The organism is Streptomyces sp. NPDC006643 (assembly GCF_042870175.1).
Taxonomy (GTDB): Bacteria; Actinomycetota; Actinomycetes; order Streptomycetales; family Streptomycetaceae; genus Streptomyces.
This window is the reverse complement of record NZ_JBIAHA010000010.1, coordinates 1-56,408: the sequence shown is the minus strand read 5'-3', so window position 1 is coordinate 56,408 and position 56,408 is coordinate 1. Positions and strand designations below refer to the sequence as shown.

Annotated in this window: 50 protein-coding genes (1 of these 50 running past the window's edge); 18 read left to right on the top strand and 32 right to left on the bottom strand. The window is 72.4% G+C overall.

Translation table 11 applies throughout. From position 1 onward, the window contains the following. The 4 genes in view from ACFYNU_RS15425 to argC are tightly spaced (at most 55 nt apart) and all read right to left on the bottom strand, a layout consistent with a single transcriptional unit that may run on beyond the window. Positions 1–1,168 carry the 5' portion of an acetylornithine transaminase gene (locus ACFYNU_RS15425; protein ID WP_356592112.1) on the bottom strand. Its footprint begins 47 nt before the window's first position, so only the first 1,168 of its 1,215 coding nucleotides appear in the window; it begins with the start codon at positions 1,166–1,168; its stop codon lies beyond the left edge, outside the window. Further along, positions 1,165–2,082, bottom strand: a complete 918-nt coding sequence (gene argB / locus ACFYNU_RS15420) for an acetylglutamate kinase (RefSeq protein ID WP_356592110.1) — start codon at positions 2,080–2,082, stop codon at positions 1,165–1,167. Before argB ends, ACFYNU_RS15425 begins: the two co-directional genes overlap by 4 nt. Next, a complete protein-coding gene (argJ, locus tag ACFYNU_RS15415) occupies positions 2,079–3,248 on the bottom strand; it encodes a bifunctional glutamate N-acetyltransferase/amino-acid acetyltransferase ArgJ (RefSeq protein ID WP_356592108.1) in 1,170 nt (389 codons plus the stop codon). The genes argB and argJ overlap by 4 nt, the downstream gene beginning before the upstream one ends. 55 nt (positions 3,249–3,303) lie before the next feature. After that, a complete protein-coding gene (argC, locus tag ACFYNU_RS15410) occupies positions 3,304–4,332 on the bottom strand; it encodes an N-acetyl-gamma-glutamyl-phosphate reductase (protein ID WP_356592106.1) in 1,029 nt (342 codons plus the stop codon). A 254-nt stretch (positions 4,333–4,586) separates the two neighbouring features. Between argC and ACFYNU_RS15405 the strand changes: the two genes are divergently transcribed. Then, positions 4,587–5,363 (top strand): SDR family oxidoreductase, encoded by a 777-nt coding sequence (locus ACFYNU_RS15405; protein WP_356592104.1) that lies wholly within the window; start codon positions 4,587–4,589, stop codon positions 5,361–5,363. Positions 5,364–5,468: 105 nt separating this feature from the next. Here ACFYNU_RS15405 and ACFYNU_RS15400 read toward each other — a convergent pair whose 3' ends face one another. Both ACFYNU_RS15400 and ACFYNU_RS15395 read right to left on the bottom strand, forming a co-directional pair. Continuing rightward, on the bottom strand, positions 5,469–6,374 hold the full coding sequence (locus tag ACFYNU_RS15400) for a LysR family transcriptional regulator (protein WP_356592102.1): 906 nt from the start codon (positions 6,372–6,374) through the stop codon (positions 5,469–5,471). 108 nt (positions 6,375–6,482) lie between these two features. Then, positions 6,483–9,830 carry a BTAD domain-containing putative transcriptional regulator gene (locus ACFYNU_RS15395; RefSeq protein ID WP_356592100.1) on the bottom strand — a complete coding sequence of 1,116 codons (3,348 nt, stop codon included), beginning with the start codon at positions 9,828–9,830 and terminating at the stop codon, positions 6,483–6,485. A 175-nt stretch (positions 9,831–10,005) separates the two neighbouring features. Between ACFYNU_RS15395 and ACFYNU_RS15390 the strand changes: the two genes are divergently transcribed. Genes ACFYNU_RS15390 through ACFYNU_RS15380 form a run of 3 tightly spaced genes read left to right on the top strand, consistent with a single transcriptional unit; the run spans position 10,006 to position 14,172 of the window. Then, on the top strand, positions 10,006–11,565 hold the full coding sequence (locus ACFYNU_RS15390) for an MFS transporter (protein WP_356592098.1): 1,560 nt from the start codon (positions 10,006–10,008) through the stop codon (positions 11,563–11,565). Positions 11,566–11,611: 46 nt separating this feature from the next. Beyond that, positions 11,612–12,730, top strand: a complete 1,119-nt coding sequence (locus tag ACFYNU_RS15385) for a DUF6183 family protein (RefSeq protein ID WP_356592096.1) — start codon at positions 11,612–11,614, stop codon at positions 12,728–12,730. A 59-nt stretch (positions 12,731–12,789) separates the two neighbouring features. Continuing rightward, on the top strand, positions 12,790–14,172 hold the full coding sequence (locus ACFYNU_RS15380) for a hypothetical protein (RefSeq protein WP_356592094.1): 1,383 nt from the start codon (positions 12,790–12,792) through the stop codon (positions 14,170–14,172). Between the two features lie 60 nt (positions 14,173–14,232). Here the strand turns inward: ACFYNU_RS15380 and ACFYNU_RS15375 are convergent, their stop codons facing one another. After that, the gene (locus ACFYNU_RS15375) at positions 14,233–16,038 is read right to left on the bottom strand and encodes a HEAT repeat domain-containing protein (protein WP_356592092.1); all 1,806 of its coding nucleotides are present in this window, start codon (positions 16,036–16,038) and stop codon (positions 14,233–14,235) included. A gap of 130 nt (positions 16,039–16,168) precedes the next feature. Between ACFYNU_RS15375 and ACFYNU_RS15370 the strand changes: the two genes are divergently transcribed. Beyond that, the gene (locus ACFYNU_RS15370) at positions 16,169–16,879 is read left to right on the top strand and encodes an SDR family oxidoreductase (RefSeq protein WP_356592090.1); all 711 of its coding nucleotides are present in this window, start codon (positions 16,169–16,171) and stop codon (positions 16,877–16,879) included. A gap of 44 nt (positions 16,880–16,923) precedes the next feature. On the opposite strand, the gene ACFYNU_RS15365 is transcribed toward ACFYNU_RS15370, so the two are convergent. The 3 genes from ACFYNU_RS15365 to ACFYNU_RS15355 are packed head-to-tail and all read right to left on the bottom strand — an operon-like array spanning position 16,924 to position 19,114. Beyond that, complete coding sequence (locus ACFYNU_RS15365; RefSeq protein ID WP_356592088.1) at positions 16,924–17,445, bottom strand: SMI1/KNR4 family protein; 522 nt, start codon at positions 17,443–17,445, stop codon at positions 16,924–16,926. A gap of 35 nt (positions 17,446–17,480) precedes the next feature. Continuing rightward, positions 17,481–18,470: a GlxA family transcriptional regulator gene (locus ACFYNU_RS15360; protein ID WP_356592086.1), complete on the bottom strand. Its 990-nt coding sequence runs from the start codon at positions 18,468–18,470 to the stop codon at positions 17,481–17,483. Beyond that, positions 18,467–19,114, bottom strand: a complete 648-nt coding sequence (locus ACFYNU_RS15355) for an HD domain-containing protein (RefSeq protein ID WP_356592274.1) — start codon at positions 19,112–19,114, stop codon at positions 18,467–18,469. The genes ACFYNU_RS15360 and ACFYNU_RS15355 overlap by 4 nt, the downstream gene beginning before the upstream one ends. Before the next feature lie 239 nt (positions 19,115–19,353). Here ACFYNU_RS15355 and ACFYNU_RS15350 point away from each other — a divergent pair, with 239 nt between their 5' ends. Genes ACFYNU_RS15350 through ACFYNU_RS15340 form a run of 3 tightly spaced genes read left to right on the top strand, consistent with a single transcriptional unit; the run spans position 19,354 to position 21,990 of the window. After that, positions 19,354–19,707, top strand: a complete 354-nt coding sequence (locus tag ACFYNU_RS15350) for a YciI family protein (protein ID WP_356592272.1) — start codon at positions 19,354–19,356, stop codon at positions 19,705–19,707. Next, positions 19,707–20,978 carry an RNA polymerase sigma factor gene (locus ACFYNU_RS15345; RefSeq protein ID WP_356592084.1) on the top strand — a complete coding sequence of 424 codons (1,272 nt, stop codon included), beginning with the start codon at positions 19,707–19,709 and terminating at the stop codon, positions 20,976–20,978. The genes ACFYNU_RS15350 and ACFYNU_RS15345 overlap by 1 nt, the downstream gene beginning before the upstream one ends. 34 nt (positions 20,979–21,012) lie before the next feature. Then, the gene (locus ACFYNU_RS15340; RefSeq protein WP_356592082.1) at positions 21,013–21,990 is read left to right on the top strand and encodes an SDR family NAD(P)-dependent oxidoreductase; all 978 of its coding nucleotides are present in this window, start codon (positions 21,013–21,015) and stop codon (positions 21,988–21,990) included. 70 nt (positions 21,991–22,060) lie between these two features. Here ACFYNU_RS15340 and ACFYNU_RS15335 read toward each other — a convergent pair whose 3' ends face one another. From ACFYNU_RS15335 to ACFYNU_RS15320, 4 genes are all read right to left on the bottom strand, one after another. Then, entirely contained in the window at positions 22,061–22,717 is a 657-nt protein-coding gene (locus ACFYNU_RS15335) for an ATP-binding protein (protein ID WP_356592270.1), read from the bottom strand. Positions 22,718–22,756: 39 nt separating this feature from the next. Next, the gene (locus ACFYNU_RS15330) at positions 22,757–23,332 is read right to left on the bottom strand and encodes a histidine phosphatase family protein (RefSeq protein ID WP_356592080.1); all 576 of its coding nucleotides are present in this window, start codon (positions 23,330–23,332) and stop codon (positions 22,757–22,759) included. A 31-nt stretch (positions 23,333–23,363) separates the two neighbouring features. Next, positions 23,364–23,807: a GNAT family N-acetyltransferase gene (locus ACFYNU_RS15325; protein ID WP_356592078.1), complete on the bottom strand. Its 444-nt coding sequence runs from the start codon at positions 23,805–23,807 to the stop codon at positions 23,364–23,366. Between the two features lie 102 nt (positions 23,808–23,909). Next, positions 23,910–24,299: a VOC family protein gene (locus ACFYNU_RS15320; protein WP_356592076.1), complete on the bottom strand. Its 390-nt coding sequence runs from the start codon at positions 24,297–24,299 to the stop codon at positions 23,910–23,912. Between the two features lie 157 nt (positions 24,300–24,456). On the opposite strand from ACFYNU_RS15320, the gene ACFYNU_RS15315 reads away from it, so the two are divergent. Beyond that, on the top strand, positions 24,457–25,536 hold the full coding sequence (locus tag ACFYNU_RS15315; protein ID WP_356592074.1) for an ABC transporter substrate-binding protein: 1,080 nt from the start codon (positions 24,457–24,459) through the stop codon (positions 25,534–25,536). A 12-nt stretch (positions 25,537–25,548) separates the two neighbouring features. On the opposite strand, the gene ACFYNU_RS15310 is transcribed toward ACFYNU_RS15315, so the two are convergent. Further along, positions 25,549–27,003, bottom strand: a complete 1,455-nt coding sequence (locus tag ACFYNU_RS15310; RefSeq protein WP_356592072.1) for a PLP-dependent aminotransferase family protein — start codon at positions 27,001–27,003, stop codon at positions 25,549–25,551. Here ACFYNU_RS15310 and ACFYNU_RS15305 point away from each other — a divergent pair. Further along, a complete protein-coding gene (locus ACFYNU_RS15305) occupies positions 27,002–27,898 on the top strand; it encodes a DMT family transporter (RefSeq protein ID WP_356592070.1) in 897 nt (298 codons plus the stop codon). The genes ACFYNU_RS15310 and ACFYNU_RS15305 overlap by 2 nt on opposite strands. Before the next feature lie 6 nt (positions 27,899–27,904). On the opposite strand, the gene ACFYNU_RS15300 is transcribed toward ACFYNU_RS15305, so the two are convergent. After that, positions 27,905–29,194: a family 10 glycosylhydrolase gene (locus tag ACFYNU_RS15300; RefSeq protein WP_356592068.1), complete on the bottom strand. Its 1,290-nt coding sequence runs from the start codon at positions 29,192–29,194 to the stop codon at positions 27,905–27,907. Between the two features lie 158 nt (positions 29,195–29,352). Between ACFYNU_RS15300 and ACFYNU_RS15295 the strand changes: the two genes are divergently transcribed. Then, complete coding sequence (locus ACFYNU_RS15295) at positions 29,353–30,213, top strand: 3-hydroxybutyryl-CoA dehydrogenase (protein WP_356592066.1); 861 nt, start codon at positions 29,353–29,355, stop codon at positions 30,211–30,213. Positions 30,214–30,229: 16 nt separating this feature from the next. Here the strand turns inward: ACFYNU_RS15295 and ACFYNU_RS15290 are convergent, their stop codons facing one another. From ACFYNU_RS15290 to infC, 9 genes are all read right to left on the bottom strand, one after another. After that, positions 30,230–30,769, bottom strand: a complete 540-nt coding sequence (locus ACFYNU_RS15290; RefSeq protein ID WP_356592064.1) for an NUDIX hydrolase — start codon at positions 30,767–30,769, stop codon at positions 30,230–30,232. Positions 30,770–30,820: 51 nt separating this feature from the next. Then, positions 30,821–32,158 carry a transcriptional regulator gene (locus ACFYNU_RS15285; protein ID WP_356592062.1) on the bottom strand — a complete coding sequence of 446 codons (1,338 nt, stop codon included), beginning with the start codon at positions 32,156–32,158 and terminating at the stop codon, positions 30,821–30,823. Between the two features lie 475 nt (positions 32,159–32,633). After that, positions 32,634–35,183, bottom strand: a complete 2,550-nt coding sequence (pheT, locus tag ACFYNU_RS15280; RefSeq protein ID WP_356592060.1) for a phenylalanine--tRNA ligase subunit beta — start codon at positions 35,181–35,183, stop codon at positions 32,634–32,636. Beyond that, positions 35,183–36,313: a phenylalanine--tRNA ligase subunit alpha gene (gene pheS, locus ACFYNU_RS15275; protein ID WP_356592058.1), complete on the bottom strand. Its 1,131-nt coding sequence runs from the start codon at positions 36,311–36,313 to the stop codon at positions 35,183–35,185. The genes pheT and pheS overlap by 1 nt, the downstream gene beginning before the upstream one ends. Positions 36,314–36,479: 166 nt before the next feature. After that, positions 36,480–37,802: an ATP-binding protein gene (locus tag ACFYNU_RS15270; RefSeq protein WP_356592056.1), complete on the bottom strand. Its 1,323-nt coding sequence runs from the start codon at positions 37,800–37,802 to the stop codon at positions 36,480–36,482. 95 nt (positions 37,803–37,897) lie between these two features. After that, positions 37,898–38,737: an RNA methyltransferase gene (locus tag ACFYNU_RS15265; protein WP_356592054.1), complete on the bottom strand. Its 840-nt coding sequence runs from the start codon at positions 38,735–38,737 to the stop codon at positions 37,898–37,900. A gap of 154 nt (positions 38,738–38,891) precedes the next feature. Next, the gene (rplT, locus tag ACFYNU_RS15260) at positions 38,892–39,278 is read right to left on the bottom strand and encodes a 50S ribosomal protein L20 (protein WP_023542860.1); all 387 of its coding nucleotides are present in this window, start codon (positions 39,276–39,278) and stop codon (positions 38,892–38,894) included. Between the two features lie 118 nt (positions 39,279–39,396). Then, positions 39,397–39,591 carry a 50S ribosomal protein L35 gene (gene rpmI, locus ACFYNU_RS15255; protein ID WP_023542859.1) on the bottom strand — a complete coding sequence of 65 codons (195 nt, stop codon included), beginning with the start codon at positions 39,589–39,591 and terminating at the stop codon, positions 39,397–39,399. A 121-nt stretch (positions 39,592–39,712) separates the two neighbouring features. Further along, positions 39,713–40,408, bottom strand: a complete 696-nt coding sequence (infC, locus tag ACFYNU_RS15250; protein ID WP_329080652.1) for a translation initiation factor IF-3 — start codon at positions 40,406–40,408, stop codon at positions 39,713–39,715. A 355-nt stretch (positions 40,409–40,763) separates the two neighbouring features. Here infC and ACFYNU_RS15245 point away from each other — a divergent pair, with 355 nt between their 5' ends. Further along, complete coding sequence (locus ACFYNU_RS15245) at positions 40,764–41,129, top strand: DUF1844 domain-containing protein (RefSeq protein WP_356592051.1); 366 nt, start codon at positions 40,764–40,766, stop codon at positions 41,127–41,129. Here the strand turns inward: ACFYNU_RS15245 and ACFYNU_RS15240 are convergent. Next, entirely contained in the window at positions 41,120–41,902 is a 783-nt protein-coding gene (locus ACFYNU_RS15240; protein ID WP_356592049.1) for an SseB family protein, read from the bottom strand. The genes ACFYNU_RS15245 and ACFYNU_RS15240 overlap by 10 nt on opposite strands. A 74-nt stretch (positions 41,903–41,976) precedes the next feature. Here ACFYNU_RS15240 and ACFYNU_RS15235 point away from each other — a divergent pair, with 74 nt between their 5' ends. Next, positions 41,977–42,687 carry a serine hydrolase gene (locus ACFYNU_RS15235; RefSeq protein ID WP_356592047.1) on the top strand — a complete coding sequence of 237 codons (711 nt, stop codon included), beginning with the start codon at positions 41,977–41,979 and terminating at the stop codon, positions 42,685–42,687. Here ACFYNU_RS15235 and mycP read toward each other — a convergent pair. Further along, on the bottom strand, positions 42,662–43,903 hold the full coding sequence (gene mycP / locus ACFYNU_RS15230) for a type VII secretion-associated serine protease mycosin (RefSeq protein ID WP_356592045.1): 1,242 nt from the start codon (positions 43,901–43,903) through the stop codon (positions 42,662–42,664). The two genes, ACFYNU_RS15235 and mycP, sit on opposite strands and share 26 nt — an antisense overlap. Continuing rightward, positions 43,900–45,390: a hypothetical protein gene (locus tag ACFYNU_RS15225; protein WP_356592043.1), complete on the bottom strand. Its 1,491-nt coding sequence runs from the start codon at positions 45,388–45,390 to the stop codon at positions 43,900–43,902. Before ACFYNU_RS15225 ends, mycP begins: the two co-directional genes overlap by 4 nt. Positions 45,391–45,574: 184 nt before the next feature. Between ACFYNU_RS15225 and ACFYNU_RS15220 the strand changes: the two genes are divergently transcribed. Then, positions 45,575–46,777: an amino acid deaminase/aldolase gene (locus ACFYNU_RS15220; protein ID WP_356592041.1), complete on the top strand. Its 1,203-nt coding sequence runs from the start codon at positions 45,575–45,577 to the stop codon at positions 46,775–46,777. Between the two features lie 7 nt (positions 46,778–46,784). Here the strand turns inward: ACFYNU_RS15220 and ACFYNU_RS15215 are convergent, their stop codons facing one another. The 4 genes from ACFYNU_RS15215 to ACFYNU_RS15200 are packed head-to-tail and all read right to left on the bottom strand — an operon-like array spanning position 46,785 to position 51,321. Next, entirely contained in the window at positions 46,785–47,723 is a 939-nt protein-coding gene (locus tag ACFYNU_RS15215) for a DUF2510 domain-containing protein (protein ID WP_356592039.1), read from the bottom strand. 35 nt (positions 47,724–47,758) lie between these two features. Continuing rightward, the gene (locus tag ACFYNU_RS15210) at positions 47,759–48,562 is read right to left on the bottom strand and encodes a 3-oxoacyl-ACP reductase (RefSeq protein ID WP_356592037.1); all 804 of its coding nucleotides are present in this window, start codon (positions 48,560–48,562) and stop codon (positions 47,759–47,761) included. A gap of 3 nt (positions 48,563–48,565) precedes the next feature. Continuing rightward, on the bottom strand, positions 48,566–49,939 hold the full coding sequence (locus tag ACFYNU_RS15205; RefSeq protein WP_356592035.1) for an aldehyde dehydrogenase family protein: 1,374 nt from the start codon (positions 49,937–49,939) through the stop codon (positions 48,566–48,568). A gap of 11 nt (positions 49,940–49,950) precedes the next feature. Continuing rightward, positions 49,951–51,321 carry a glutamine synthetase family protein gene (locus tag ACFYNU_RS15200; protein WP_356592033.1) on the bottom strand — a complete coding sequence of 457 codons (1,371 nt, stop codon included), beginning with the start codon at positions 51,319–51,321 and terminating at the stop codon, positions 49,951–49,953. Between the two features lie 93 nt (positions 51,322–51,414). Between ACFYNU_RS15200 and ACFYNU_RS15195 the strand changes: the two genes are divergently transcribed. From ACFYNU_RS15195 to ACFYNU_RS15180, 4 genes are all read left to right on the top strand, one after another. Then, positions 51,415–52,152: an FCD domain-containing protein gene (locus ACFYNU_RS15195; RefSeq protein WP_356592031.1), complete on the top strand. Its 738-nt coding sequence runs from the start codon at positions 51,415–51,417 to the stop codon at positions 52,150–52,152. Between the two features lie 254 nt (positions 52,153–52,406). Then, positions 52,407–53,870 carry an ethanolamine permease gene (eat, locus tag ACFYNU_RS15190; protein WP_356592029.1) on the top strand — a complete coding sequence of 488 codons (1,464 nt, stop codon included), beginning with the start codon at positions 52,407–52,409 and terminating at the stop codon, positions 53,868–53,870. Positions 53,871–53,973: 103 nt separating this feature from the next. Beyond that, the gene (locus ACFYNU_RS15185; RefSeq protein ID WP_356592027.1) at positions 53,974–54,663 is read left to right on the top strand and encodes a gamma-glutamyl-gamma-aminobutyrate hydrolase family protein; all 690 of its coding nucleotides are present in this window, start codon (positions 53,974–53,976) and stop codon (positions 54,661–54,663) included. Positions 54,664–54,774: 111 nt separating this feature from the next. Beyond that, positions 54,775–56,250 carry an alkaline phosphatase PhoX gene (locus ACFYNU_RS15180; RefSeq protein ID WP_356592025.1) on the top strand — a complete coding sequence of 492 codons (1,476 nt, stop codon included), beginning with the start codon at positions 54,775–54,777 and terminating at the stop codon, positions 56,248–56,250. Positions 56,251–56,408 lie beyond the last annotated feature (158 nt).

Below are 56,408 nucleotides of genomic sequence, written 5' to 3'. Positions count from 1 at the left end.
GGATGCCGGGAAGGGCTTGGAGGAACGTTTCCACCTCGTCGTCGCCGATGATCAGCGGTGGCATGAGCCGTACGACATCGGGAGCTGGCGCGTTCACCAGAAGACCGGCATCCTGAGCCGCCTGCTGCACCTGTGGCGCGAGCGGCTCGGTGAGCACGATACCCAGCAGCAGCCCCGCGCCACGGACATGGGAGACCAGCGGGTGTCCGAGCGCCTCGATCCCGCCGCGCAGCTTCTCCCCCAGCCGCTTCACCGTGTCGAGCGCGCCGTCCGCGCCGAGGGTGTCCAGGACCGCGAGTCCGGCGGCGCAGGCGACGGGGTTGCCGCCGAAGGTCGTACCGTGCTGACCGGGCTTGAGCAGGTCGGCCGCCGGCCCGAAGGCGAGCGTCGCGCCGAGCGGCAGACCGCCGCCGAGACCCTTGGCGAGCGTGACGATGTCGGGCTCGACGCTCTGGTGGGCCTGGTACTCGAACCACTGCCCGGTCCGGCCGATCCCCGTCTGGACCTCGTCGAGCACCAGCAGGGTGCCCGTGGCACGGGTGATCTCCCGGGCCGCTTCGAGATAGCCCCGGGGCGGCACGACCACGCCGTTCTCCCCCTGGATCGGCTCGATGATCAGCAGCGCGGTCTCCTCGGTGACGGCGGCCCGCAGCGCGTCGACGTCTCCGTACGGCACATGCGTGACATCGCCGGGCAGCGGCAGGAAGGGCTCCCGCTTGGGCGGCTGGCCGGTGAGCGCGAGCGCGCCCATCGTGCGGCCGTGGAAGCCGCCGTCCGTGGCGACCATGTGGCGGCGGCCGGTGAGCCGGCCGATCTTGAAGGCGGCTTCGTTCGCCTCGGCGCCGGAGTTGCAGAAGAAGACGCGGCCGGGGCGGTCGGCGAGGTCGACGAGCCGTTCGGCGAGGGCGACGGGCGGGCCCGCGACGTACAGGTTCGACACATGCCCGAGGGCGGCGATCTGCCGGGAGACGGCGTCGACGACGGCGGGGTGCGCGTGGCCGAGCGCGTTCACGGCGATGCCGGCGACGAAGTCGGTGTACGCGGTGCCGTCGGCGTCCCAGACGGTGGCGCCCTCGCCGCGTACGAGGGAGAGCTTGGGGGTGCCGTAGTTGTCGGCCATCACGTGCTGCCAGCGCCGTGCGAGTTCCTGGTTGCCGTCGTCGGTCATGACGCTCCCCCTTCGGTCGTGTTCTCCCGGCCGTCGGGGACGACCATCGTGCCGATGCCCGAGTCGGTGAAGATCTCCAGCAGGATCGAGTGCTGTACGCGGCCGTCGAGCACGCGGGCGGTGTTGACCCCGTTGCGTACGGCGAACAGACAGCCCTCCATCTTCGGCACCATGCCGCTGGAGAGTTCGGGCAGCAGCTTCTCCAGCTCGGTCGCCGTCAGCCTGCTGATCACGTCGTCGTTGTTCGGCCAGTCCTCGTACAGGCCCTCGACGTCGGTGAGGACCATCAGCGTCTCGGCGCCGAGCGCCGCGGCGAGCGCGGCTGCCGCCGTGTCGGCGTTGACGTTGTAGACGTGTCCGTCGTCCGCGCTGCGCGCGATCGAGGAGATGACCGGGATACGGCCGTCGGCGAGCAGCGCCTCGATGGCGCCCGGGTCGATCGCGGTGATCTCGCCGACCCGGCCGATGTCGACCAACTCGCCGTCGATACGCGGCCGGTGACGGGTCGCCGAGATGGTGTGCGCGTCCTCGCCGGTCATACCGACGGCCAGCGGCCCGTGCTGGTTGAGCAGCCCGACCAGCTCGCGCTGGACCTGGCCGGCGAGCACCATCCGTACGACGTCCATCGCCTCGGGAGTGGTGACCCTGAGCCCGGCCTTGAACTCGCTGACCAGCCCGTGCCGGTCGAGCTGTGCGCTGATCTGGGGGCCGCCGCCGTGCACGACGACCGGCTTGAGACCGGCCTGGCGCAGAAAGACGACGTCCTGGGCAAAGGCCGCCTTGAGGTCCTCGTCCACCATGGCGTTGCCGCCGAACTTGATGACGACGATCTTGCCGTTGTGGCGGGTCAGCCAGGGCAGTGCCTCGATGAGGATCTGCGCCTTGGGCAGCGCGGTGTGCTTGCGGGCCGTCATGAGCTGTACGCGCTGTTCTCGTGGACGTAGTCGGCGGTGAGGTCGTTGGTCCAGATGACGGCCGACTCGGTGCCCGCGGCGAGGTCGGCGGTGATCCGTACCTCGCGGAAGCGCATGTCCACCAGGTCGCGGTCCTCGCCCACGGAGCCGTTCTTGCAGACCCAGATGTCGTTGATGGCGACGTTCAGCAGATCGGGGTCGAAGGCGGCGGAGGTCGTGCCGATGGCGGAGAGCACCCGGCCCCAGTTGGGGTCCTCGCCGTGCAGCGCGCACTTGAGGAGGTTGTTGCGGGCGATGGAGCGGCCCACCTCGACGGCGTCGTCCTCGGTCGCCGCGTTGACCACCTCGATACGGATGTCCTTGCTGGCGCCCTCGGCGTCGCCGATGAGCTGGCGGCCGAGGTCGTCGCAGACGGTGCGGACGGCCTCCGCGAACTCCTCGTATCCGGGCGTCACCCGGGAGGCGCCGGAGGCGAGCAGCAGCACGGTGTCGTTGGTGGACATGCAGCCGTCGGAGTCGACCCGGTCGAAGGTGGTCCGGGTGGCGGCGCGCAGGGCCGAGTCGAGGGCGGGGCTGTCGACGTCGGCGTCGGTGGTGAGCACGACGAGCATGGTGGCGAGGCCGGGGGCGAGCATGCCCGCGCCCTTGGCCATGCCGCCGACGGTCCAGCCGTCGCCGCCGGCGACGGCCGTCTTGTGCACGCTGTCCGTGGTCTTGATGGCGATGGCGGCCTTCTCGCCGCCGTGCGGGGAGAGTTCGGCCGCGGCCTTCTCGATGCCGGGCAGGAGCTTGTCCATCGGGAGGTTGATACCGATGAGCCCGGTGGAGGCGACGGCGATCTCGCCGGAGCTGTGGGTGCCGGGGGCCGTGGAGTTGAGGACCTCGGCGACCTTCTCGGCGGTGGCGTGGGTGTCCTGGAAGCCCTTGGGGCCCGTACAGGCGTTGGCGCCACCGGAGTTGAGGACGACGGCGGAGATCTGACCGCCCTTGAGGACCTGCTCCGACCAGAGGACGGGGGCGGCCCTGACGCGGTTGGAGGTGAAGACGCCGGCGGCGGCGCGGCGCGGACCGGTGTTGACCACGAGGGCCAGGTCCGGGGTGCCGCTGTCCTTGATCCCGGCGGTGATGCCCGCCGCCGTGAATCCGCCTGCTGCCGTGACGCTCACTGCATCTCCTTGGTCGTCTTGGTCGTCGTCGTCGCTCGTGGGTGGCGGGGCCGGGTCACGGTGCGACGCCGGTGGCCGGGAGCCCGGTCTCCTCGGGCAGTCCGAGGGCGATGTTCATGCTCTGGACCGCGCCGCCGGCCGTGCCCTTGGTGAGGTTGTCGATGGCGCTGATCGCGATGACACGGCGGGCGTTCTCGTCGAGGACGACCTGGACGTGTACGGCGTTGGAGCCGTACACGGACGCGGTCGCCGGCCACTGCCCCTCGGGCAGCAGCTGGAGATACGGCTCGTCGGCGAAGGCCTTCTCGTACGCGTCGCGTACGTCGGCGGCGGTGACGTCCGGCCGCGCCTTCGCGGAGCAGGTGGCGAGGATGCCGCGCGACATCGGCGCGAGGGTGGGGGTGAAGGAGACACCGACGCGTTCACCCGCCACCGCGCTGAGGTTCTGGATCATCTCGGGGGTGTGCCGGTGGCCGCCGCCGACGCCGTACGGGCTCATCGAGCCCATGACCTCGGAGCCGAGCAGATGCGGCTTGACGGACTTGCCCGCGCCGGACGTCCCGGTGGCGGCGGTGATGACGGCCTCGGGCTCGATGAGCCCGGCGCCGTAGGCGGGGAAGAGCGCGAGTGAGACGGCGGTCGGGTAGCAGCCGGGCACCGCGACGCGTCTGGACCCCTCCAACGCGGCGCGGTTGCCCGGCAGTTCGGGGAGGCCGTAGGGCCAGGTGCCGGCGTGCTCGGAGCCGTAGAAGGCCACCCAGTCCGCGGCGTCCCTCAGCCGGAAGTCCGCGCCCATGTCGATGACGAGCACGTCGTCGCCGAGCTGTTCGGCGACCGCGGCGGACTGCCCGTGCGGCAACGCGAGGAAGACCACGTCGTGCCCGGCGAGCACGTCGGGGGTGGTCGCCTCCAGGACGCGATCGGCCAGCGGCCCGAGATGCGGCTGGAGCGCGCCGAGGCGCTGACCCGCGTTCGAGTTCCCGGTGAGGGCGCCGATCCGGACGCCGGGGTGCCCGAGAAGCAGCCGGAGCACTTCCCCACCGGCGTATCCACTGGCTCCCGCCACCGCTGCACGTACTGCCATCGAAGCCCTCCTCGTCGATGGCATGACTATACGTAGCTCCGCAGCTTTATGCAACGAGGAAGCTCCGTCGACTGAGCCTATGCCACCCCCGGCGGGGCCCGGCGGCCCACCCGGGGCATAGGGATTCCCTATGGGAGCTGCTGACTTTTCGTCTTTGCCTCTCATTCTTTTCCGGCCGTACGGTGAATCGCGAAACCGCCCGCCGAATGCATTTACGCCGGGCGGACCATTACGCGATTGAGGGGACCGATGGCATGACCACGATCGAGAACGGAACCGGCGCACAGGAATTCGCGGGAAAGCGGGCACTGGTCACGGGTGGTTCCCGGGGGATCGGAGCGGCCGTGGTGCGGCGGCTCCTGGAGGCGGGCGCCGAGGTGGTCACGACCGCCAGGTCGGTGACGAGCACGGTGCCGGAAGGGGCCACCTTCGTGGCGGCCGACGTGCGGACCCGGGCGGGCGCCGAGACCATCGCCGGGGTCGCGCGGGACGTGCTCGGCGGGGTGGACATCCTCGTGCACAACGCGGGTGGGGCGCGGGCCCACCGGAGCGCTCTCGCCATCACCGACGAGGAGTGGCTGGACGGGCTGAACCTGAACTTCCTGGCGTCGGTGCGGCTGGACGCGCTGCTCGTACCGGGGATGCGGGAGCGGCGGTCCGGGGCGATCGTGCATGTGTCGTCGGCGGCGGTCCTCACCCCGGTAGGACCGTTCCTGCACTACGCGACGGCGAAGGCGGCGCTGGAGACGTACAGCAGGGGAATGTCCCTGGAACTGGCCCCGGCCGGGATCCGGGTCAACACCATCAGCCCCGGCAGGGTCGCCTCCCCCGGCGGGGTGGCGACCCGGGAGCAGTGGGCGAGCCTGAATCTGGCGCCGGGCGAGACCAACGCCGAGGACTCGACGCCGCTGGGACGGGACGGTGAGCCCGACGACATCGCCGACGCGGTGCTGTTCCTCCTGTCCGACCGGGCGGGCTGGCTGACCGGGAGCAATCTCGTCGTGGACGGCGGGGAATTCCCCCGGGGATGACACCGGCGGAATTCGCGTACCTTTCCCGCACATTCCTGGACACTGTTTCCGTTCAGTGAATTCCGGCGCGGGAGACGAGACGCATTGCGCTTCTTTCTCGTCCGTTCAGCGGACGGGCGAGAAAGAAGCGGAATCGGGCGAGATCTGCCAGGTCTCCTGACGCAGCAGTTCGAGCAGAGCCGTCTCCGCCGGGCCCGCGCCCTGCCGGAGCACGGCGATGACGGGGTGGGGGACGACCGGGAAGACCGGGCGGACGAGGTGCTCGTAGTCATGGGGCACCGCGGAGGCCGGGACGAGCGTGACCCCGAGTCCATGGGCGGCCCATCGCACGGCTGTCGCCGTCTGGGAGACACGGGCGGCCGTGGTCGGGGCCAGCTCGTTCTCCCGCAGCACGTTCTGAAGTACGGCGTCGAGCGCGCTGTCCCGGTCGAACCGCACCCACGGCTCCCTGGCCAGTTCGCGCAGTTCGATCCGGTCCGAGGCGAGCCGCGGGTGCCCGGCACCCAGCACCACCACGAACTCCTCGTCGCCGACGTGGTGGGCGTCGGCGGGGCTGCGCTCGCACGCGGCCATCAGCGCGAGGTTCAGCACACCCCGGCGGCAGAGCCGCTCCAGCTCGGCCGAGCTGGGCTCCTCGAAGACGGTGACCTCCAGCTGGGGGAAGCGGCGGCGCAGCGCGCCGAGCGCGCCCGGCAACTGCCGCGTACCGAAGCCCATCTGCACCGCGATCACCAGCTCGCCTACCAGCTCACCGGCACCGGCGCGCGCGGTCGCCCTCGCCCGCCGCGACGCGCTCACCGCGACCTCCGCCTCGCGCAGGAACGCGCGGCCGACGACGGTCGGCACCAGTCCGGTGGGGGTGCGGGAGAACAGCTGCACGCCGAGTTCCCGCTCCAGGCCGCGGATCTGCTGGGACACCGACGGCTGGGCGACACGCAGCAGCTCGGCGGCGGCGGTCACCGAACCCTCCTCGGCGACGGCCAGGGCGTACTCGTACTGACGAAGGCTCATCGGCTTCCGTCCCCTCTCCGCGACACAGCGCGGTCCGCCCCGTTGTCGCCTGTCCCCGTTCTCCCCGTTGCCATCGTAGGCGAGCGCTTTCCCGTTCCTCCGGCCCCGTTACGGCAGAGGATCTTGAGCGGACGCGTCCACCGCGTCCGGACCCAGCTCGGCGCCCCGGGCGAACTCCTCGTCGAACGCCGTCCGGCCCAGGTCCTTCGTCGCCCGTGCCGTGACGCGGGCGACGTCGTCCTGTTCGCCCTCCGGCAGCGGAGTGCCGACCGAGTCGCGGGCCGCCCACGCGGCGCCCAGCAGTCGCGCGGCGTGGCCGGCGTGGCCCGCCAGGGCCCGTGCGCCGGCCAGGCCCTCCAGGGCCAGCGCCAGTGAGCGGGCGTCGCCGGCGGTACGGGCGGCGGCGAGTCCGGCGTGCTGGAGCCGAACGGCGACCGTCGCCTCGCCCCGCAGCTCGGCGACGAATCCCAGCTCGGCGAGGACCAGCGCGGGCAGTCCCGGCTGGTAGCCCATCTGCCGGTGTATGTCGAGCACGGTGCGCAGATGGACCTCGGCGCCGGCCAGGTCGCCGTCCCTGCGCGCCCCCATCCCGAGCCCGATCTCGGCGTACTGCTCCCCGAACTTGTCCGACTGCTCGACCGCCTGCCGCCGAGCCCGCTCATGGAAGTCGCGGGCCCGTGGATAGTCGCGTGTCAGCATCGCGATCCGGCCCAGGCCCGACAGCTGGAAGGACACCTCGGGCCACAGCCCGAGGTCTTCGGCCATCCGCAGCCCCTCGCGGTGCAGGCGTGCGGCGAGTTCGTACTCGCCCCGCACCTCGGCCAGCTTCTGGAGCGGCACCATGGCCTTCAACTGCCCCCACTCGTCGCCCAGTTCGCGGAACAGCTCCAGGCTCCGCCCGCCATGGCGGCGCAGTGTGCCGAACTCCCCCTGGAGCTTGGAGTGGAACGCCAGGGCGGCAAGCGCCGCGGCGGTGCCCCACCGGTCGTCGTGTGCGCGGAACGTGGCGAGCGCCGACTCGATCAGCGTGCGGCTGGGCGCCGGATCGCCGACGCCGTAGAGGTTGGACGCCACGAACCAGCGCGCCCTGGCCCGGCCGAGCGGGTCGTCGATCGTCTCGTACGGTCTGAGCGCGGCCCGGTACTCCGTGACCGGGTCCGCGCTGCCGCCCAGCACCAGACGGACGCCGCCCAGCCAGCCGGTGGCCCGCGCGACCAGAGCGGCGGACGTGTCGGACGCGGCGAACCCATCGGACGTGTCGGACGTGTCCGCGCCGATGGACAGGGCCAGGGTGAGGGAGCGCCGGGCCTCGTTGTTACGCCCCCGCAGATGCCAGTACCAGGCGAGGGCGTTCACCAGGCGCAGAGCGCACTCGGCGTCCCCGGCCCGTACGGCGCTGTCCAGCGCGGCGCGCATGTTCGCGTTCTCGGCGTCGAGAAGCCGCAGCCAACGGCGCTGTCCATGACCGCGCAGATGCGGTTCGGCACCCTCGGCCAACGCCGTGTAGTAGGCGCGGTGCCTGCGGCGGAGCGCGGCCGACTCGCCCGACTCGGCGAGCCGTTCGGCGGCGTACGCGGCGACCGACTCCAGCATCCGGTAGCGGGGGCCCTCGGTGCCGGCCGCGCCCTCGGTCATGACCAGCAGCGAGCTGTCCACCAGCCGGGCGAGAAGGTCGAGAACGTCCACGCGGGCCGGGCCGTCCGTACCAAGCAGGCCGTCCCCGCCGTCCCCGCTCTCCCCGGCGCAGCATTCCTCCGCCGCGGCGAGCGTGCAGCCGTCGGCGTGCACGGCCAGTCGCCGAAGCACCGCTCGCTCCTGTTCGCCCAGCAGCTCCCAGCCCCAGTCGATCACCGCCCGCAGCGTCCGCTGCCGGGCCGGGGCGCCGCGCGAGCCCACCGCGAGCACGCGGAAGCGGTCGTCGAGCCTGGCCGCCAACTCGCCCACACCCAGGGCCCGTACGCGCGTCGCGGCCATCTCCAGAGCCAGCGGAATGCCGTCCAGACGTCGGCAGATCGACACGACGGCGTCGAGAGTGGTGCCGTCGAGGACGAAACCCGGTGCCGAGGCCGTGGCGCGCGCCACGAACAGCTCGACAGCGCTGAAGCGGCTCACGTCCGCCGTACTGATTCCCTCGGCCGGCTCCGGCAGCCGCAGCGGCGGCACCTCCTCCAGCCGCTCGCCGCTGATGCCGAGCGGCACCTGACTGGTGGCGAGCACACGCAGGGCCGGGGCCGCCTTCAGCAGTTGCTCGGCCAACTCCGCCACGGGCGCGGCGACATGTTCACAGTTGTCGAAGATCAGCAGCGTCGGCCGGTCGCTCAGCGCGTACGCGAGGCGCGCGGCCGGCGACAGCGGCGCGCCCTTGGGGCGTGTCGTGTCGTCCCGGACCCCGATCACGGCGCCGGCCGTCTCGCACACCTCGGCCCAGCTGTCGGCCCCGTCCCGCGAGGCGCCGGACACCGGGTCGAGCGCCGCGAACTCCACCAGATGGACACCGCCGGGGAACGCCTCGCCGAGCCGGGCGGCGCTCGCCAGCGCGAGCTGTGTCTTGCCGACTCCGCCGGGCCCGGTGAGGGTCACCAGCCGGTGGGCGCCCAGCAGTTGGCGTACGTCCTGGACGGCATCGCCGCGGCCGATCAGCCCGGTGAGCGGCGCCGGTACGTTGCTCGGCGGGCGGGCCGCCGAAGTGCTGGGCGGCGGGGTGGCGTTGAGCGCCGGGTCCTGGGCGAGGATCGCCCGGTGCAGAGCGGTCAGCGCCGGGCCGGGGTCCACCCCCAGCTCCTCGGCCAGCCGGGTGCGCAGCTCCGTGTAGCCGCGCAGCGCCGCGTCCTGACGACCGATCAGATACAGGGCCCGCAGGTGCGCGGCGCGCAGCCGTTCCCGTAGCGGATGCTGTTCCACCAGCTCGCTCAACTCATCGGCGACCAGGGCGTGTTCGCCGAGTTCCAGGCGCGCGTCGGCCTGTTCCTCCACGGCGGTCAGCCGCTGTTCCGCCAGCCGGGCCGTCGCGGCGCGCGCGAACTCCTCGTCGGCGAAGTCGGCGTACGCGGGACCGCGCCAGACGGCCAGCGCCTCCGCCAGCAGGGCGGCCCGGTCCCGGGCGTCGGCGAACGCCCGCGCGCGGTCGAGCAGTTCCTGGAAGCGGTCGGCGTCGACCGTGCCGGGGGCGGCCAGCAACTCGTACCCCGGCGGGCGCGAGACGAGGAGCGAGCGCCCGCCCGGCTCGGCGCTCTCCAGCGCGCGCCGTAGCTGCCACACCTTGGTCTGGAGCACGCCGGACGGGTTGTTCGGGGGCTTCGAACCCCACAGGTCGTCGACGAGCCGGTCGGCGGAGACGGTGCGGCCCCGGTGGGTCAGAAGACAGGCCAGCAGAGCGCGGACCTTCAGCTCGGGGATCCTGACCGGCGCCCCCTCGGCCGTCCACACCCCGAGCGGACCCAGCACCCCGAAACGCATGTGATCAGGCTATCCGGCGGCGCCAACTCCCCCATGGCGCAGAGCTGCCGCGCCCCGGCGGCCCGGACCGGGAGTGGGGCGGGAGGGGACCGAGAGTGGACCGAGAGCGCTTCGGGAGCGGCACGGCGCACCGTACGACATGCCTCCCCGGCTCCGGGGAGAAGGAAGGAAACCCATGTCATCGAACGCCTCCGAGGCCCCCGTCCGGAAGGCCGGGTCCCGGGAATGGATGGGCCTCGCCGTGCTGGCCCTGCCCACCCTGCTGATCTCTCTCGACCAGAGCGTGCTGTATCTGGCCCTGCCGCATCTCGCCGAGGGGCTGCGCCCCAGCGGCACCCAGACGCTGTGGATCATGGATGTCTACGGCTTCCTGATCGCCGGTTTCCTCATCACCATGGGCACGCTCGGCGACCGGATCGGCCGCCGCAGACTGCTGATGATCGGCGCGACGGCCGTCGGCGTGACGTCGGTGGCAGCCGCGTACTCCACCAGCGCGGAGGCGCTGATCGTCACCCGTGGCCTGCTCGGTGTCGCCGCCGCGACGCTGATGCCGTCGACCCTCGCCCTCATCAGCAACATGTTCCACGACCCGTATCAGCGGGCCCGTGCCATCGCGGTGTGGGCCAGCTGCTTCATGGGCGGCACCGCGCTCGGCCCGGTGATCGGCGGCATGATGCTGGAGTTCTTCTGGTGGGGCTCGGTGTTCCTGCTCGGCGTGCCCGTCATGGTGCTGCTGCTGATCGTCGCTCCGTTGCTGCTGCCGGAGTACAAGGCCGCTGACGCGGGGCGGATCGACCTGCTCAGCGTCGTGCTGTCACTGGTGTCGATCCTGTCGATCATCTACGGCCTGAAGGAACTCGCCCGGTACGGCTTCGAGTTGGTCCCCCTCGGCACGATCGCCGTCGGTCTGGCCGTGGGCGCGGTGTTCGTCTCGCGGCAGAACAGGCTCGCCGATCCGCTGCTGGACCTGAGGCTCTTCAAGGTCGCCGCGTTCAGCGCGGCGCTGCTGATCCTGACCGTGTCCATGCTGGGCACCGGGGGCGGCTATCTCTTCATCACCGGGTTCCTTCAGATGGTGGAGGGCCTGTCGCCGATGGAGGCGGGTCTGTGGATGGTGCCCGCGGCCCTCGCGTCGATCGTCGCCGCGCAAGCGGCGCCGGTCGTCGCCAAGCGGCACCCGCTGAGCACGGTCGTGGGGGTGGCGCTGCTCATCGGCATGGCCGGCTATCTGATGCTCGTGTTCGTCGATCCGGTCGGCGGGATTCCGTTGCTGGTGGCGGGCTTTGTGATCATCTTCGTCGGCGTCGGCACCTTCGGGTCGCTCGGCACCAATCTGGTCATCGGGTCCGTCCCGCCGGAGCGCGGCGGTTCCGCGGCGGCGCTCTCGTCCATCAGCGGTGACCTGGGCAACGCGCTGGGCGTCGCCGTGCTGGGCAGTCTCGGTACCGCCGTCTACCGCGACGCGATCGTGGTGCCCGAGGGGACCCCGCCGGCCGCGTCCGACGCCGCCGGGGGAAGCATGGAGGACGCCGTCACGGCGGCCCGGGACCTGCCGGCCGAGCCCGCCGAGGGACTGCTGGCAGCGGCGGCGGAGGCGTACACGCGCGGGCTGAACACGATCGGTCTCGCCTGCGCGGTCATCGCCGCGATCAGCGCGACCATCGCGCTCACGATGCTGCGCAGGAGCCGTGGGGCCGTACCGTCCGGCGACCGGGCACCGGCCGCGCGGACCTAGACCACCCCCGCACGCGGACAGCACGGCCGGACATAAGGTGACGGCCGTGGAAGACGATCAGGACGACCTCGGCCGGCTCGTCCGGGGCGAGGCCGAAAGGCACGGCGCGCAGCGGGACGTCGCGTTCCTGCGCGGGTTGGGCGTACGGCTGGCGGAGCGGCACGCGGCGGCCCGTGAGCGAATACGGGAGTCCGACGGCCAGTTGGCCCTGGTGATGCGCGTACTCGCCCTCACCCCCGGGCGGGACAGCGTGGAGCAACTGCTCCAACTCCTGGACGACGAGCACACGACGGGCGCCGGTCTCCCGCAGCCGTTCGTCGCCTCGCTCCTGGCGGAGCATCAGCGGGCGGCCGATCTGACGGCCGCCGTCCTCGCCCGCCGTGACCGGTACCGGCTGGACGAGCTACGGGCCTGTCTCTTCCACGAGTTGCTGATCCGTGGGGTGGACGTCGACGTGTTCCAGGGCCGGGACCGCTACGCCTGGCTGTACGGACGGATGGGCCCGCACCAGTTCACCTGGCTGCCGGCGCGGCGGCGCGACCTCGAAGCGGGCGCCGGCTTTCCCCGGCGCGGGATCAACAACTCCGCCTCCGGTACGGCGACCGGAGTGCCGGCCGAGGGGCGGGTGGATCCGCCGACCCCCCGTACGGCGAAGCGGTCCGCCCTTCGGGACGTCGCGACCAACGACGTGTACGAGACGGTCGTCGCCGCCGTACGCGCGGGCGGCTGGGGTGACTGCGAGGCCTGGGTCTTCCGGCCCGACGAACCGGTCGCACCGGACCGGGTGCCGGCGCTGCTGCCGACCCTGCCGATGCCCTGTGTCGACGGACTCGGCCCCACGGACCGCTTCGAGGTCGCGGTCCGCCCGGTCGACGAGATCTGGCCCCTTCTCTTCGGCGTCGCGTCGATGGGCGGTATCTGGGGAGCGGGGGCGCACGGCGCGTACGGCCGGCTGTGGGCGTGGAAGTCGATGGCGGGGCTGTGCGGCGCGCCCGAGGGCGCGAGTGCGGAGGAGGTGGAGGAGCTGGCCCGGCTGACGACCTGGTTCCACTTCGAGGCGGACGCGGAGTGGTTCCACAACGACATCGGCTCCGACTTCGGCATCGCCGCGCTCGCTCCCGACGGCCGGCGGATCGCGGTGCTCGCGGCGACGGACACCGACTAGATCACCGGACAGGCCGCGGCGAACAGGCCCACGGGGCCGACGAGTTGAGGACGTAGAGATTGACGGACCATCACATGCTGGAGGCGCTGGCCGGGAATCCGGCGGCGCCCGCCGGCGTACTGCTGCGGCTGCTGTCGCTGGACAACCACTCGATCAGGCATCGGCTCTCGTTCCGCGAGACGTTTCCCGACGAGGTGGCCGAGGCCATGCTCGGCCACCCCGACAGCCGGGTGCGCCGGGTGCTCGCCGAGAGCTGGACGATCGACCCCGAGCTGCGCGCCCGGCTCCTCGACGGCCCGCCGTCGGACGCCCTGGCGGTGGCGTGCGGTCCGATGCCGTACCGGATGACCGTGCCGCCGCTGCCGGACCGGGCGTACGAGCGGCTGCTGACCCATGAACACGACATGATCCGCTACGAGACGCTCGACTCGGCCGGTGTGCCCGATCATGTACTGGTGCCGCTCGCCGGCCACCCCGACCCGATGTTCCGGCAGGCGGCCTGCCGCCGGGTCTGGCACGCGCTCCCCGACGACGTACGCACCGCGCTCCTGCACGACACCGACCAGGCCGTGCGCCGGGCCGCCTCGCTGTGGGTCGTGCACGAGGACGAGGAACGCACGGCCGAACTCGTCCAGGCACTCGCGGGCGACTGGCGGTTGACGGAGGTGGTGGAGCGCGGCCGGCTCGGGCGGGCCGTGGCCGAGCGGCTGCTGGCCGAGGGCACACAGCTCGCGTATCTCGCCCGCAACCCCACCCTGCCGGCCGATCTCGCGTCCCGGCTCGCCCACCACGAGGATCCCGCCGTACGGCTCGCGGTCTCGGCCCGCCCCGGGCTGTCGGAGGAGGAACGCGCGGCGATCGGCTGGGAGATCGGCCCCGAGGACCGGTTGGACACGCTGCGTTGGGTGTGGGACGCGCGTAAGGACCCGGACGTGCTGCGCCGGTGCGCGACGTCCGCGCACCCCTGGCTGCGGCGCAGCGCCGCCGTCTGCCGGGAGTTGCCCGAGGACTGTGTCGAACTGCTCGCGGGCGACGAGGACTTCGCGGTACGGCTGCTGCTGGCCGAGCGTCACCCGAAGGCACCGGCGGAGTTGCTGCTCGATCTGTATCTGCACGGTACGCACCGGGCCGTCGGCTCGCTGGTCGCCAGGGACCAGTTCCCCGCGGCGGGGCTCGCGGCGCGGTTCGGGGAGGCCGCCGATCCACGGGCCCGCGCACTGGCCGTACGTGACCCGGAGGCGACGCCCGAACTCCTGGAACGGCTGAGCCACGACACGGACGCGGAGGTGCGGGCGAGGGCGGCCCGGGACGCGCGGCTGCCGGTGGGGCGCGTGGTGGAGCTGCTGGCGGACCCGGATGTGGGGTCGGCGGCGGCGGGCAATCCGGCGCTGCCGGTCGTGGAGATGACGGCGCTGCTGGACCGGGCGGGCGTGCCGGCGTGAGTCCGGGCCGACGGCCCCGCCGTCGGCCGGTCCTCGGACACTCGGTCAGGTCACGTCAGGTCAGGTCAGTGCCAGCAGCCCGCGCGCCAACTCCCGTGCTGTCAGGTCGGGGTGAGGCGTCGCGACGCAGGGGGAGCCGGAGACCACACGGCGCGGGGAGAAGGCGATGTGCTCCACGGCGGTACGGGCCGGCGCCGGGAGCAGCCGCATCGCCGTCAGCGCGCGCAGCGCGCCGAGATGCGGCTGGTGCGCACCGTACGGATGTGGCGCGCGGGCACCGCGGGCCAGCTGGTCCGCGATCACCGGCGCGGTGTCGTGCGTACGGCCGGTGACGCGCCAGATCGCGGCAGCCGCGTCCACCCGGCTGTCCCGGTTCGGTGCCGTCAGCCGCTCCTCCACCAACGGCAGCAACCGAACTGCGGACGGGCCGAGTTCGGCCGCCACGTCGACGGCCGCCGAACGCCGCGCCAGGGGGTCCGGCAGCCCCCGTACGACATCCAGCGCCGGCCCCGCGTCGCCGGTGACCCGGGCCAGGGCCAGCGCCGCCGCCAGGTCGCCGGCCTCCGCCCGTACGCGCAGGGCCCGCGCCGCGCTCGGCCCGGCGGCCGGGCCGAGCGCGGCCAGCACTCCGGTCGAGGCGGGCAGCAGACGCACCAGTTCGTCCACGTGTCCGGCGGCGAGCGCGGGGAAGTCCCGTAGCGCGTCGACCCATTCGGTACGCGGCCGGTCCGCGATCCGCCGTACGACCGGCTCGGCGGCGGCGCCGAACACCTCCACCGCGGCGGTCACGGCCAGACCGGGCGCGGAGACCGGCGTCAGTCGCAACGAGGCGGACTCCTCCGGCAGTTCGTCCATCAGACGCAAGGCGAGACCGATCGCCCCGGGCACGCGCAGCCGCACCGCGACGAGCGTCGCCGCCACCCGTACGGCCGGATCGTCGGACACCAGATGGGGCGCCAGCCACGGCGCGGGCTCACCACCCGCGAGAGCGGCGCCGACCCGGGCCACCCGGCACAGGCCCTCGGCGTCCACGGCCGCCGCCGCGAGCGGGGGCAGCACATCGCTCTCGCGGTCGCGCCAGACCTCGGTCAGCTCCCAGGCCAGCGGCAGACCCCGTGCCACCGCGCGCAGGGCGGCGTCCGGGTCGTCCATCAGCCGCTCCATGAGCGGCCGGTAGGAGTCGGGCCAGGGATGGTAGGTCTCGTCGGCGGGCGCCGCCTCGTGCGCGTCGAGCGCCGCGTCCACCAGGTCGGGCGGCAGCGGCAGCGGGGCCGTACGCAGCAGATCCGTCGCAGCCGCCCTGCGCACCGGCGGCTCCGGCGCGGACAGCAGTGCGCGGGCGCGGGCGCCACTGGTCCCTGGCGAAACGTCGAGCAGGCCGAGCGCGGTGACGAGATCGGCCCGTACCTCGGCGTCGGGTTCCTCCTCCAGCCGGGCCCGCAGCAAGGGGAGCAGCGGCAGCGACGCCTCCTCGCAGGCGGCCACCGTCCACACCATCGCCTGCCGTACGGCAGGGTCCTCGTCCGCCGCGAGGCCCAGCAGCGCGGGCAGCGCCTCGGCCACCGCCCGGCGTGCCTGCCGGTACTCGCGGCCCGACCCTTCGGCCGCCCCGTGCAGCAGCCAGGTCAGCCGCAGCCGGTCGCCGGGCCCGTCCAGGGCGAGCCGCGCGAGAAAGGGGACGGCCGCGACGGTGGCCGGGTAGATAGACCCCTGGTGGCAGAGCGACGAGACCAGTTCTTCGAGCGCCGTCGCGCGCTCCCCCGCGTCGGCGGAACCGGCCGCGCGCAGCAGGGCGGGTATGTCCTCGGCGGAGCCGTACGCGTGCGTCAGCGCCGACCAGTCGATGTCGTCGATTCCGTCCAGCATGGGCGTGACCCTACGACAGCGCTTCTCGACGCGGAGAGCGTGTCCCACGGTCCCCGGACCCTCCTGGGCCGGCCCTCCCAGGAGGACCGGACGGCTGGCTGACCACGGCACCCTGCCCGAAGGTGGAGGCATGACAACGACACTGATCACCGGGGCGAACAAGGGCCTGGGCTTCGAGACCGCCCGCCGGCTCGTCGCGGCGGGGCACACCGTCTACATGGGCAGCCGGGACCCGGAGCGCGGGCGCGTGGCCGCCGAGCGGTTGGGCGCCCGGCCGGTCGTCCTCGATGTCACCGACGAGGCGTCCGTGGCCGCCGCGGCCAAGACCGTCGAGACATGCGGCGGCGGCCTGGACGTGCTGATCAACAACGCCGGCATCGAGCGACGGGCGCCCGACGGATCGGTGTACAGCGCGGCGCAGGAGACGGCCGACGCGATGCGGACGGTGTTCGAGACGAACGTCTTCGGCCTGGTCCGCGTCACCCACGCGTTCCTGCCGCTGCTCCGCCGCTCTGACTGCCCGGTGGTGGTCAACGTCAGCAGCGGCCTGGGCTCGATGGCCCTGATGACCGGGACGGGCGCATCGGGGTCCAACTATCCCGGCGTGGCCTATCCGGCGTCCAAGACGGCGGTCAACATGATCACGGTGCAGTACGCGAAGGCGTTCCCGGATTTCCGGATCAACGCGGTGGAGCCGGGCTTCACCGCGACGGACCTGAACGGGCACACCGGTACGCAGACCGTCGAGGAGGGCGCCGAGATCATCGTCCGGATGGCCCAGTTGGGCCCGGACGGTCCGACGGGCGGCTCCTTCACGGCGTCGGGCCCGCAGCCCTGGTAGGCGCGGCCCGTGTGGGAGCGGCGCCGACCGGTCAGGCACCGGTGTCAGGCACCGGAAGGAATCAGCGTCTCCACGAACGACCGGAAGTCCGCCGCGAGGGGCAGTTCCGTCTCGGCCTCCGCGTCGAACCAGGTGACGGACGGTTCGCCCCGCGGCCCGCACTCCCGGTAGTCGAGCCCGATCCACCAGTGGCCGTCACCCGTGAGGAGCACGATCGGCGAGGGCAGCTCCCACTCCTCCACGAGATACGGGGTGTCGAGCAGGGACAGCGAGCCGGGCACCCGCCCCACGCCCATCAAGTCGGTGAACGGCACCTGGGTCCCGCTCCAGGACGTCGGGCGCCCGGTGGGGGCCGCGTTCCAGGACGGGGCCACCGCGCCGCCGTCGCGCAGGCGCAGCAGGTCGAGCAGCGTCGTGGGCAGCGTGACGCCGAGCACGCGCTCCGCCTCCGTCACCAACTCGTCCGTCAGCGGCGGCCGTTCGGCCCCGGTCCCGCCGCCGTCGCCGCCGCCGTCGCCGTCTTCGTCGTCCCAGAACGCCGCTCTGACCTCGTCGTATCGCGCCACGGCCGGGATCCTACGCCCCACCGGCCCGCGCGCGATCAGACGGGCGTGGTCGTACGGAATCGCGCCCGGTAGGCGGTCGGGGCGATGCCCAGCGCGTGCTGGAAGACGCGGCGCATCGTCTCGGACGAGCCGAAACCGGACGCCTCCGCCACGGTGTCGACGGGGTCGTCACCCGATTCGAGGAGCACCTGGGCGGCTTCCAGCCGTACGGATTCCAGATACTGGCCCGTCGTCGTGCCGGTCTCGCCCCGGAAGAGCCTGCTGAGATGGCGGGCGCTGACACCGACCGCGTCGGCCAGGGACTCCAGGCTGTGCGGGGCCGCGGGGTCGGCGCCGACCGCGTCCATCACCCTGCGCACGACCGGGTGCTTCGCCGTACGCGGGGTCAGCCGCGCGCTGAACTGCGACTGGCCGCCGGGGCGGGCCATGAAGACCACCAGTTCGCGCGCGACGTCGCGCGCCACCCCGGCGCCGTGGTCGTCCTCGACCAGGGAGAGGGCGAGGTCGATGCCGGCGGTGACACCGGCGGACGTCACGACGCCGCCGTCCCGCACGAACACCGGGTCCGTCTCCACGCGCACCCGTGGGTACGCGGCGGCGAGCTGCGCGGCCAGCCGCCAGTGCGTCGCTGCGCGCCGGCCGTCCAGCGCGCCGGTCTCCGCCAGGACGAACGCGCCGGCGCAGACGGATGTGACCCGCCGTGAGCGCCCAACCAGTTCGTCGACGAGGGCGACGAGCCGCCGGTCGGTGACCGCGCGCCGCCAGTCGCTGCGACCGGGTACGACGAGGGTGTGCAGCCGGGCGGGCAGGTCCGGCGGCCCGCCGTCCACGCCGATCCGCAGGCCCGACGATGTACGTACATCCGCACCGTCCGGGGACACGATCCGTACGTCGTAGTCGGCGCCGAACATGTTGGCCGTGGTGAACACCTCGGCCGGGCCGGTCACATCGAGGAGCTGCACCCCGTCGAAGGCGACGACGGCCACGACGGCGGTCGTGGTCCCGGCGGCGGATCGGGCGGTCACTCGGGCCACGGCGAGTCCAGGATCGTCCGCACGAAGTCGCCGCGCTCGAAGCCGGGCACGTAGTGGGCGAGGACGTCGGCCTTGACGTTGCCGAAGGTGGTCTCCGGCTTGTGCCGCACGCCGTCCGTGAACGCGCCGAGAATGCGCTGCTTGAAACCGGGACGCGGGTGCAGGGCGACGACGGCGGCCCGGTCGTCGTCGCCGATGTCGTGGTAGCCGATGCCGAGGACGTCGTACTCGACACCCGCCGTCACCAGCGCCACCTCCGGCTCCATGAACTCCGGCACGCCCGGGGTCGTGTGCAGGGCGATGGCGGTCCAGACCCGCCGGATGCTGTCCTCGGGCACCTGGTGCGCCCGGAGGAAGCGGCGCGCCTCGTCGGCGCTGTCGACCTCGAAGCGGCGTTCGCTGCCGTGGAAGGCTTCGCCCAGGCCGAGATCGTGGAACATGGCCCCGATGTAGAGGAGTTCGGGGTCGAAGCTGAGGTCCCGGTTGTGGCCCTGGAGGCTGCCGAAGAAGTAGACCCGGCGCGAGTGGTCGTAGATCAGCTCGCTCACGGTGTCGCGTACGAGTTCGGTCGCCTCCCGCGCGAGCTTGGTGTCCGGTACGGGCACGCCCGCCGGTACGGAGACGTCGTCGGTCATCGTCATCACCTGGTCCTTCCGGTCGCTGGTGCTTCCAGTCTCCGGAGGGGCGGGCCGGTGTGCCATGACCACAGGGCCGTATGACCCACAGATACGGACATGCCGGCGGACGCGGAGAATTATTCGCCCGGATCCTGTGCGCGTGTCGATCCGGGCGGGTGCCGTTCGTGTAGACGGTGAGAGGTCGGCACGACGCCGACGACGAGAGCGCGGCACAGCGCACCGAGGAGGCACCCGAAATGAAGTACTACCTGCTCAGCGTGGTCCAGCCCGTCGGAGACCCGCCCGCGCCCGAGGAGCTGGCCGCGATCAGCCGCGACCTTGAGACCTTCCACGCGGAGCTGAAGGCCGCGGGCGCCTGGGTCTTCGCCGGCGGGCTGCACTCGCCGAGCACCGCCACCGTCGTACGGGCCAAGGGGGGCGACGTACTGATGACGGACGGGCCGTACACCGAGAGCAAGGAGTATCTCGGCGGGATCTGCATCGTCCAGGCACCCGATCTGGACGCGGCGCTCGCCTGGGGCGTCAAGGCCACCCGGGCGACGACGCTCCCCATCGAGGTGCGGCCGTTCTTCGGCGAGGTCGACAGCTGATGTCCGACGCGGTCTCCCGGTCCGAGATCGGGCGCGTCTTCCGTACGGAGTACGGCCGGGCGGTGTCCGTCCTGGTCCGCGTCTTCGGCGACGTCGACATCGCCGAGGAGGCGGTCCAGGACGCGTTCACCACCGCCGTCCGGCGCTGGCCCGACACCGGGCTGCCGCCGAGTCCGGCCGGCTGGATCATCACCACGGCCCGTCACCGGGCCGTCGACCGGCTCCGCAGGGAGTCCTCCCGCGCGGACCGGTACGCGCAGGCCGCGCTCCTGTACGGGCCCGGCCAAGGGCTCGACTCCGGCCCCGAACCCGGTCACGGGCCCGGCGAATCGGACGAGGAGGGCCCCGTGCGCGACGACCGGCTCCGGCTGATCTTCACCTGCTGCCATCCCGCCCTCGCCCCGGCCGCCCGCGTCGCCCTCACCCTGCGGCTGCTGGGCGGGCTCACCACGGCGGAGATCGCGCACGCGTTCCTGGTGCCCGAGCCGACCATGGCGCAGCGGCTCGTCCGCGCCAAGGGCAAGATCCGCGACGCCCGGATCCCGTACCGGATCCCCCGTGCCGCCGATCTGCCCGACCGCCTCGACGCGGTCCTGTCCGTCGTGTATCTGATCTTCAACGAGGGCTACACGGCGGGCTCGGGCGACCGGCTCGTACGTGACGACCTCTGTGAGGAGGCCGTCCGGCTCGGCCGGCTGCTGGTCGATCTGATGCCCGACGAGCCGGAGGCCCGGGGGCTGCTCGCGCTGATGCTGCTCATCGAGTCGCGCCAGCCCGCCCGCACCACCGACGACGGCAGTCTCGTCCTCCTCGCCGACCAGGACCGGGGCCGCTGGGACCGCGATCTCGTCGCCGAGGGCCAGGCGCTGGTGCGGCAGTGTCTGCGGCGCGGCCGGCCGGGCCCGTATCAGCTCCAGGCGGCGGTCAACGCCGTCCACAGCGACGCGCCGACCGCCGCCGCCACCGACTGGGGGCAGATCCGGCAGCTGTACGACCAGTTGCTCGCCCTCGCTCCGGGTCCGGTCGTCGCGCTCAACCGGGCGGTCGCCGTGGCCGAGACCGACGGCCCCCGCGCTGCCCTGGCCCTCGTGGACGATCTCGGAACGGAGCTGGCGGGCTATCACGCGTTCCACGCCGTACGGGCCGATCTGCTCAGACGCCTCGGGCTTCCCAGGGAAGCGGCGGCGGCGTACACGGAGGCGGCCGACCGTACGGAGAACGCCGCCGAGCGCGACTTCCTGCGGCGCAGCGCCACCGCTCTGGGCGCTTGACTTCGAGGACACTCCAATACGTACCGTCGAAGCCATGACTACTCCTCAGCACAAGATCGGTTCAGGTTTCGGCGCGGGCAGCACCGCCGAGGAGGTTCTGCGGGGGATCGACCTCGGGGGGAAGCTCGCGATCGTCACCGGCGGCTACTCGGGCCTCGGGCTGGAGACGACACGCGCTCTGGTGGGCGCGGGCGCCCATGTCGTGGTGCCCGCCCGGCGGCGCGCCGTCGCCGAGGAAGCCGTCGCGGGCATCGAGGGGGCGGCGGGCAAGGTGGAGGTGGACGAGCTGGACCTCGGTGACCTGGACAGCGTCCGGGCGTTCGCGGAGGGGTTCCTCGCCTCCGGGCGCGACATCGACATCATGATCGACAACGCCGGGATCATGGCCTGCCCCGAGACCCGCGTCGGCCCGGGCTGGGAGGCGCAGTTCGCGACGAACCACCTCGGGCACTTCGCGCTCGTCAACCGTCTGTGGCCCGCGATCGAGCGCGGCGGCGCGCGCGTCGTCTCCGTGTCGTCGGCCGGTCACCGCCACTCCCCGATCCGCTGGGACGACATGTGGTTCGAGCGGGGTTACGACAAGTGGCAGGCGTACGGCCAGGCGAAGACCGCCAACGCGCTGTTCGCCGTGCACCTCGACGCGCTCGGGAAGGACTCCGGCGTCCGGGCGTTCTCGCTGCACCCCGGTGGCATCCTCACACCGCTCCAGCGGCACCTTCCCAAGGAGGAGATGGTCGCCTTCGGGTGGATCGACGAGGACGGCAATCTGATCAACACGTCGTTCAAGACGCCCGAGCAGGGCGCGGCCACCCAGGTGTGGGCGGCGACCTCGCCCCGGTTGGCGGACGCGGGCGGTGTGTACTGCGAGGACTGCGACATCGCCGAGCCCGCCGACGAGGACGACTTCAAGGGCGGCGTACGCGTGTACGCGGCGGACCCCGAGCAGGCGGCGCGGCTGTGGAAGCTCTCCGCCGAACTCACCGGTGTGGACGCGTTCGCGACGACCGGCTGAGCGGGTGTCCGGGCCGGCCGCCGCGCCGGTCGGGCCGCGACGGGCACGCGTCCGGCCCGGCCCCGGCGGCTCACAGCTCGGGCAGGTTCTCCCGTACGTACCGCTCGGTCCGCGCGGCGTCGCGCCCGCCGACGTCCACGCGCAGCACGCGCCAGTCGGTCCGGGCCAGCAGCCGTACGGTCAACTCCTCTTCCCGGCGCAGATGTTCGGCGGCCGACGCGAGATCCTTCACGGAACCGGTACCGGGCGAGTCGCCGAGCTTGGTGACGTACCACTCCGCCCAGTCCGGCCCCTCGCGCTCGACGGCGCGCCGCAGGGCGGTGTCCGGGTCGTCCCGCAGATAGACCACGGTCACGCGGGTCGGCCGGACCGCCCGCGCCAACTCGTCCAGCACGGCGGCGATCCGGGTCTCGTCGTGGCCCCACGCCACCAGTGAGGGGATGAACGGCAGCAGCGCGTCGGTGACCAGGACGTCCACGCCGTCGGCACGCGCCTTCGCCACATAGTCGCGGGTGGAGTCCACCAGCGTGGCGGGCCGCACCCGGCCGCTGCCGTCCGCGAACTCCTCGGCCACGGGGCGGAAGGACGGGCGGCTGAGAATGTCGGCTTCCTCGAAGTGGTCCACCGTCGCGCCCGATTCGGCGGCCCGGCGGGCGAGGGCGCGGCAGAGAGTCGACTTGCCGACTCCGGGGCTGCTGCCGACGACTGCGATCAAGTGTCCGGTCACCCTGGTCATCAAGGCAGTCTGGCACGCGGGCCGTTCCCGTCAGAGCCGGGCGTCGACACGCAGGCTCCAGCGGCCGGGGCCGCCCATGAGCGTGATCGTGGACAGCGGGCGGACGTCCACGTTCCAGAAGGTCGGCGCGGGGGCGTGCAGGGCGTAGACGAGCGCGGCCCTGATGACCGCCGGTTCGGCGACGGCCACGATGGCGCAGATGTCGTCGGCCGGGCGCGTGTCCAGCCAGCCCCCTATACGGGAGATGAACGCCAGCAGCGGCTCACCGCCGTGCGGGGCCGAGCGCGGGTCGGCGAGCCAGGCGTCCACGGCGGCGGGTTCACGCGCGGCCACGTCCGCGAAGGTGCAGCCGCGCCAGCGCCCCATGTCGCAGTCCCGCAGGGCCGGCTGGACGAGGGGCGCGTAGCCGAGGGCTTCCCCGGTGGCGCGGCTGCGCGCGGTGGGCGAGCAGTAACGCAGATCGGCGGCGGCCAGCGGCACGAGCGCGTGCGCGACGCGCTGCACCTCGTGCCAGCCGGTCTGGTCGAGGGGGCGGTCGTCGTCGAAACGTTCGGCAAGTGGGGCTGAGCTGCGCGCGGCGGCGACCAACGTGACCCGAACACTCATGCCCGGATCGTGATCCCGAAAGTGGTACGGGTCAAGAGGGATCCTGAAGGTTCTGAGTCATCCACATCAGGGGATTCTCGAGGGACTTGAACCCCACCTTCTCGTAGACGCCGTGGGCGTCCTCCGTGGCGAGCAGGAAGCGCCGTACGCCCAGCTCGGCGAGGTGGTCCCGTGCGACGGCGACGAGTTCGGTGCCGAGTCCCTTGCCACGGGCGACGGGATCGACATACACGTCGCAGAGCCAGGCGAAGGTGGCGTGGTCGGTGACGACCCGGCCGTAGGCGACCTGTTCGCCAGACGCGGTGTCGTAGACACCGAAGTTGAGCGATCCGGCGATCGCCCTGTCCTGGACGTCCCGCGCGCGGCCGAGCGCCCAGTACGCGTCGGTGGACAGCCAGCGGTGAATCCGGTCCGCGTCGAGGCGCGCGGGGTCGGTCGAGATGTCGTACGCGGCGGAAGTCGTGGTCTCGGTCATGGCGGAAGGCTGCCAGGTGGCGGTTCCGTTGTCAGTGGCGGGTGCCACCCGGGGCAGCTTCGTACGGCGCGGGCGCGCCGTCCTCGGCCGGCCGGTACCGGTTCAGCTGGCGAAGACCTGGGAGTCGTCGGCGAATGCCTTGAACTCCAGGGCGTTGCCCGCCGGGTCGAGCAGGAACATCGTCCACTGCTCGCCCGTCTCGCCCGCGAAGCGTACGTACGGCTCGATGACGAAGGTCGTACCGGCGTCGCGGAGCCGGCCGGCGAGTTCCTGGAAGGCGGGGACGGTCAGAATCAGTCCGAAGTGCGGCACGGGCACGTCGTGTCCGTCGACCGGATTGTGGACGCGCGGCGGGCGGCCCGGTGCGAGATGGGTGACGAACTGGTGGCCGTGCAGGTTCCAGTCCACCCAGCCGTCACCGCTGCGGCCCTGCTCCAGGCCGAGTGTCTCGCCGTAGAAGTGCCGGGCGGCGGCCAGGTTGTCGACCGGCACCGCCAGATGGAATCGGGGGATCGAGGACGGGGCCGGAGGCGTGGACGGGGTCGGGGTCGGGGAAGCAGAGGAGGAAGAGGAAGAAGAGGGCATGACGCCCATGATCGCCCACGCGCCGCGTTAATCCGGTTGCCGGTCGGCGCGGAGCGTGGATGCAATGTCCGGCATGGTCACGTACAAGATCGGCGCCCTCGTTCCGCTGACTCCCCCCGGCTGGACCGAGGCGGGCCGACATCTGCTCGCGGGACTCGAACTGGCCGTGCGCGAGGTCAACGACGCCGGCGGGGTGGGCGGAAACCCGCTCGAACTGGTGGTCCGCGACACCGCCGCCGATCCGCGCAAGGCGGAGGCGGCCCTGGACGAGTTCGCCCGGCTGGGCGTGGCCGCCGTGGCGGGTGAGTACCACAGCGTCGTCGCTCGCGCGGCTGCCACCAGGGCCGACGCCCTCGGGCTGCCGTTCCTCTGCTCGTCGGCGGTGCTCGACACGCTCACGGAGCAGCCGACGGATCATGTCGCGCGGCTGCCTCCTCCGCAGTCCCGCGGCTGGCGGATCTACGCGGACTTCCTCCTCGACGCGGGCCACAGCCGGATCGCGGTGGCAGCCGCGCCGAGTCTGTACTGGGCATCGGGCACCCGCGTCCTGCGGGAGCGTCTCGCTCCGCGCGGCGGCGCCGTCGTGGAACTCGACATGAGCGCGCTCGCCCCCGCCGATGTGTGCGACGCGCTCGTGGAGCACGGCGCGACGGCCCTGCTCCTGCTGGTCGGCCAGCCGGAGCCCGCGGTGTCGCTCGTCAGGTCCGTCCGCGCCGACCCGCGTCTCGCGGGGACGCTGATCGGCGCTCCGGCAGGGCAGCCCGAGTTCACCGACTGGGAGACCCTGCTGGGCGCCGACGGCGCCGGGATCCCGTTCCTGCGGTATCTGCCCGAGCGGCTCACCCCGCTCGGTGTACGCGTCGACGCGGCCCTGCGCGAACGGCTGGCGCGGGCGCCGTCGTTCGTCGCGTTCGAGGGGTACGACACGATCGCCGTGCTCGCCGATGTGCTGCGCGCGCACGGCACGGACCGGGCGCGCGTCGCCGAGTCCTGGCCGCAAGTCTCGGTCGACGGCACTCGCGGTCCGATCCGGTTCGGCCGCGAGCCGGGCATCGGCGTGTGGCAGGGATCGGGGTCGCCGGTCCAGGTGGCCGACCGGGATCCGGCGGCGCCGGACCGGTTCCGCGTTCTGCGTACCGGCTGACGCGCCCCGTCGCTACGCCTCGCCGAACGCTCCGCCGAGAACTTCGTCGCAGGCCGTGCGCAGCCGCCGTACACCGTCGGCGATCTCCTGCGCCCCCGCGACGGCCGCGTACCCCAGCCGCAGATGGCCGGCGGAGGGTTCGGCGCAGAAGTAGGGACGGCCGGGGGTGACGGCGACGCCCGCGCGCAACGCGGCGGAGACCAGGGCCTGTTCGTCGGTGCCGTCGGGCAGCCGCACCCAGAGGTGGTAGCCGCCCGGCGGGATGTGCGGGAGGGCCAGTTCGGGGAGCCGTTGGCGGACGGCGGCGGTCATGGCGGTCCTGCGGTCCCTCAACTCCCTTGAGATGAACCGCAGATGGCGGCTCCAGGCGGGTGAGCCGACCAGTTCGAGTGCGGCCTCCTGGAGCGGGCGGGCGACGAAGAAGCAGTCCACGACATGGATGGCGCGCAGCCGTTCGAGCACCGGGCCCCGGGCGGCCAGCACCCCGACCCGGAGGCTGGGTGAGGTCGCCTTGGTGAGGGAGCAGACATGGACGACGACTCCGTCCGGGTCGTCGGCGGCGAGCGGGCCGGGCAGCGGGCCCGCGTCCTCGTGGATGAGCCGGCGTACGAAGTCGTCCTCCACGACGAAGGCGCCGGCCTCGCGGGCGATGCGCAGCACTTCGGGCCGGCGCGCCGCCGAGAGGATCGCTCCGGTGGGGTTCTGGATGAGGGGCTGGCAGACGAAGACCCGGGCGCCGGTGGCGTGGAAGGCGGCGGCGAGGAGTTCGGGGCGTACGCCGTCGGGGTCGACGGGTACGGGGACGGGCCGCAGTCCGGCGGCCCGTGCGATGGCGAGCATGCCGGGGTAGGTGGGTGATTCGACGAGGACGGGCGCGCCGGGCGGGGCGAGCGCGCGCAGCGCGGTGGTCAGGGCGCTCTGACCGCCCGAGGTGACGAGTACGTCGGCGGCCGTCCAGGTGTCGCCGATGCCACGGGCGAACCATTCGCGGAGTTCGGGCAGTCCGTCGGTGGGCGGGCGGCTCCAGGCGCCGGGGCGCCGCCCGGCGCGGGCGAGGGCGGCGGCCATGGCCTGTTCGGGCTGGAGGGAGGAGTGGAGGTAGCCGCCGTTGAACTCGATCACGCCGGGCGGCGGGGCGGCGAGGGTGGTCAGTACGGCGGAGGAGTCGACGCTGCGCGGGACGAGTTCGGTGGTGGCGTCGGCGCTGAGCGCGACCTCCTGCCAGGAGGTGTCCCCGGCCCGTGACGCGCCGGGCCTGGCCTGGGCGCGGAAGGAGCCGGCGCCGGGGCGGGTGACGACCAGGCCCTCGGCGGCGAGCTGGGCGAGCGCCCGGGTGACGGTCACCGGGGAGACCCGGTGGCGCTCGACCAGCTCGCGGCTGGACGGCAGCTTTCCACCAGGTGAGTAGCGGTTCAGCTCCACCCTCAGAGATTTCACCAACTCGGCCACGCTGCTACGCTCTTGCATGACAGCACAGGATAGCGCTACTCGTACCGACCCGGTAGCGGTCACCGGCGGCACCCTCCTCGCGGCGGCGGGCGTCCTCGCCTTCTCGCTCACCTTTCCGGCGACGGTCTGGGGGCTGGAGAGTTTCGGCCCCTGGTCCCTGGTCGCGATACGCAGCGTGCTCGCGGCGCTGATCGCGGGCGGTTTCCTGCTGGCGCTGCGTGTGCCCTTCCCGGAGCGCCGGCACTGGGGCGCGTTCGCCGTGGTGGCCTCCGGTGTGGTGCTCGGCTTCCCGATGCTGACGACGCTGGCGCTCCAGACGTCGACCACGGCGCACGCCGCCGTGGTGGTGGGGCTGCTGCCGCTGAGCACCGCCGCGTTCTCCGCGCTGCGTACGGGCAGGCGCCCGTCCCGCACGTTCTGGGGCGCGGCCGTCGCGGGGGCGGCGGTGGTGCTCGCCTTCACCCTCCAGCAGAGCGGCGGGGCGGTGTCGACCGGTGATCTGTATCTGTTCGGCGCGCTGCTGGTGTGCGCGGCCGGCTATACGGAGGGCGGCCGGCTGGCGCGGCTGATGCCGGGATGGCAGGTGATCGGCTGGGCGCTGGTCGCGTGTCTGCCGCTGAATCTGGTGGTCTCGGCCGTCGCCCTGTCCTTCGAGCCGGTGCGGCTGACCGCTCAGGGCGTGACCGGACTGGTGTGGGTGGCGGCGGGGTCGACGTTCTTCGGTCTCTATGTCTGGTACCGGGGCATGGCCGCGATCGGGGTCGAGAAGGCCAGCCAGCTCCAGCTGGCCCAGCCGCTGCTGACACTGGTCTGGTCGGTGCTGCTGCTCGGGGAGCAGCTGGCGACGGCCGCGCCGCTCGCGGCCGTCGCCGTACTGCTGTGCATCGCGGTCACCCAACGGGCCCGCGCCTGAGGGGTGTTACCGCTGCCGGGGCGGACGCACCCGGGACTTGTAGTGGTCGGCCACCGCCCTCGCGAACGCCCCGTTCTTGTCGTTCACGCACTCCAGCGCCGAGAAGTAGCAGTGCCCGCGCACCTGCGGGTACTGCTTGGCGAACGTCAGATGGCGGGAGACCTCCGCCACGTCCTGCCACGGCGCGGGCTGGGCGGGGTCGCCCGCCTTGTAGAGGGCCTCGCCGATGTAGAGGTCGACGTCCGTCCCCTTCACCACCTCGCTCCACCAGGGCACGAGCTTCGCGTAGTCGGCCGCGGCGAAGCCGATGTTCCAGTAGACCTGCGGGGTGATGTAGTCGATCCAGCCCTCCTTGACCCACTTGCGGGTGTCGGCGTACAGGTCGTCGTACGTCTGCACCCCGGCCTTGGTGTCGGAGCCGGTCGGGTCGGTGGCGATGTTGCGCCACACCCCGAACGGGCTGATGCCGAAGGCGACGTGCTTCTTGATCTGCTTGATCCGCTCCCCCGTCTCGCGCACCAGCCGGTCGGTGTTGTCGCGCCGCCAGGCGGCCTTGTCGGGGAAGCCCGCGCCGTACCGGGCGTACTGCGCGTCGTCGTCGAAGACCTGACCGGCGACCGGGTACGGGTAGAAGTAGTCGTCCCAGTGCACGGCGTCGATGTCGTAGCGCCGTACGGCGTCGAGCATCGCGTCCTGGACGAACTTCCTGACCTCGGGGATGCCCGGGTTGTAGTACAGCTTCCCGCCGTACGGCAGGATCCAGTCGGGGTGCTTGCGCGCCGGGTGGCTCGGGATGAGCCGGGACGGGTCCGTGTGATTGGCCACACGGTACGGGTTGAACCAGGCGTGCAGTTCGAGACCGCGCTTGTGGGCCTCCTTCACCGCCGTACCCAGCGGGTCCCAGCCCGGGTCCTTGCCCTGTACGCCGGTCAGACACTCGGCCCACGGCTCGAACGGCGAGGGCCAGAGCGCGTCGGCGGTCGGCCGCACCTGGAAGATGACGGCGTTCAGCTTCCGGTCGACCGCGGTGTCCAGGAACTTGAGCAGTTCGGCGCGCTGTTCGGCCGCCGGCAGTCCGGGCTTCGACGGCCAGTCGCGGTTCACGACCGTGGCGAGCCACATCCCGCGCAGCTCACCGTGCGAGCTGTGCCGGCCACCGGACCCGGCGGCGCCCTCCGCGCCCGCCGCCGCTCCGTTCGCCGCCCTGCCGACCGCCGCCGCGTCCCCGGCGATCGCCAGTGACGTGAGAGCACCCGCTGTGACCGCCACGAACCCTCTTCTACCGATTTGCCGCATTTACAGACCCCTCGTCGGTTGTCTCGGACAGACGTTGCCGCACAGCATGCCCGCCCCGGCCCGCCGTGCACACACCTGCGCGGAGTAACGTCGGGGGCCGGAGCGGGCACCGGAATCACACGGGGCCCCGCAGGACCGGGACCAGCGAAAGGCACGATGTGACCGACATCGAACGCGTCGGAGTGGTGGGCTGCGGCCAGATGGGCGCAGGCATCGCGGAGGTGTGCGCCCGCAGCGGCTTCGAGGTGATGGTCGCCGAGACCACCGGCGAGGCCCTGGAGATAGGGCGTACCCGCCTCTTCAACTCCCTCTCCAAGGCCGCCGAGCGCGGCAAGATCACCGAGGAGGAGCGCGACGCGACGCTCGGCCGACTCAGCTTCACCACCGATCTCGGGGAGTTCGCCGACCGCGATCTGGTGATCGAGGCCGTCGTGGAGAACGAGCAGGTCAAGACGGAGATCTTCCAGGTCCTCGATCAGGTCGTGACGCGCCCCGACGCGATCCTGTCGTCCAACACCTCCTCCATCCCGCTGGTCAAGCTGGCCGTCGCGACGTCCCGTCCCGACCAGGTCATCGGCATCCACTTCTTCAACCCGGCACCGGTCCAGCAGCTCGTGGAGCTGATCCCGGCACTGACGACGTCCGACGACACGGTCAAGCGCGCCGAGGCCGTCGTCCAGGACATGCTGGGCAAGCACGCGATCCGTGCCCAGGACCGGTCCGGTTTCGTGGTGAACGCCCTGCTCATTCCCTATCTGCTGTCGGCGATCCGGATGTTCGAGTCCGGCATCGCGAGCCGTGAGGACATCGACAACGGGATGGAGCTGGGCTGCGCCCACCCGATGGGCCCGCTGAAGCTCGCCGATCTGATCGGCCTGGACACCGTGGCGTCGGTCGCCGACTCGATGTACGCCGAGTACAAGGAGCCGCTGTACGCCGCTCCCCCGCTGCTCCAGCGCATGGTGGACGCGGGGCGCCTCGGCCGTAAGACGGGGTCGGGCTTCTACCCGTACGGCTGAGCCCCCGGCGGGTGTCCTACCCGCCGCCGCCCAGGCGCAGATGATGGAGCATCAGCAGCCCGGCCGCCATGTTGGCGGCCGGCACCTCGCCCCGCGCGATCATCTCGGGGACGCGCCTCAGCGGTACCCACGCACGGCGCGAGGACTCGAAGTCGTCCGCCGGGTGGCCGGTGTAGGTGGCCGCGTCCGACCAGTAGAGATGGTGTCTCGCGTCGGTCAGTCCGTTGGCCGGCTCGACGGTGAGCAGATGCCGGAGGGGGCCGGGACGCCAGCCGGTCTCCTCCTCCATCTCCCGCGCCGCCGCCGTCTCGACGGACTCGCCGTCCTCGACGACTCCGGCGGCGAGTTCCCAGCCCCAGCTGTCGGTGATGAAGCGGTGCCTGAAGAGCATCAGCACCTCGTTGGCCTCGTTGACGGCCGTCGCCACGGCCACGGGACGGAGCCGGATGAGGAAGTGGTCCAGATGCCGGCCGTCGGGGAGTTCGACGTCCGCCAGATTTACCTGGAACCAGCGATTCTCATACACAGTGTGTTCGCTTAAGTTCGCCCACTGCACGGTTTTGCCACCTTCCGATCGGGAGTTGGCAATATCGCAGCAGGCACCTCCTCACAGGGGAACGCGCAGAGCCCGCGCGATCAATCCGGCCGCTTCCGTCGCGTCCGCGCTGCCGCTCTCCAGCAGCCCCAGCCGCACCGCGGTCATCCGGTCCCTGAGCCGCAGCGACTCCATCCCCCGCGCGCGCTCGGCCATCTCCCGCGCGGTACGGGCCGCCCGGTCCGGCTCGCCCTGCCGCAACTCGATCTGGGTGAGCATCGCGAGCCGGTGCACCCGCCCCCGGTCGTGCGCCGGGGCGCCCACCGCCTCGGTGGCGTGCGACCGCGCGGCGTTCAGCTCACCGAGGCTGAGCAGCGCCTCGGCCACCTGGACATCGACCAGCCCCGGCTCCACATAGCCGGTCTCGTCCGGCTCCTGGCCCGGTCTGATCCGGCCCGCCTCGCACTCCGCCCGCCCGATGCACTCGCGCGCCGCGCGCCCGTCGCCGAGCAGGGCGTACGACTTGGCCTGCATCGCGTACAGATCGGCGGCCAACGCCGGGGTGATCGCCCGTCCCGCCGTACGCAGCGCCGCCTCCGCGAAGGCCACCGCCTGCCGGTACTCCCCCATGAACAGCGACTGGTTGACGAGCAGCCCGATGGCGTACGCGCCAAGTCCCGTGTCCCCACTGGCCTTCGCGAGCCGAAGCGCCTGGTGGAAGTAGCGCTGGGCCAGCCCCTGGGCGTCGGAGTCGTACGCGCAGATACCGGCCACCGCCACCAACCCGCCCGTGGCGCGGTGCAGTTGGCGGCCCGTCGCGTCGCTGTAGCCGCCCCGCAGCAGCGGCGCGGTCTCGGCGTTGAGGAAGCCCACGATCCGCGCGTGGGTGGCGAGACCGCCCGCCCTGCGATACATCAGCTCGTAGTGCGCCCTGGCCGTCCGCAGCAGTTCGATGTCCGCCGGGCCGACGCGGCCGGGGCCGCTGCGCGAGACGTCCGCGTCCTCGGGCGGGTTCTCCCACTCCCAGACCGGCATCACGGCATGCGTACCGGTCACGGCGGGCGCCTCCACCACATGGCCGCGCTGCTGCTGGTCGGAGCGCCACAGGGCGGTCGCCCGCTCCACGAACACCGAGAGGGTGGCATCGCGGCCCGGCGCGCCGGGAGTCCCGCCGAGACCGACGTCGTCGAGCGTGAGGGTGCGCCCCAGCCGTTCACCCAGCACCTGGCAGATCAGCTCGGGCACCTGACCGCGAGGCCGCTGGCCCCTCAACCACCGGAGCACAGACGTGTGTTCGTACCGAAGTCCGAGCCCGCGCGACTGTCCCGCTCTGTTGACCCGGGCGGCGAACCCGGCGTGCGACATACGTGCCTCGTCGATCAGCGAATCGAGCAAGGTGTTGGGCTGCATAGGGCCCCTCCGGAACCTCGGCAGCCACAGCGTAATGGAGCGGGACATCGCACGGGGTGTGAACGTAATGCCCCGGTCGGTCCGTTGTGCGCCCTGCCGCCCGGGGGCCCGGCGGCTGTTGAGTGGGTGGTCTCGCAAGGAGCGGCCGGGCCGCCGCACTCCCCCTCGTGCGGTACGGCGGCCCACCTGGCGCCGTCCGCCCCGCCTACCTGCCCGTTACTCCGCGGCGGGGCGGACGGCGCACCGGCCGCGCAGCCAGTTGCGAGGCGGATACGGCGCAGTGTTCGCCCCCCTCGGCCTGCGCCGGTATCCGCGTACGGGCTCGCCCTCGTCGGGGTGTCCGACCGCCGGTGGTGACGGGACGCGTCCCCGCCGGGGAACCAGGTCTGGGCCGGGGCCCGGACACACCGGAGGGGCGTCGCCGGACCTGAAACCGGCGACGCCCCTCCTCCGTGTCAGCTCAGCCGCACGCGGCTCACGCCCCGCGCAGCACCGCCCCCGTACGCTCGGCCGCCAGCGCCACCGCCGCGTCGCGCGCGGCCGACGCCTCGTCCACGGTCAGCGTCCGGTCGGCGGCGCGGAACCGCAGCGCGTACGCCAGGGACTTACGCCCCTCGCCCAGCTGCTCACCGGTGAACACGTCGAACAGCCGCACCGATTCGAGCAGTTCGCCCGCGCCCTCACCGAGCGCCCGCTCCACATCGGCGGCCGGCACGCCCTGGTCCACCACCAGCGCCACGTCCTGCGTCGCGACGGGGAAGGTCGAGATACGCGGCGCCCGCAGCGCGCCCGTGCCCGCCCGCTCCACGAGGTCCAGCTCCAGCTCCGTCGCGCAGGTGCGCTCCGGCAGGCCGTACGCCTTGATGACGCGCGGGTGCACCTCACCGGCGTGGCCGACGAGCGTGCGCTCGCCGTCCACCGTGGCGTACAGCGCGGCGCAGCGGCCCGGGTGCCACGGCGCGTACTGGTCGGCCTCGACCGTCAGCTCGACGCCCGCCTCGGCGGCGACCGTACGGGCCGCCTCGATCGCGTCCGCCCACTGGGTGGGACGGCCCGCGCCCCACCAGCCGGCCCGCTCCCGCGCTCCGGCGAGGACGACGGCCGCGTGGCGCGGCTGCCGGGGCAGCGCGGCGTCGAGCGTCGCCAGGTCCTGCGGCGAGGGGCGGCGGTCGACGGGCAGCCGGGCCGGCACCTTCTCCTCGCCCGTGGGCCGGAAGACCAGACCGGTCTCGTACAGCGCCAGATCGTGCGAGCCACGGCCGTCGTTGCGGCGCAGCGCGCCGAAGAGACCGGGCAGCAGTGTCGTGCGCATCTCGGGCTCGGTGTCGGCGAGCGGGTTGGCCAGCCTGACCGCGCGGCGGCGGTCGTCGTCGGCGGCCAGTCCGAGCTGGTCGAGCTGCGCGGCGCCGACGAACGGGTAGTTCAGCACCTCGACATAGCCGGCCCCGGCCAGCGCGCGGCCGACCCTCCGGTGCAGCCGCTGCCGCTCCGTGAGCCCGCGCCCGGCCGGCGGCCTGGGCAGCGTGGAGGGCAGATTCTCGTACCCCTCCAGCCGAATGACCTCTTCGGCGAGATCGTTGATCTCGCGCAGGTCGGAGCGCCAGCTCGGGACGGTGACGATCAGCTCGTCCTGTCCCTGGACATCGCAGCCGATCTCCTGGAGCCGTCGGACGACGGTCTCCCTGCCGTACGCGAGACCGGCCACCTTGTCGGGGTGGTCGGCGGCCATCGTGATGGTGTGCGGCCCGGACGGGGCGACGACCTCGGTGACACCGGCCTCCGCCGAGCCGCCCGCGAGCAGCACCAGCAGGTCGACGGTGCGCTGCGCCGCCGCCGACGCGGCGTGCGGGTCCACGCCGCGCTCGAAGCGCCGGGACGCCTCGGAGGGCAGCTTGTGCCGGCGCGCGGTGCGGGCGATGGAGATCGGGTCGAAGTGCGCCGCCTCGATGACGACCTCGGTGGTGCCGCGCGAGGCGCGCTCGGCGGCGGTCGAGGACAGCGGGCTCGCCACGATCTCGCCGTCGGCGATCTCGGTGTCGGCGCCGCCCATGACGCCTGCGAGGCCGATCGGTCCGCGGTCGTCGGTGATGACGAGGTCGGCCGCGTCCAGGACGCGCTTGACGCCGTCGAGCGTGGTCAGCTCCTCGCCCTGGGTGGCACGCCGGACGCCGATCGCGCCGTCCACCCGGTTGCGGTCGTAGGCGTGCAGCGGCTGGCCGATCTCCAGCATCACGTAGTTGGTGATGTCGACGGCCAGCGAGATGGGCCGCATCCCGGCCTTCTGGAGCCGGCGCTTGAGCCAGATCGGCGAGCGTGCCTCGGGGTCGAGCCCGGTGACCGTACGCGCGGTGAAGTGGTCGCAGCCGACGGGGTCGGCGATCTCCACGCGGTGGCCGTACGAGTTCGGCGCGGGCACGTCCAGCAGCGCCGGGTCGCGCAGCGGCAGCCCGTACGCGATGGCGGTCTCACGGGCGACACCGCGCATCGACAGGCAGTAGCCGCGGTCGGGGGTGACCGCGATGTCGAGCACCTCGTCGACGAGCTGGAGCAGCTCGATCGCGTCGGTGCCCACCTCGTACTCCGGCGGCAGGACGATGATGCCGCCGCTGCCGTCGTCGCCCATGCCCAGCTCGCCGCTGGAGCAGATCATGCCGTGCGAGGTACGGCCGTACGTCTTGCGGGCGGAGATCTCGAATCCACCGGCCAGGACGGCGCCGGGCAGGACCACGACGACCTTGTCGCCGACGGCGAAGTTCCGCGCGCCGCAGATGACTTCCTGCGGCTCACCGGTGCCGTTGGCGTCGCCGACGTCGAGGGTGCAGAAGCGGATGGGCTTCTTGAACTCGGTCAGCTCCTCGACGGTGAGGACCTTGCCGACGACGAGCGGGCCCTTGAGCCCGGCGCCGAGCTGTTCGACGGTCTCGACCTCAAGGCCGGCGGGGACGAGCCTGGCCTGCACGTCGCGGCCGGTCTCGGTGGCCGGCAGGTCGACGTACTCCCGCAGCCAGGAAAGCGGGACGCGCATCAGATCTCCATCCCGAAGGGCCGGGTGAACCGGACGTCACCCTCGACCATGTCTCGCATGTCTTCGACGTTGTGGCGGAACATCAGCATCCGCTCGATGCCGAACCCGAAGGCGAATCCGCTGTACTTCTCGGGGTCCACACCGCAGGCGATCAGCACCTTCGGGTTGACCATGCCGCAGCCGCCCAGCTCGATCCAGCCCTCGCTGCCACAGGTGCGGCAGGGCCGGTCCGGGTTGCCGACGGACTCGCCGCGGCAGACGTAACAGACCATGTCCATCTCGGCGGACGGCTCGGTGAAGGGGAAGAAGTTCGGCCGCAGCCGGGTCTTCATGCCCTCGCCGCCGAACAGCTCCTGGACCATGTGGTCGAGGGTGCCCTTGAGGTCGGCCATGGTGAGGCCCTCGTCCACGGCGAGCAGTTCGACCTGGTGGAAGACCGGGGTGTGAGTGGCGTCCAGTTCGTCCGTGCGGTAGACGCGGCCCGGACAGATGACATAGACGGGCGGCTCACGGTCGAGCATCGCGCGCGCCTGGACCGGTGAGGTGTGCGTACGCAGCACGACCCCGGACTCGTCGCCCGGCGTGCCCTCCGGACCCTGGACGAAGAAGGTGTCCTGCATCTGGCGCGCCGGGTGGTCGGGCACGAAGTTCAGGGCGTCGAAGTTGTACCACTCCGCCTCGACCTCGGGGCCGTCCGCCACCGCGTAGCCCATGGCCGTGAAGATGTCGGCGATGCGCTCCATCAAGGTGGTGAGGGGGTGCCGGGCGCCGGCGGGGACGCGGTCGTACGGCAGTGTGACATCCACCGCCTCCTCGACCAGCACCCGCGTGTCTCGCTCGGCCTCCAGCTCCACCTGCCGGGCGGCCAGCGCCTTGTTCACGGCGCCGCGGGCCTGGCCCACGCGCTTGCCCGCCTCGGCCTTGGCCTGCGGGGGCAGCGCGCCGATCTCGCGGTTGGCGAGCGACAGGGGCGAGGTGCCGCCGGCGTGCGCCGTCTTCGCGTGGGCGAGCGCTTCGAGGTCGCCGGCGGCGGCGAAGGCCGCGACGGCCTCGTCCCGCATGCGCTCGATCTCTTCCGGTTTCAGCGCCTCGACCTCGACTGGGTCGTACGACTTGTTGGGTGCCGACATCTCTTCCCGTACTTCCGGTTGGCTGGGCAGAACGACCCCGCTCGATGGCCGGGCACGCAAAGGTGCCAAGGATCGAGTCTAAAGGCCGTACGGAGTGAAGAAGCTCGTGGGCGGTCAGGCCTGCCCGTCACCCACCACCGCTCTACCTGACACTTCGTGGCGAAGTCTATTTCAGATAAGCGGGGGCGCCGACGGGCAGAATAAATCGGAACTGGGCGCCGCCGCCGGGTCCGCGACCTACGGTGATCGTCCCGCCGTGCGCCTCGACGATGCCCTTGACGATGTAAAGCCCCAGGCCCGTGCCACCGCGCTTGCTCCCCCGCCAGAAGCGGGTGAAGACACGGGCCATCGACTCCTCGGGGATGCCGGGGCCTTCGTCGCTCACGGTGACCGCTGTTCCTTTCGCGCCGCCGTCGGCGTGGGTGTGCTCCGCGTGCCCGTGGTCGACGTGCTTGACCTGGGCGGGTGCCACCTCGATCGTGACAGTTCCCTCGCCGTGGCGCACCGCGTTTTCGAGGAGGTTGCCGAGTATCTGGTCGATCTTGTCGGGGTCGGCCCACAGGTCGGGCAGCGGCTGCTGGATCCGTACGAGGAAACGGTCCGGGGACTGGCCGGACGCGGTGATCGACTGGATGTGACGTCCGACGGCGGTGCCGATGTCGACCGGCTGGCGGCGCACTTCGAGGCGGCCCGAGTCGATCCGGGAGATGTCGAGCAGTTCGGCGATCAGCCGGGTGACGCGGTTGGCGTCGGCGTCGACAGTCTCCAGCATGAGGCGCTTCTGGTCGTCGGTGAACCGCTCCCACTTGGCGAGCAGCGTCGCCGTGAAGCCCTTCACGGAGGTGAGCGGGGAGCGCAGTTCGTGTGCGACGGTCGCGATCAGCTCGGCGTGGCTGCGTTCGGTACGGCGGCGGGCCTCGGTGCCGCGGATGCTGATGACGAGGCGGCGTACGGGCCCCTGGGGGTGCGTGCGCACGTAACGGGCGGAGACCAGGACCTCACGGCCGCCCGGCAGCAGGAGATTGCGCTCGGGCTGGCCGAAGCGGGTGAGGAGACCGCCGTACGGATCGGTGAGCGCCCACCAGCGGCGGCCTTCGAGGTCTTCGAGGGGCAGCGCGCGCTCCAGCGGGCTGCCGACGGCGTCGGCGGCGGGGACGGCGGTGATACGGGCGGCGGCGGCATTGAAGCAGATCACGCGGCCCGTCTCGTCGGCGACGACAAGACCGTCGGGGAGGTCGTCGGGATCGATCCCGAAGCCGGCCGCGAGGCCGGTGCCGGCGTCCGTCCCGGCGTCCGGTCCGACGTCCGTCTCGGGGCCCGGTCCGAGGTCCGGTCCAACGTCCGGGCCGAAGTCTGTTCCGAGGTCTGCGCCGGGATCCCGTGCCGGGTCCTGCCGTGGGTCCTCGCCGGGGTCCGGGGGGCCGGCGCCGCCGGGCTCGGGCCTGACGGGTCCCCGTGTGATGGCCGACCCGCTCGCACCGACCGTCATGCCCGCATCCCACCTCTTCCGAGGAGCACAGTGGGCCCCCGACGTGTCCGTCACCCTACTAGCTCTCATCGCTCAAGGTGACTGCGCGGACCCCCTCAGCTCCCGATGCGCACACGCTGCGCCCGAGCCGAGGCGTAGAGACATACGGCCGCGGCGGTCGCCAGGTTCAGACTCTCGGCCTTTCCGTGGATCGGGACGCGTACGACGGCGTCCGCCAGCGCCCGGGTCTCGGCCGGCAGCCCCCACGCCTCGTTGCCGAAGATCCAGGCGGTCGGGACGCCCATGGTGCCCGCGTCCAGCTCGTCGTCGAGGTCGTCGTCGCCCGCCCCGTCGGCGGCCAGGACCCGGACTCCCGCTCCCCGCAGGCCCGTCACGGCCTCTTCGACGGGGACGCCGACGGCGACCGGCAGATGGAAGAGCGAACCGACCGACGCCCGGACCGACTTGGGGTTGTAGAGGTCGACGGACGCGTCGGTGAGGACGACGGCGTCGGCGCCCGCCGCGTCGGCGCAGCGCAGCACGGTGCCCGCGTTGCCCGGGTCGCGCACGTTCGCCAGGACCGCGACGAGACGGGGCCGCGCCCGCAGGACGGACTCGAACGGTGTGTCCAGGAAGCGGCAGACGCCGAGGAGTCCCTGCGGGGTGACGGTCTGGGAGACGTCGGCGACGACGGCGGCGTCCGCGTGGTGCACCTGCGCCCCGGCGGCGCGGGCGGCGTCGACGATGTCGGCGTACCGCTCGGCGGCCTCGACGGTGGTGAACAGCTCGATCAGCGTGGGCACTCCGTCCTCGCCCCGGTGTCCGACCGCTTCGCGTACGGCCTGCGGGCCCTCGGCGATGAACCGGCGCTCCTTGCCGCGGAAGGCCCGTCTGGCGAGCCGCCGGGCGGCGGTGACACGGGGGGAACGCGGAGAGATCAGCTCGGGGGTGCCCATGGGCGGCGGCTCGCTTCAGTTGCGGACGTAGAAAGGAGGGGAGGCACGCGCGCGTGGCCGGAGGGTGGAACGCGCCGGACCCGCAGGCGCGGTGCCTGCGGGTCCGGCGGGAAGTGCTCTGCTCCGTGATCCGTGACCGTGATCCGGCAGGGGATCAGGCAGCGGCCTTCGGGGCGTTGACGTCGCTCGGGAGCGCCTTCTGGGCGACCTCGACCAGCGCGGCGAACGCGTTGGCGTCGTTGACCGCGAGCTCGGCCAGGATCTTGCGGTCCACCTCGATGTTGGCGGCGTTCAGACCCTGGATGAGGCGGTTGTACGTCATGCCGTTCTGACGGGCGGCGGCGTTGATCCGCTGGATCCACAGCCGGCGGAAGTCGCCCTTGCGCTTCTTGCGGTCGTTGTAGTTGTAGACCAGGGAGTGAGTGACCTGCTCCTTGGCCTTGCGGTACAGACGTGAGCGCTGGCCGCGGTAACCCTTGGCCTGCTCGAGAATCGCCCGGCGCTTCTTGTGGGCATTGACTGCCCGCTTGACGCGTGCCACTTGTTTAACTCCTTGTAGCGGGGCCGGTTTCAGCGGGAGTCAGTCACCGCTCACCCGGCCCGGAAACGAATTGGGTCCCGGTCCTTGCGTCGCGCCCCCGTCACCGGGGGCCGCGACGTCACTTGCCGAGAAGCTTCTTGATCTTCTTGGCGTCGCCCGGGGCCAGCTCGACGGTGCCGGTCAGGCGCCGGGTCACTCGCGACGACTTGTGCTCGAGCAGGTGGCGCTTGCCGGCACGCTCACGCATCACCTTGCCGGAGCCGGTGATCTTGAAGCGCTTGCTGGCACCGCTGTGCGTCTTGTTCTTCGGCATAGCGCCGTTCTCTCCTCGTCAGTGGCGCTCCCGGCCGGTCGGACCGGCCCTTGGGAGCGTCAGTTCGCTATCTGGATCTTCCGGGCGGAGCCCGGGGGTGCCTGGCCGGCCACCCCGTGGGTCACGCGTCGGAGGACGATTCGGCCGGAGCCTCGGCTTCGGCGTTCGCACGAGCCTGCGTGGCGTCCGGGGACTCGTCCACGTGGTCGTCGGGCGCGAAGCCCTGGCGCTCGGCCTTGCGGGCCGCCTGGGCCTCGCGAGCCTCGGCCATGGCCTCGGTCTTCTTCTTGTGCGGGCCCAGAACCATGATCATGTTCCGGCCGTCCTGCTTCGGGTTCGACTCGATGAAGCCGAGCTCCTCGACGTCGGACGCCAGCCGCTGGAGCAGCCTGAAGCCCAGTTCCGGACGGGACTGCTCACGACCACGGAACATGATCGTGATCTTGACCTTGTCGCCCTGCTTGAGGAACCGGACGACGTGACCCTTTTTGGTGTCGTAGTCGTGCGGGTCGATCTTCGGCCGGAGCTTCATCTCCTTGATGACCGTGTGCGCCTGGTTCTTGCGCGCCTCACGGGCCTTCATGGCCGACTCGTACTTGAACTTCCCGTAATCCATGAGCTTGCACACGGGCGGACGGGCGGTCGCCGCGACCTCGACCAGGTCCAGGTCGTACTCCTGCGCGAGCTCCAGGGCCTTCGCAAGCGGCACGATGCCGACCTGCTCGCCGCTGGGGCCGACAAGGCGGACCTCGGGAACACGAATCCGGTCGTTAATGCGGGGCTCAGCGCTGATGGATCCTCCTCGGTAGCACCACACGACTGTCTGGCAGACAGCCGCGTAACGTCTGTTTCGACAGACCAACCGCGGGGAGTAACGAAAAATGCCCCGGACGGGACACAGGCGGGAGCTCCATGAATACCGGAACACCGCCGCGTCGAACCGCGGGGCGCGCATCGGGCGGCTCCATCGTCCGTACGGAACGATGGGCGCCACCTGACCGGTGACCCGCCGCCCCGAGGGGCAGCCAGGTGGGAGAACGGAGCCTCCACTTGTGGGTCGGCCACACGCGTGTCCGACCGGTCGTAACACAAGGTTAGCAGCACGGCGGGGATGGCGCTAACCGCCGGGGACCCGCCGAGCGGCCCGCGCCCCTGGGCCTATCGTGTGCGGCATGAGCGACACGCCGTCCCCCCAGGACTCTTCCCCCGACTTCGACGCCATGACCCGCGACATCGCGGAGGTCCCGGCCGTCGAGGTGATCGTGACCGTCGCCGTGAATCTGATGAGCGCCGCCGCGGTGAAGCTCGGTCTCACGGAGGACGGCGAGGCGCACAAGGACCTGGACGAGGCCCGCAAGCTGGTGCAGGCGCTGGCCGGGCTGATGGACGCGAGCGCGACCGAGATCAGCTCCTTCCACGCGGCGCCGCTGCGCGACGGGCTGAAGTCGCTCCAGCTGGCCTTCCGCGAAGCGTCGCTGGTCCCGGACGAGCCGGGCCAGGGCCCCGGCGAGAAGTACACGGGCCCCGTCTACGGCTGATCGGGTAGCGAGGGGTCGGGCACAGTCCGCTCGGACACGGGCCGGTCGCGTACGTAGAAGGGCTCGCCCGGGGGTGTGGCGGCGGCCGGCAGCAGTGCCAGGTCGAGGCCGCGCACCAGGCGGGCCCTCAGTACGTCGTCGGCCGCCAGCGCGCCCGCGATCCGCCGGATCGCGTCCGCCGGGGCGGCGTCCGGCAGCAGCACGAGCGCGAGGGTGCCGTCCGCCTCCCCCGGGCCGAGATGCGCCCTCAGTACGGAGGGCTCGGCGGCGACCACCTCCTTCACCGCCGTGACGACGGCCGGGTCGTCGAGCGGGTCGGTGCTGGTACGGCCCTCGGCCAGCGCGAACAGGGCGGGTCCGGTGAGTTCGTACGGCACGGGCCCCGCCAGGTCGATGACGACGGTGTCGGCCTTCTCGTGCGCGGCGGCGCTCAGCGCCTGGTGCAGCGGTACGGCGACGGGGCGCGCGGCCGGGTCCCAGCGGGCCAGCGACGCGGTCGAGGTGAAGGCGGGCAGGGCGCGCCGGTCACCGGCCCGGAGCGTGGGGACGGCCATGTCGCTGTTCTTCTCGCGGCGCAGCCCGTGCTCGTCCTCCTCGGTCTCGCCGAGGACGGCGACGACGGGGACGAGCAGCCGGGCGCCCTTGAGGGCGGCGAGTACGCGCGGCTCGGCGGTCCGGTCCCCGGACCACTCGGCGAGGGCCTGCGTCAGGACAGGGTCGGCGGTGCCGTCGTCGGTGGAGAAACCGGAATCGGGAATGTTCTTGAGAGCCACGGGTCGAGGGTAGTCGGCGTGCTGTCGCCGCCCTCCGACGGAGGGCGGAATCGGCGACCGAGGGGGGCGACACCATGAACGCGCACAGCGGACCGCTCGTCGCGGCGGCCGACGGGAACGTCACGTACGACGTCGCCGTACGCGACACGGTCACCGGCCGCACCACGGCGTACCGCCACGGTCCGGACACCACCCGTCCGACCGCCAGTGTCGTCAAGCTCGGCATCCTCGCCGCGCTGCTGCTGCGCGCCCAGGACACCGGCCGCGGGCCGACGCCCGAGGAGCGCGCGTCGGCCGCCGTGATGATCGGGCGCAGCGATAACGACGCAGCCACCGAGTTGCTGACGGCGATCGGCGGTCCCGGCGAACTGGACGCGGCCCATCGGCGGCTCGGTCTGCGTGAGTCGGTGGCGCGGCGCGAGTGGGGCCTCACGCGTACCACGGCGACGGATCAACTGGCGCTGCTGGACGCCGTGTTCGGCGGTGGGCCGTCGCCGCTCGACGAGCGTTCGCGCGCCTTCGTGGTGGATCTCATGACCCGTGTGGTGCCGGACCAGGCGTGGGGTGTCTCGGCGGCGGGCACCGCGCCCGCGCTCAAGAACGGCTGGCTGCCGCTGAGCGCCACCGGGCTGTGGGTGGTCAACTCGGTCGGCCGCGTCACCGCGGGCGACCGCGACCTGCTCGTGGCCGTCCTGTCGGGCGGGCATCCTACGAAGGACGCGGGTATCGCCCTGGTCGAGGCGGCGGCGCGGGCCGCCGTCAGCGCGGCCGGCGGCGGCCGATGACAGGGCCGCCACGCCAGAGCACCACCGCGCCGGCCAGCAGCAGCGCGCCGAGACCGCCCGCGAGCGGGGCGAGCCAGGCGGCCGGCTCGGACTGATCCGAGGTGTCGGCGGGACCGGGGCCGAAGTACCGCTTCGTGTAGCCGGTGGCCTTGTCCTTCGTGTCCGCGCTTCCGGTGTCGAGCGTCCCGGCCGCCTCGATCGCGGCGGCCGGGTCGACGATGCCGTAGCCGGTGGAGTCGTCGCGGCCGTTGTCCGGGGCGTCGCGCGCGGTGTCGGCCAGCAGTTTCTTGATCTGGGCGGGGCGCAGGTCGGGGTGGGCCGCGCGGACGAGGGCGACGGCGCCGGAGACGAAGGCGGCGGCGGCGCTGGTGCCCCAGCCTTCGTAGTAGCGGCGGTCGGGGTCCGCTATGACGACGTCCACGCCGGGTGCGCTGACGGTGGCGTACCAGCGGCGGGTGGAGAACGCTGCGTGGGTGCCGTAGCGGTCGACGGCCGTCACGGCGATCACGCCGGGGTAGGCGGCCGGGTACGAGATGCGGTCGCCCTTCTCGCCGCCGTTGCCGGCCGAGGCGACGACGGCGGCGCCCTTGGACAGGGCGTACTGGACGGCGGCGTCCTCGCCGGGCTCGGGGTGGGCCGACTCGCTGTCGTCGCCGAGAGACAGGTTGATGACGTCGGCGCCGTTGTCGGCGGCCCAGCGGATGCCGTCGGCGAGTGAACCGCCGCGCGACTTACGGGCCTTGGACCGGTCCGGGTCGGTGCCTTCGAGGATGACGCGGACCGGCAGGATCTTCGCCTCGGGGGCGATGCCGAGCACCCCGTCGTCGCGGCCGGGGCCGTGCCCGTGGCCCGCGATGATGCCCGCCATGGCGGTGCCGTGGCGCGCCCAGGCGCGGTCGCCGCTCTTGGCGCCGAAGCCGATGAGGTCCTTGCCGGTCAGGACCTGCCCCGCGAGGTCGGGGTGGGTGGGGTCGACGCCGGTGTCGAGGACCGCGACCGTGATGCCGTCGCCCTTGGTGGTGCGCCACGCCTCGTCGGTGTGCATCGCTTCGAGGGCCCACTGCTGGGCGCGGATGACGTCCGCGTGGGCGGGTGTCGCGGGGACGGCGACCAGAAAGGAAGCGGCGGCGAGGGTGGCCGCGAAACGGTGGGGGCGACGCCGTGGAAGTCCGGCCGCCGGTGTACGCCGTGGGGTCGCCGGCGGAGGTGTCGTCATCCGGAGGGCTCCGTTGCCGTGCTGACTGATCCGCTCAGGGCGGTCTCGATCCCGTCGGCGATGCCGGCGGCGTCGTGGCCGAGCCCGGACTGGGCGGCGGCGGTCTTCGCGCCTTCGGCGGTGGCCTTGTCGACGGGCTGCGGGTCGGGGACGCGGCGTCCGTCGGCGAAGCCGGAGACGGCGTAGACGACGACCGGTGCCTGATCGAGGACCCTCACCGTCCAGCTCGCGCGCTGCGCGCTGCCGAAGTCCGCGGCGACGGTGCCCCGCACCGGATAGGTGCGGGGCATCAGGTCGGTGCGCTCGGTCAGTTTCTCGTCGGTGAACCGGGCGCCCAGCGCCTTCATGGCCGCCGGCTCGGCCTCCGTGAAGACCAGGCCGACGGTGATGACGCCGGTGTTGGTCGCGTCCGTGTACGTCGCCCGCAGGACGCGCTCGCAGCCGACCGTGCGCAGCGTCTTGAGGAGGAGCGGGTCGAGCGCGTCGGCACAGCCGCTGTCGGGTGCCACCGCGACCCTGGTCCAGCTCCGGTCGGCGCCGCCGGGACCTGCGCCGTCGCCGGTGAGGGTGGGCGGGAAGAAGGTGTCGACGGGGGTGCTGTGCCACAGCGTGCGCAGCGGCGCGTAGCCGGTGTCCGACGCGGGGTCGGCGGACGAGTCGCCGGTCAGCCAACTGCCGGTGACGGCGCCGCCGATGAGGCCGAGGCCGAGGACCACGCAGACGATCGCGCCGGCCGTCCTGGCCGGGTGCCGGGCGGGCACCGGACGCAGCCGGGTGGTCGTCTCGGCGGGGGTCAGGGGCGGTTCGACCGGCCAGCGGTAGGGCGGCGGCACGGGCGGCCGGCCACTGCCCGCGGGACGGCCGAGGTCGACGGAGCCGACCGGCCTGCGCTGGGTCCGGGCGGGCTGCTCGTCGGGGCGCTGCGGGGTCTCGCGCGCGATCTTGTACGCGGGCGGAGGCGGCGGCAGCGCCGTGCCGGTGGTCCCGAAGGTCGGCGCGGACGGCCGCGGTGCTGCCGGCGCCTCAGGGGGCCGGGTGGGCCGGGGCGGGAGCGTCCCGGCGGGCGGTGCCTGGGGTACGGCCCGGGGTACGGGGCGCAGCCGCGCCGTGTCCTCGTCGGGGGGCACGGTGCCGCGCGGGGCGGCTCGCCGTGCGGCGGGCATGCGCGGGGCGGGCGGTCGCCGGGGCGGCGGTCCGGCCGGGAGCGGAGGTATGGCGGGCTGCCCGCCCGAGGACCCGCCGGAGGGTCCGCCCGATATCGCGGCGGGCGCCCCGCCGGGTGTCGCCGTGGGGGCCGCTGCGGGTGCCGCGCCCTGCCGCGGGGCGGGCGTCCGTGAGCCGTCGGCGGCGGGCTCGGAGCCGGTCGCCTCGGTGGTGCTGACGGGTTCGGCGGGGCCCGTGGGAGGCCGGTTGTGCGGGGGTCCCGACGGTGGCGGTGGACCGGTGGGGCGGGGCGGTACGGGCGCGCGCCTCGCTTCGGTACTCATCCGCCCCCCTGTGATCACGGCCCTGTGCACGACGGATCGCCGTCCGGGGCAGGCCCGTTCGTCGCCGCGTGGGCGTCACTCTACGGGCTGGAGAGCACCCCGCGGGAACAGCTCCGCAGGTCCGGGCGGATCTGACCAGAACATCCCCCTACCGTCGGGTAAGCCCGTCTGGCAAGCTCGGACGATGACTCCCCGCGCCGCCGACAGGGCCCGGTACGACCGGGCCACCGCACATCTGGACGCCCCGCTCGCCGTGGTCGATCTCGACGCCTTCGACGCCAACGCGGACGATCTCGTCCGCCGCGCGGCGGGCAAACCGATCAGGGTCGCCAGCAAATCGGTGCGCTGCCGCGCGCTGTTGGAGCGGGTCCTGGCGCGCGAGGGCTTCGCGGGCGTCATGTCGTTCACCCTGGCGGAGTCGCTGTGGCTGGCGCGCGCCGGTTTCGAGGACGTGCTGCTGGCCTATCCGTCGGTGGACCGGGCCGCGTTCGCGGAGCTGGCCGCCGATCCGAAACTGGCGGCGGCCGTGACCGTGATGGTGGACGATCCGGCGCAGCTGGATCTCGTCGACCTCGCGCGGGCGGGCGGCACGGAGGAGATCCGGGTCTGTCTGGAGCTGGACACGGCGCTTCATCTCTTCGGCGGCCGGGTGCGGATCGGGGCCCGGCGCTCGCCGCTGCGTGAGCCGGCGCAACTGGCCGAGCTGGCCAGGTCGATCGCCCGCAGGCCCGGTTTCCGGCTGGTGGGGCTGATGGCGTACGAGGGGCATGTGGCCGGTGTCGGCGACTCGGTGGCCGGCAGGCCGCTGCGTTCGCGCGCGGTACGGCTGATGCAGTCCGCCGCGCGCAAGGAGCTGGCCGAGCGGCGCAGGGCCGTGGTGCGCGCGGTGCGGCTGGTGGCGCCGGAGCTGGAGTTCGTCAACGGCGGCGGCACGGGCAGTGTGCAGCACACGGCGGCCGAGGACTCGGTGACGGAGATCGCGGCCGGTTCGGGGCTGTACGTGCCGCGGCTGTTCGACAACTACACGTCGTTCACGGGCCGGCCGGCCGCGCTGTTCGCACAGCCGGTGGTGCGCAGGCCGGGTGTGGGTGTGGTGACCGTCCTGGGCGGCGGTTATCCGGCGTCGGGCGCGCCGGGCCGGGACCGGCTGCCGGAGCCGTATCTGCCGGAGGGGCTGCGGTACGACGCCCAGGAGGGGCCCGGCGAGGTGCAGACGCCGCTGCTGGGGTCCGCCGCCGACGATCTGCTGATCGGCGACCGGGTGTGGTTCCGGCACGCGAAGGCCGGGGAGCTGTGCGAGCGCTTCGACGAGCTGCTGCTGATCGAGGGGGACCGGGTGACGGCGACGGTGCCGACGTACCGGGGCGAGGGTCGTACGTTCCTCTGAGAGGGCGTCAGGACGGGCCGATGGAGCTGCCGACGCCGCCGCCCGTCGTGCCGCCGATCCGGCGGATGCCCTGGGTGATCGTGTCCATGCCGCTGAGGGGCGGGCCGTCCGGTCCCGCGTCGAAGCCGAACCGGACGGTGATCAGTGACTCGGCGCCGATGGTCGAGGGGAAGGCCAGGGACTGGACGTAACCGCCGGGGCCCTTGGCCGTCCTGACCTTCCAGCGCACCAGATATCCGGTGCGCCCGGCGACGGTGACGGCCCCGGACCTGACGACGGTGTGCGACGTGACGCCTCCGTAGAGGGTGGTGCCGAGGGAGTCCTCGTCGTACAGGGCGTCCGAGGCGTCCTGGATGTCTTCCTCGGCGAGGGCTTGGGCGGTGGCCGCGTCGGTGCGGGTGGCGGTGAAGGACATGACGCGGCCGTAGGGGCAGTAGCGGTTCGACTCGCCGGGGCACTCGCGGTCCGCCACGGTCGTCATGGTGATCGTGCGGTCGACGGCTCTGTCCGACTTCTCCCAGCCGTCCGGGATGGGCAGGGTGATGCCGTTGAGCTGGTCGACGAGCACGGTGGGGTCGGCGCCGGGGCTCGCCTCGCCGGTGCCGTCCGAGGGGCCGGGCGCGGGCTCGGTGGTGGCTCCGGTCCCGGTGGCACGGGGCGCGGTCTTCGTACCGTCGTCGCGCAGCAGCGTGACACCGGCGACGACCGCGAGAACGAGCACGAGCCCGGCGGCTACGACGGCGACGACCCGGCCTCGACCACGAGCGGGGCCGGGGCCGGGGGGCACCGGCGGTTGCTGGTACGGCTGTTGATACCCCTGCTGGTACGGAGGGACGATCCCGCCGGCCGGCCGGGTGTGCGCGGTCCAGGCGTTCCCGTCCCACCAGCGCTCGGTACCGGGTACACCTTGGTCGGCGTACCAGCCGGGCGGCGTCGTCATGCTCATCCCGTCACCCTAGGGCGTGTCCCCCGGGGACGGACCTACAGCGGTGTCACGTAGGCGCCGCCGATGCCGCCGTCCACCATGAAGTCCGTCGCGTTGACGAACGACGCGTCGTCGCTGGCGAGGAACGCCACCGCCGCCGCGATCTCGTCCGCCTCGGCGAACCGCCCGCCCGGAATGTGCACGAGCCGCCGCGCGGCCCGCTCGGGGTCGCTCGCGAACAGCTCTCGCAGCAGAGGGGTGTTGACCGGCCCGGGGCAGAGCGCGTTGACCCGGATGCCCTCGCGGGCGAACTGCACGCCCAGCTCACGCGACATGGCGAGGACGCCTCCTTTGGAGGCGGTGTACGAGATCTGGCTGGTGGCCGCGCCCATGGTCGCGACGAACGACGCGGTGTTGATGATCGAGCCGCGTCGCTGCTGCCGCATATAGGGGAGGACGGCCTTGCAACAGAGGTACACGGAGGTGAGGTTGACCTCCTGGACCCGGCGCCACGCGTCGATGCCGGTGGTGAGGATCGAGTCGTCCTCCGGCGGTGAGATGCCCGCGTTGTTGAACGCGATGTCGACGCTGCCGTAGGTGTCGAACGCCTTCTTGAAGAGGGCGTCGACCTGCTCCGCGTCGGTGACGTCGACTCGTACGAAGAGGCCGCCCACCTCGTCGGCCGCCGCCTTGCCCGCCGTCTCGTCGATGTCGCCGCACACGACGTTCGCGCCTTCGGAGGCGAGCCGGCGCGCGGTGGCGAGACCGATGCCACTGCCCGCGCCGGTGACGACGGCGGTACGGCCGACCAGCCGGCGGCATACGGGCGTCTCGGCGCCCTGGTTGATCTCGTCGGGCATGGGTCAGGCCTCCGTACTGATGAAGATGTTCTTGGTCTCGGTGAACGCGGTGAGTGCGTCGGGGCCCAGTTCACGCCCCACGCCGGACTGCTTGTAACCGCCGAACGGGGTCGAGTAGCGCACGCTGCTGTGGGAGTTGACGGACAGGTTGCCGGCGGCGACGGCGCGCGAGACGCGCAGTGCGCGCCCGATGTCGCGGGTCCACAGGGAGCCGGAGAGCCCGTAGGCGGTGTCGTTGGCGAGCCGGATCGCGTCCTGTTCGTCGTCGAACGGGATCACGACGGCGACCGGGCCGAAGATCTCCTCGGTCACGGCGGGGTCGTCGGCGGCGACATCGGTGAGGACGGTCGGCGGGAACCAGAAGCCCGGCCCGTCGGGTGCGGCGCCCCGTACGGCCGCCCGGTCTTCGGGCACGTACCCGCGTACGCGCTCCAGTTGGACGCGCGAGATCAGCGGTCCCATCTGGGTCTTCTCGTCCGACGGGTCGCCGACGACCACCGATCGCACGGCGGGGGCGAGGAGTTCGAGGAACCGGTCGTAGGCGGTGCGCTGGACGAGGATGCGGGTACGGGCGCAGCAGTCCTGTCCGGCGTTGTCGAGGAAGGCCATCGGGGCTTCCGCCGCCGCGCGTTCGATGTCGGCGTCGGCGAAGATGATGTTGGGGCTCTTGCCGCCGAGTTCGAGCGTCACGCGCTTGAGGAGCCCCGCTCCCCGGGCCATGATCTCCTTGCCGACGCTGGTCGAGCCGGTGAAGACGATCTTGGCGACGCCCGGGTGTTCGACCAGTGCCCGGCCGGTGATGTCCCCGGCGCCCGGCAGCACCTGGAACAGATGCTCCGGAAGCCCCGCCTCCAGGGCGAGTTCGGCCAGCCGCAGCGCGGTCAGCGGGGTGGTCTCGGCGGGCTTGAGGAGTACGGCGTTGCCCGCCGCCAGCGCGGGCGCGGTGCCCCAGGCGGCGATGGGCATGGGGAAGTTCCACGGGGCGATGACGCCGACGACACCGAGCGGTTCGAGAAGGGTGATGTCGAGCCCGCCCGCGACCGGGATCTGACGGCCGGTCAGGCGCTCCACTCCCCCGGCGGCGTAGTCGAGAAGGTCGCGGACGTTGCCCGCCTCCCAGCGGGCGTTCCCGAGGGTGTGGCCCGCCTCCTCGACCTCCAGCCGGGCGAGTTCTTCGAGATGGCCGTCGACGACGGCGGCGAAGCGGCGCAGCAGCCTGGCGCGGTCGGCGGGGGCTGCCGCCGCCCACCGGCGCTGGGCGCCGGCGGCCCGTAGGACGGCCGTGTCGACCTCGGCGGCGCCGGTCGCGGGGACGGTGGCGACGACCTCCTCGGTCGCCGGGTTGAGGATCTGGTGGGCGTGGGGCTGGTCGGGCACGGCGGTGTTCCTCACATGCGTTCGAAGGAGCGGCGCAGCTCCCAGTCGGTCACGGCGGCGTCGTAGGCGGCGAGTTCGACGCGTGCCAGGTTGAGGTAGTGGGCGACGACCTCGTCCCCGAAGGCGGCCTTGGCGATGGGGCTGTGCTCCCACAGGTCGGCGGCCTCGCGGAGGGTGGTGGGGACCTGCGCGTACTCGGAGGTGTAGGCGTTCCCGGTGCAGGCCTCGGGGAGTTCCAGCTCGTGCTCGATGCCGTACAGACCGGCGGCGACCAGTCCCGCGACGGCCAGGTGGGGGTTGACGTCGCCGCCGGGCAGCCGGTTCTCGAAGCGCATGGAGCGGCCGTGGCCGACGACGCGCAGCGCGCAGGTGCGGTTGTCGTTGCCCCACGCCACGGCGGTCGGGGCGAAGGAGCCGGGCGCGAAGCGCTTGTAGGAGTTGATGTTCGGCGCGTACAGCAGGGAGAACTCACGCAGGGCGGCGAGCTGGCCGGCCAGGAAGTGGCGCATCACGGGAGACATTCCGTGGGCGTCGTCGCCCGCCATGACGTTCGTGCCGGGTGCGTCGGCGGACTGGAGCGAGAGGTGGATGTGGCAGGAGTTGCCCTCGCGCTCGTTGTACTTGGCCATGAAGGTGAGCGAGACGCCTTCCTGGGAGGCGATCTCCTTGGCGCCGGTCTTGTAGATGGCGTGCTGGTCGCAGGTGAGCAGGGCCTCGTCGTAACGGAAGACGATCTCGTGCTGGCCCGGATTGCACTCGCCCTTGGCGGACTCGACGGTCAGTCCGGCGGCGGTCATGTCGTTGCGGATCCGGCGCAGCAGGGGCTCGATACGGCCGGTGCCGAGGATGGAGTAGTCGATGTTGTACTGGTTGGCGGGGGTGAGGCCGCGGTAGCCGCTGTCCCAGGCCTGCTCGAAGGTGTCCTTGAAGACGATGAACTCGAGCTCAGTGCCGACGTGCGCTGTGTAGCCGTGCTCGGCGAGGCGCTCCAGCTGGCGGCGCAGGATCTGGCGGGGCGCGGCGACGACGGGTGAGCCGTCGTTCCAGGCGAGGTCGGCGATGAGCATCGCCGTCCCCTCGTTCCAGGGGACGCGGCGCAGGGTCATGAGGTCGGGGCGCATGGCGAAGTCGCCGTAACCCCGGTCCCAGGAGGCCATCGCGTAGCCCTCGACGGTGTTCAGCTCGACATCGACGGCGAGGAGGTAGTTGCAGCCCTCGGTGCCGTGGTCCAGGACGTCTTCGAGGAAGAACGCCGCGGCGAACCGCTTGCCCTGGAGTCTGCCCTGCATGTCGGGGAAGGCCAGAACAACGGTGTCGATCTCGCCGTTCGCCACCAGGGCGCGCAGTTCCTCGACGGAGAGCGGGGGTGTGCGGTCTGCCACGGGACAACTCCTCCATCGGCCAGCCGGGGACCTTAAGGTATTCCGCGAGACCATTGCTTGGGAAGGGGAAACGGCGACGTGGCGGAGAAGGATGTGACGAACAGGAGTGAGCCGGCGGACCGGCTGACGCCCGTCCTGCGCCCCGTCCGCGCGGGCAACGGCTTCGAGGAGGCGCTGGAGCAGATCATGCAGGTGCTGCGCCTCGGTCTGGTGGCGGGCGGTGAACGGCTGCCCGCCGAGCGGGAGTTGGCGGAGCGGCTGCGGATCAGCCGGGTCACGCTGCGCGAGGTGCTGAAGGTCCTGGCCGACCAGGGGCTGGTGGAGAGCCGGCGGGGCCGCTACGGCGGCACGTTCGTCCTGCCCCGGCCCGACACCCCGGTGCGGGGGGTCGAGGAGGAGCTGCGGCGGCGGGTCGCCGGCGTCGACATCGAGGACGTGCTGCGTTTCCGCGAGGTGCTGGAGGTCGGCGCGGCGGGCCTGTGCGCGGCGCACGGCCTGACCGAGGAGGGGGCGGCCCGGCTGCGTACGGCGCTGGCGGCCACGCACGACGCTCCGCTGGCCGATTACCGCCGGCTCGACACGCTGCTGCATCTGACGCTCGCGGAGCTGTCGGGCTCGGCGCGGCTGACCGAGCAGTACGCGTCCGTACGCGCGACGGTGAACGATCTGCTGGACTGCATTCCGCTGCTGGTGAGGAACTTGGAGCACTCCCAGCGGCAGCACACGGCGCTGGTGGCGGCGGTGCTGGCGGGCGACCCGGAGGCGGCGCGCGCGGCGATGGGCGAGCACTGCGACGGAACGGCGGCGCTGCTGCGGGGATTCCTGGCGTGAGGCCCCGGGGTTTCCGGCCTGAGACCGCGCGGGTTTGCGGTCTCAGGCCGCGGGGATTTCCGGTCTGAGACCGCGGGGATTCCCGGCGCGGGAGCGGGGTAGCGGGGGTGGTGGGGTGACGCGGGCCCGTCCGTCCGGGGTGCGGGGTCCGTAACAGCCGCTTAACGCACAGGGCTTGCGCGGGGGTGTTTCCGGCCGCAATGGTGTGGCCTCACACCTTTACCCGTGGCAGCAACCCGAGGCAGGAGCGGCTCATGGCCGAAGGCACGGACTCCCGTATTCCACCGGCCGAACCGTCGGACTCCACCGACGACGCGGCCTATCTGCGGCGCCGTACGCTCAAGCGCGGCAGCGCCGGCTGGCTGCTGCTGACCGGCCTCGGCGTCGCGTACGTCGTCTCCGGGGACTTCTCCGGCTGGAACATCGGCCTCGCCGAGGGCGGCTTCGGCGGACTCGCCATCGCGACCCTCCTGATGGGCGTCATGTACGCCTGTCTCGTCTTCTCCCTCGCCGAACTCTCCGCCATCCTGCCCACGGCGGGCGGCGGTTACGGCTTCGCCCGCCGGGCGCTCGGCACCTGGGGCGGCTTCCTGACCGGCACGGCCATCCTCATCGAGTACATCCTGGCGCCGGCCGCGATCTCCATCTTCATCGGCGACTACGTCGAGTCGCTGAACCTCTTCGGGCTGGACGCGGGCTGGCCGGTCTATCTCGCCTGCTTCGCCATCTTCATCGGTATCCATCTCTGGGGTGTCGGCGAGGCGCTGCGCTTCAGCCTGGTCGTGACCGCCGTCGCCGTCGCCGCACTGCTGATCTTCGCGGTGGGCGCGTTCACCGAGTTCGACAGCTCCGGCCTCAACGACATCCCGGTCCAGGAGGACGCGTTCGGTGCGAACTCCTGGCTGCCGTACGGGCTGTTGGGCATCTGGGCCGCGTTCCCCTTCGGCATGTGGTTCTTCCTGGGTGTCGAGGGCGTGCCGCTGGCGGCCGAGGAGGCCAAGGACCCGGTCCGCTCGATGCCGAAGGCACTGTCGATCTCCATGGGCGTCCTGGTCCTGCTGGCGCTGATCACGTTCTTCGCGGCCACGGGTGCCCGCGGCTCCGCCGCCGTCATGGAGGCGGGCAATCCGCTGGTGGTCGCCCTCCAGGGCGACGGCGAGCCGACGGCGCTCAGCCGGTTCGTCAACTACGCGGGCCTGGCGGGCCTGGTGGCGTCGTTCTTCTCCCTCATCTACGCCGGTTCCCGGCAGTTGTTCGCGCTCTCCCGCGCCGGCTATCTGCCGCGCTTCCTCTCCCTGACGAGCAGCCGCAAGGCGCCGTACCTCGGACTGTTGATACCCGGCGCGATCGGCTTCGCCCTCGCGGCGGGCAGCGGCAACGGCGGACGGATGCTGAACGTCGCGGTCTTCGGCGCCACGATCTCCTACGCCCTGATGGCGCTCTCGCACCTGGTGCTGCGGCGCCGCGAGCCCGGTCTGCACCGTCCGTACCGGACTCCGGGCGGCATGCTGACCTCCGGTGTGGCGTTCACGCTGGCCCTGTCGGCGCTGGTGGCGACGTTCCTGGTGGACAAGGACGCCGCGTTCATCGCACTCGGGGTCTATGTCGTGGCTCTGGCCTACTTCGCCTTCTACAGTCGGCACCGGCTGGTCGCGGCGGCGCCCGAGGAGGAGTTCGCCGCGCTGGCGGCGGCCGAGGCCGACCTGGAACGGGACTGAGACCCCGCACGACAGCGGCACGGGCACGACCGCACAGCACAACGGCACACGGCACAACCGCACAACCGCACAACCGCACAGCACGACAACGGAGGAACGTTCAGTGAAGCCGCTCATCGGCGTCAGCACGTATCTGGAGGCGTCGGCCAACTGGGGCGTCTGGAGTCTGCCCGCCGCCCTGCTGCCCGTCGGATACCCCCGGCTCGTCCAGCGCGCGGGCGGCGCCGCCGTCATGCTGCCGCCGGACGAGTGGGCCACCGCCGCCTCGGTGGTCGCCCGGCTCGACGGGCTGGTCGTCGCGGGCGGTCCGGACGTGGAGCCGGTCCGGTACGGGGCCGAGCCCGACCCCCGTACCGGACCGCCGGCCAGGGAGCGGGACGAGTGGGAACTCGCCCTGATCGAGGCGGCGTTGGCGTCCGGCACACCCCTGCTCGCGATCTGCCGCGGTATGCAGCTGCTGAACGTCGCCCTCGGCGGCACGCTCATCCAGCATCTGGAGGGCCACACGGCCGCGACGGTCGGCGTCTTCGGCGAGCACTCGGTCAAGCCGGTTCCCGGGACCCGGTACGCGGCGGCGGTCCCGGAGGAGACGGATGTCCCGACCTCCCACCACCAGGCCGTGGACCGCCTCGGCGAGGGCCTGCTGGTCTCGGCCTACGCGGGCGACGGCACGGTGGAGGCGGTGGAGTTGATGGACGACCGGTGGGTGCTGGGGGTGCAGTGGCATCCGGAGATGGGGCAGGACGTACGGGTGATGGCGGCGCTGATGGCGGCGGCGCGCGACGACGGCTGAGACGGCACGCGTTGATGGTGCCGCGTTCACGTGCTGTTCGCCGGTGGAGGGAACCGTGTGCCGGGCTCGATTCATCATGGCCGTCGGACCACCCATCCCCAGGAGATGAACGTGCCCATCACCCGTAGAGATTTCTCCAAGACGTCGGCCGCCGCCGGTCTGACCCTCGTCGGCACCGCCGGTGTGCTGTCGACCGCCAGCGCGTACGCCTACGCGCAGGAGAGCGCGGACGCGACCGCCGCCACCAGCGGCGACCAGGAGCCCGGCACCCCGTCCGCGGACCGGGCGCTCGACAGCAGGACCGGTTACGGCCCGCTGATCGACGACCCGAAGGGGCTGCTCGCCCTGCCCGCCGGATTCTCGTACGAGGTGGTCACCCACGCCGGTGTCACGAGGATGGACAGCGGCGAGCCCACCCCGAACAGCCACGACGGCACGGCCACCTTCCCGGGCACCCGGGGCTCCACGCTCCTGGTCGTCAACCACGAGCTGGGCGGCGACCGCGCCGAGGTCGACTTCCCCGTACCCCTGACACCGGGACTCGCCTACGACCCCGCCGCCCCCGGCGGCTGCACCGTCGTCGAGATCTCCAAGCACGGCGACCATGTGACCGAATGGGTCGCCCTCACCGGCACCCAGGAGAACTGCGCGGGCGGCCGTACCCCTTGGGGCACCTGGCTGACGTGCGAGGAGGACACCACCAGGGCCGGCGAGGACGGCATGACCAAGGACCACGGTTATGTCTTCGAGGTGGACCCCTACGACCGGCGCGCGAACCAGCACCCGAAGCCGATCAAGGCGCTCGGCCGGTACGACCACGAGGCCGTCGTGGTCGACACCAGGCGCGGCCATCTGTATCTCACCGAGGACGCCGACGAGCCGAACGGCCTGCTGTACCGCTGGACCCCTCCGAAGGGCTTCCGCCACGGGCGGGGCAAGCTGCGCGGCCTCTCCGACACCGCCGGTGTGCTGGAGGCGTTCAAGTGCTTCGACTCCCGGGGCAGGTTCGTGGACGACCTGTCGCGCGCCACGAAGGCCAGGACCGTGTACGGCGTCGACTGGGTGACCGTGCCGGACCGGGACGCCAGGACGGTGTCGGTGCGCGAGCAGTTCACGGACGGCCAGGTCACGCGCGCCCGCAAGCTGGAGGGCATGTGGTGGGCCGACGGCGGCGCGTACATCGTCTCCTCCTACGCCCGTGAGGAGAGCCCGAAGCAGCACGACGGCCAGGTGTGGTTCTACGACCCGGCCCGTCGGAAGCTGACTCTCAAGCTGATCCTCGGCGTCAACCAGGACCCGTCGAAGGACGGCGCGCTTGACGGCCCCGACAACATCACGGTGTCTCCGTACGGAGGCGTGATCCTGGCCGAGGACGGCGAGGGCGTCCAGCATCTGTTCGGCGCGACGGACTCGGGCAGGACCTACCCGATCGCCCGCAGCGAACGCAACGACGGCACCGCCGAGGAGCCCTCGTACAGCGAGTTCGCCGGTGTGGTCTTCTCACCCGACGGCAAGACGCTGTACGCGAGCATCCAGGACCCGGGCATCCTCCTGGCCATCACCGGCCCCTGGCGCCACCAGCGCTGACGGCCCGCCACCGGACAGCACCGCCGGGGGGGGGGGGGGGGGGGGGGGGGGGGGGGGGGGGGGGGGGGGGGGGGGGGGGGGGGGGGGGGGGGGGGGGGGGGGGGGCGGGCCGGCCCGCCCCGCCCCCCCCCCCCCCCCCACGCAACCCCAGCAAAACA

Coding starts and splice junctions, on each gene's coding strand:
- argB (WP_356592110.1), bottom strand. CDS start 2,082: ATGACGGCCCGCAAGCACACCGCGCTGCCCAAGGCGCAGATCCTCATC.
- argC (WP_356592106.1), bottom strand. CDS start 4,332: ATGGCAGTACGTGCAGCGGTGGCGGGAGCCAGTGGATACGCCGGTGGG.
- ACFYNU_RS15405 (WP_356592104.1), top strand. CDS start 4,587: ATGACCACGATCGAGAACGGAACCGGCGCACAGGAATTCGCGGGAAAG.
- ACFYNU_RS15400 (WP_356592102.1), bottom strand. CDS start 6,374: ATGAGCCTTCGTCAGTACGAGTACGCCCTGGCCGTCGCCGAGGAGGGT.
- ACFYNU_RS15395 (WP_356592100.1), bottom strand. CDS start 9,830: ATGCGTTTCGGGGTGCTGGGTCCGCTCGGGGTGTGGACGGCCGAGGGG.
- ACFYNU_RS15390 (WP_356592098.1), top strand. CDS start 10,006: ATGTCATCGAACGCCTCCGAGGCCCCCGTCCGGAAGGCCGGGTCCCGG.
- ACFYNU_RS15375 (WP_356592092.1), bottom strand. CDS start 16,038: ATGCTGGACGGAATCGACGACATCGACTGGTCGGCGCTGACGCACGCG.
- ACFYNU_RS15370 (WP_356592090.1), top strand. CDS start 16,169: ATGACAACGACACTGATCACCGGGGCGAACAAGGGCCTGGGCTTCGAG.
- ACFYNU_RS15355 (WP_356592274.1), bottom strand. CDS start 19,114: ATGACCGACGACGTCTCCGTACCGGCGGGCGTGCCCGTACCGGACACC.
- ACFYNU_RS15350 (WP_356592272.1), top strand. CDS start 19,354: ATGAAGTACTACCTGCTCAGCGTGGTCCAGCCCGTCGGAGACCCGCCC.
- ACFYNU_RS15345 (WP_356592084.1), top strand. CDS start 19,707: ATGTCCGACGCGGTCTCCCGGTCCGAGATCGGGCGCGTCTTCCGTACG.
- ACFYNU_RS15340 (WP_356592082.1), top strand. CDS start 21,013: ATGACTACTCCTCAGCACAAGATCGGTTCAGGTTTCGGCGCGGGCAGC.
- ACFYNU_RS15330 (WP_356592080.1), bottom strand. CDS start 23,332: ATGAGTGTTCGGGTCACGTTGGTCGCCGCCGCGCGCAGCTCAGCCCCA.
- ACFYNU_RS15325 (WP_356592078.1), bottom strand. CDS start 23,807: ATGACCGAGACCACGACTTCCGCCGCGTACGACATCTCGACCGACCCC.
- ACFYNU_RS15315 (WP_356592074.1), top strand. CDS start 24,457: ATGTCCGGCATGGTCACGTACAAGATCGGCGCCCTCGTTCCGCTGACT.
- ACFYNU_RS15305 (WP_356592070.1), top strand. CDS start 27,002: ATGACAGCACAGGATAGCGCTACTCGTACCGACCCGGTAGCGGTCACC.
- ACFYNU_RS15310 (WP_356592072.1), bottom strand. CDS start 27,003: ATGCAAGAGCGTAGCAGCGTGGCCGAGTTGGTGAAATCTCTGAGGGTG.
- ACFYNU_RS15300 (WP_356592068.1), bottom strand. CDS start 29,194: ATGCGGCAAATCGGTAGAAGAGGGTTCGTGGCGGTCACAGCGGGTGCT.
- ACFYNU_RS15285 (WP_356592062.1), bottom strand. CDS start 32,158: ATGCAGCCCAACACCTTGCTCGATTCGCTGATCGACGAGGCACGTATG.
- pheT (WP_356592060.1), bottom strand. CDS start 35,183: ATGCGCGTCCCGCTTTCCTGGCTGCGGGAGTACGTCGACCTGCCGGCC.
- pheS (WP_356592058.1), bottom strand. CDS start 36,313: ATGTCGGCACCCAACAAGTCGTACGACCCAGTCGAGGTCGAGGCGCTG.
- ACFYNU_RS15270 (WP_356592056.1), bottom strand. CDS start 37,802: ATGACGGTCGGTGCGAGCGGGTCGGCCATCACACGGGGACCCGTCAGG.
- ACFYNU_RS15265 (WP_356592054.1), bottom strand. CDS start 38,737: ATGGGCACCCCCGAGCTGATCTCTCCGCGTTCCCCCCGTGTCACCGCC.
- rpmI (WP_023542859.1), bottom strand. CDS start 39,591: ATGCCGAAGAACAAGACGCACAGCGGTGCCAGCAAGCGCTTCAAGATC.
- ACFYNU_RS15245 (WP_356592051.1), top strand. CDS start 40,764: ATGAGCGACACGCCGTCCCCCCAGGACTCTTCCCCCGACTTCGACGCC.
- ACFYNU_RS15235 (WP_356592047.1), top strand. CDS start 41,977: ATGAACGCGCACAGCGGACCGCTCGTCGCGGCGGCCGACGGGAACGTC.
- mycP (WP_356592045.1), bottom strand. CDS start 43,903: ATGACGACACCTCCGCCGGCGACCCCACGGCGTACACCGGCGGCCGGA.
- ACFYNU_RS15225 (WP_356592043.1), bottom strand. CDS start 45,390: ATGAGTACCGAAGCGAGGCGCGCGCCCGTACCGCCCCGCCCCACCGGT.
- ACFYNU_RS15220 (WP_356592041.1), top strand. CDS start 45,575: ATGACTCCCCGCGCCGCCGACAGGGCCCGGTACGACCGGGCCACCGCA.
- ACFYNU_RS15215 (WP_356592039.1), bottom strand. CDS start 47,723: ATGAGCATGACGACGCCGCCCGGCTGGTACGCCGACCAAGGTGTACCC.
- ACFYNU_RS15210 (WP_356592037.1), bottom strand. CDS start 48,562: ATGCCCGACGAGATCAACCAGGGCGCCGAGACGCCCGTATGCCGCCGG.
- eat (WP_356592029.1), top strand. CDS start 52,407: ATGGCCGAAGGCACGGACTCCCGTATTCCACCGGCCGAACCGTCGGAC.